This window comes from Legionella septentrionalis, from assembly GCF_003989745.1.
GTDB classification, from domain to species: Bacteria; Pseudomonadota; Gammaproteobacteria; order Legionellales; family Legionellaceae; genus Legionella_A; species Legionella_A septentrionalis.
This window is the reverse complement of record NZ_RZGS01000002.1, coordinates 113,347-171,017: the sequence shown is the minus strand read 5'-3', so window position 1 is coordinate 171,017 and position 57,671 is coordinate 113,347. Positions and strand designations below refer to the sequence as shown.

The following is a 57,671-nucleotide window of genomic DNA, read 5'->3' as shown; positions in this document are numbered from 1 at the left end:
TTTTCTTTAGCCATTATAGGCTCCCTAACTGCTTGATGCGATCAAGGTTAATCATTTGCAAGGCTGGTTTAGCCAATGCCTCCAGACTGACGCTGCTCAAGGCGGATTCAATTGCTTGGCTAATCAAGCGCCAATTCCCCTGCACATGGCAGACACCTTGTAAAGAACATTCATTTGGTTCCAGGCTGCACTCGGTTAAACCGCGGGATTCTTCCAGTGCATAAATAATTTCAGTGACTGAAATGGCGGATGCGGGCCGTTGTAATCGGTATCCACCCGCAACGCCACGCACTGAGGATAACAAACCTGCAGCGGTTAAGCGCTTTAATAATTTGCTGACTGTGGGGACAGTCAAATGGGTATGCAAAGCAATATCCCGCGCGTTGCAAACTTGCTGCGGGCGCTTCGCAAGATACACCATCACTACTGTTCCATAATCGGCCAATTTGCTGATGCGCAGCATACCATTCCTACTTTCAATAATCTAGTACTAATTAAGTCTTATTTAATATATATAGTACTAAATTAGTTCTCTTTAAAGAAAAAGGCTAATGATATCTCATTCTGTATAAAGCGGGCAAGTTGGCCAACTCATGATGATGAAGCAGCCACTCCTACCTAAGCGGGGTATGGCACCCTACGCCGCTTAGGCATCGATTATAAAAATTATAAACAATCTGCCTGATTGACAAACATTTTATTCACGATAAAATGCAGAAAACTGCAAAGGAAGGACGTAACCATGAAGCATTATTCTTTTTTAAAAACCCTAAGCCTGGCATGCGCTCTCATTTGCGCACAATTTGCTTTTGCCGAACCGGCAAACCTTGGGCTTTTGACGCAAGAAGTTAAGGCTTATCATGACTCAGGGACTTATGAAAAGGAATTAACCCAAACCATTGTGCTCGCTCAACAATTTATTCTTGAGAAAGCCAAAGCCAACCAGAAAAGTCCGCAGCCGAAAAAACTGGCCATTGTGTTGGATATTGATGAAACCAGCTTATCGAATTATAACAAAATGGCTTCCCATAATTTCGGTGGCAATAAAAAAATATGGCATCGCGAAATTATGGCGGCAGATTCCCCCGCCATTCAACCCATGTTGGCTTTATATCAGCAAGCCTTAAAACACGGCATCGCTGTATTTTTTGTTACAGGACGAAGAGAAGCTGAGCGTGCGCCTACCATTAAAAATTTGGAAAAAGCCGGCTATAAAGGCTGGAGCGGCTTATATTTAAAACCGGATAATTATGACAAAGCATCGATCATCCCTTTTAAAGCAGGCACCAGAGCTTCCATTGCCAAGTCAGGCTATACCATCATCGCCTCAATTGGGGATCAGCACAGCGATTTGACAGGCGGTTCAGCCGAAAAAACGTTTAAATTGCCTAACCCCTATTATTTCTTACCCTAAAAATTCTATGGCCCGCGATGCGGGCCATTTCCTTGCAATCAACGATTAATTTTCACCCTTTAAACCCTTGACCGCAATTTTTTCGTGGTTAACAAAATGTTGAATAATCTGTTTGGCTTGTTCACTGGTTAAAGGCTTGGTCAAAACCCCATCCATAAAATATTCTTTACAATCTTCCTTCACTACATCCGCCTGGTAAGAGGTAAGGGCAATAATGGGTACATGAAAATCAGTATTTTCTTCCATTTGCCGGAATTTTTTCGCCACCATATAACCTGATGTATCCTCAAGCCCTATATCCATTAACACCATGTCATATTTGCCCGGACTGAAAAGCTGCAAAGCTTTATCACCGGACTCAGCAATATCAACCTGGCAATTCAATGCGGTAAGCAATGCTTCTTCAACCTTCTGAGCTATAAAATTATCTTCCACCATCAATATATGAGGCTCGGCAACATGTTTTACTTCCTGGGGAACTTCTTCTTCCGGCTTGGCAACCTGGGTTTCCAGTTTTTTTCGCTCGGTTATATCAGTTAACACCACAACCAGCTCGGTTACATGACGATGCTCATCAAACAGGGGCACGCGCCTGGCTAAAAAATAAGTTGCCTCGCCTTTTTCATCATAAACTGGCGCTTCTTCAATATCCCATTGCTGCTGCCCGGAAAAAATAACTTTCATGTCATCCAAGCGAAATGCTTCGATTCTCTCTTTAGACCATTTGGTAAATTTGGCCATTTGCTCATAAGGTGTGCCGTTAAAATCACGTACCTGCTTTAAATTAAGCAATTTCACGAAACTGATGTTACACCCTTTTAAATTGCAATCGCTGTCAACCCAGTACACTATATCGGGCATACAATTTAGAATTTCCATATAAAATTGATGTATTGAGAAGGAATCCACGTAATTTTCCGTTGTTATTTGCCGAGCCATCTCGTCCCCCCGCGGTTGTCTTACTGTATAATTATAGTTCATTATGATTTGCGACGCGGGGCTAAGACTATAGAATTATTTATTTATTTTTGCCTGCTTATTTTTTGCAATCTTTCTGACACAAGCAATCCTTGCATCGCCAATTGCCATAAGAAAGAAAGCCATGCAGCATGTTATTTTTAAAAATTTCTATACTATGTAATTCATGACAACTTACATGAGCAATCGGAGATCCCCATGAACACGGTATTTATTACTGGTGCAAATCGAGGCATAGGGTTTGAATTTGCCAAACAACTTTGCGCGCAAGGCATGCAAGTCATCGCAACTTGCCGCAAACCAAAAGACGCCCACGCTTTAAAAACGCTACAAAAACAATACAAAAATTTGACCATTAAGACATTGGATATCAGTAAAACCAATGACATTGTTGCCCTGGCACAAGAATTCGGCAAGACACCCATTGACTGGTTGATAAATAATGCCGGGATAAGCGGAGAATCAGGCGTAACAATAGGTAATATTGCGCGTGAAAACTTCCTGCACCTTGTGGAAGTCAATTGCTTTGGACCGTTAAAATTGAGTGAAGCCTTGCTGCCATCATTAAAGCTCGGCCAAGGTAAATTAATTGTCTGCATCAGTTCAAAGATGGGCAGCATCAGCAGCAATGAACAAGGGCGAAGCTATGCGTATCGCACGAGTAAAGCCGCCTTAAATTGTGCCATGCGCTCTTTTGCATTGGATGTGGCGCAAGACAATATAAACGTCATGTTGTTGCATCCTGGCTGGGTAAAAACAGACTTAGGAGGTCCTAATGCACCGCTGACACCGCATGCCAGTGTTAACCATATGCTAACCGTCATCGATAAATATAAACATAACAGTCATGCTGAAGTATTGCGTGGTTATGACGACTCCATGATTCCCTGGTAATTTATGGTATGATGCAGCCTGTCCACTTATGCGGAGAGCAATATGGCTTGGCTGCCTGCCTTACCTTTAATCGAATTACAACAAAAAAAACGTCAAAAACTCACCTTGAACAATCAAGGGATCCTACTGCTCTGGCACCAGGAAGAAGTGCATGCCATTCAATCTCAATGCCCGCATCTTAAACTTCCTCTGTTGAAAGGCGAGCTGACAGACGATTGTGCTATTGTTTGTCCTTTCCACAAGAGTGCTTTTCATTTAAAAACTGGTGAAAGTGCATGTTGGTCACCATGGCCACCGGTGGTTGGGAAATTACTGGGCAAAGTTTCAAAAGAAAAACCATTGAAAATTTATTCGACGCAAATTAAAGACGATGTGATTTGGGTAAATGCCTAGGTGCAGATCGTTATTGGTCAGGAATTTACCGAGCATAGATGCCAAATACAGGGGACTGCTTGTAACAACAAAACCTGGTGCCCTTAACCAACTTGCGTTGCATAGTTTATAATCAAAGAGTGCTTTTTCATTGTATTTTTGTTAAAGGAATAAAATGAAACACTTTTTGTTGTTATTAGCAGCCTGGCAATTGTTCCTGCCCGCCACGTTTGCCGCGGCAGAAACAAAGCAAGCGCCTGTGGTGTTGAATGAAAAAATCAGGGAAATTTGGCAGGGAAATGCCCAGTTAAACCCTGATATTTTTAATGACGGGACATTAAAACCTGATTTGCGCAAAAAACTGATACAAATTGGCAATTATTATTTTAATAAATTGAAAAACCAATTTCCCGATGCCAAATTGGTTGACATCCTGTTAACAGGCAGTAATGCCGGTTACAATTATACGAAAAATTCAGATATCGATGTTCACCTGGTAATAAACTTGCCGGCATGCGATCAGAAACTGTTAAAAGATTATTTAATTTTTTTAAGCGAATCGACTTGGCACAAACGAAAGATTACTTATAAAAATCGTATTGTTGAAGTTACCGTACTCCCATTTATGGCGGAAAGCGGCGGCGTTTACTCCCTTTTGCAAAATAAATGGTTGCAAAAGCCACTCCGTAAAACAAGCACTCACACTCAACAAGAAATAAAGATTGTTGTTGAAAAATATCAAAACCGCTTGCGGCAATTACAGCAAGCTTATGCCAAAAATCCCAATCATTTTAATTGCATTCTTTTCAGTGACTTACAACAAGAGCTTGTGGCATGGCGCACGCGAGGAATCAAAGCAGAAGGAACGGCTGCAACGGCTAATCTGGGATTTCGCGTCCTGCGTGATTTAGGAATGATGGATGCGATTGATTCATTATTAGCAGCATGTGAAGAAAAACACCTGCAAGCGATTATTCAGGAATGACGGTTTTAAATCTCTTAATTGCCAAATCAAGGAAGAAACATCTTGGGTTCCTTCCTTGCGCAGAAAATTTAGGCATCGGCCGTTGTATAGTCTACGGCTATAATTTCGTATTCAACCATGCCACCCGGCGTATTTACAACTACGGTGTCATCCAAATTTTTGCCAATTAATGCCCGTCCTATGGGCGAACTGTAAGAAATTTTATTCAATTTTAAATCCGCTTCGTCTTCCCCGACAATTTGATAGGTAATTTCCGCTTCAGTTTGCACATGGCATAAACGTACAGTCGTGCCAAAAACAACCCGTCCTTGATTCTCCATCTTGCTGATGTCTACAATTTGAGCATTGGATAGTTTGGCTTCAAGTTCCTGAATGCGCCCTTCAATAAAACTCTGTTGTTCACGAGCTGCATGATATTCCGCATTTTCCTTCAGATCACCATGAGCACGTGCCGTAGCAATGGCTTCGATAATTCTTGGTCGCTCGATTGTTTTCAAGCGATGCAATTCTTCTTTAAGCGCCTGTGCGCCTTTCACCGTCATAGGATGTTTTGACATGTCTCTATCCTCGAAATCTTAATTAGGAGTACATAACCTTCCATGTTAGGCCATGATTCCCATGTTATTTATGTAAATCCTGCAAACGGGTCACCGTTTGCCTGTCTTCGTATTTCATTGCCAAACAAGCTGCTTCCGCTCCAGACAAGGTCGTGGTATAGCTAACCTTATGCTGCAAGGCATTGCGGCGTATGGCAAATGAATCGGCAATAGCTTGCTTGCCTTCTGTTGTATTGACAATGAAGTCAATATCATTGTTTTTTATGTAATCAACAATATGTGGCCTGCCTTCAGCCACTTTGAACACGCGCTTGCATTCAATGCCTGCAGCTGCCAAAACTATGGCTGTGCCCTTGGTTGCCACAATTTCAAAACCCAAATCAATCAAGCGTTTGGCAATCTCACCTACCTTGGCTTTATCTGCATCGCGCACGGAAAGGAAAGCTTTCCGTCGTTTCAAAATATTAACACCAGCCCCCAGTTGCGCTTTTGCGTAAGCCTGACCAAAACGCCGGGCAATCCCCATGACTTCGCCTGTAGATTTCATTTCAGGCCCTAAAATGGAATCAACGCCCGAAAACTTTATAAATGGAAATACAGGCAGTTTAATGGAATAAAAAGCCGGCATTGGATAATGCTGGCTTAAGCCTTGTTCCTTTAAACTTTGCCCAACCTTGCAGCGGGCAGCAATTTTAGCCAATGGTAACCCCGTCGCTTTGGACACGAAGGGCACGGTGCGTGAAGCGCGCGGGTTAACTTCCAATATATAAATGTCATCCGCCTGAATTGCAAATTGTGCATTGATTAACCCTACGACGCCCAGCTCCAATGCCATGGTGCGTATTTGCTCAATTAAATCCTGCTGCACTACCACGCTTAAGCTAAATGGCGGCAAAGTGCAGGCTGAGTCTCCTGAATGTACCCCTGCTTGCTCGATGTGTTCCATGATAGCGCCGATTAAGACTTCTTTACCATCACACACGGCATCAATATCAACTTCAATCGCATCATTTAAGAATCGATCCAATAAAACAGGCGAATCTTCGGACACATCCACTGCATGAGAAAGATAATGCCGTAAATCTTCTTCGTGATGCACTATCTCCATTGCCCGGCCGCCCAAGACATAGGAAGGGCGAACCACCAGAGGATAGCCAATTTTATTTGCCAGGGAAATGGCTTCTTCTTCGCTGCGCACCGTGCCATTTGCAGGCTGGTGCAATTGCAGTCGCGTCACCAATTGCTGGAAGCGCTTTCTGTCTTCGGCTTTATCAATTGCATCTGGCGAGGTACCAATGATTTTTACGCCATTTGCCTCCAAAGCGCGTGCAAGCTTAAGTGGTGTTTGTCCACCATAATGCACAATCACACCATCCGGTTTCTCCACCGCCACAATAGACAAAACATCTTCCAAAGTAACCGGCTCAAAATACAAGCGGTCGGATGTATCAAAATCCGTGGAAACTGTTTCCGGATTGCAATTCACCATGATCGTTTGATAACCCGCTTCACGCAGTGCCATAGCAGCATGCACGCAACAGTAATCAAATTCAATGCCCTGGCCGATGCGGTTTGGCCCCCCGCCTAAGATCATGATTTTTTGTTTATTGAATTGCGGGGCGGCTTCACAAGAAGCTTCATACGTGGAATACAGGTACGCCGTTGCACTGGGAAACTCGCCTGCACAGGAATCAATACGTTTGTAAACTGGAGAAACATTGACTGCCAAACGTTTTACCCGCACTTCTTCTTCTTTGCAATTAAGAAGAATAGCCAGACAGGCATCGGAAAAACCTTTTTGCTTAAGTATCCGTAAGTTTTGCGCATTCAATTCGTGAATGGAATTTCCTTTGATGCTATTTTCCAAGAAAACCAATTCTTGGATCTGCTGCAAAAACCACGGATCAATTCGCGATTCCTGCTGAATTTCCTCAAGCGTCAAGCCATGACGAAACGCATCGGCTATGTACCATAAGCGATCAGGGGTAGGCTCGCGTAAATACCCGCGCAACAAGGACAAATCACCATGCTTGAATAACGGCTGCAAGCCACTGCGACCTATTTCCAAGCCACGGATGGCTTTTTGTAATGACTCTTGGAACGTGCTGCCGATAGCCATCACTTCCCCAACCGACTTCATTTGTGTGGTCAATGTTTTTGGGGTTTGCGGGAATTTATCAAAATTAAAACGCGGTATTTTGGTAACCACATAATCGATAGCAGGCTCAAATGAAGCAGGGGTTTTCCCGCCTGTAATTTCATTTGCCAATTCATCCAGAGTATAACCCACTGCCAATAATGCTGCTACTTTGGCAATGGGGAATCCGGTAGCCTTGGATGCCAGGGCTGAGCTGCGCGACACGCGCGGGTTCATTTCCACAACCAGCATGCGCCCATTTTCAGGGTTTACAGCAAATTGCACATTAGAACCGCCTGTATCCACGCCTACGGCACGCAAAACGCGAATGGCGGCATCGCGCATGCGTTGAAATTCTTTATCCGTTAACGTTTGCGCGGGCGCAACCGTAATTGAATCACCCGTGTGTACCCCCATGGGATCCAAGTTCTCAATGGTGCATACGATGATGCAATTGTCGTTTTTATCGCGGACGACTTCCATCTCAAACTCTTTCCAGCCAAGAACTGATTCATCCAGTAATAATTCGTGAGTGGGTGATAATTCGAGGCCGCGCGCACAAATTTCTTCAAATTCTTCACGGTTATAAGCAATACCGCCGCCGCTGCCCCCCATGGTAAATGATGGGCGGATGATGGTTGGAAATCCTAATTGCGCCTGCACGGACAAGGCTTCTTCCAAACTATGCGCAATTGCGGAGCGGGGCATCTCAAGCCCAATTTTTTTCATTAGCAAGCGGAATTTTTCACGATCTTCTGCCTTGTCGATGGCTTCCCGGCTAGCCCCAATCAATTCGATGTTAAATTTTTCCAAGATGCCTTCACGCACTAAATCAAGCGCACAGTTTAAGGCGGTTTGCCCTCCCATGGTCGGCAAAAGGGCATCCGGTCTTTCCTTTTCGATAATGCGCGCTACTTCAGGCCATAACACCGGTTCAACATAGGTGGCATCAGCCAGCTCCGGATCCGTCATGATGGTCGCCGGGTTGGAATTCACCAAAATAACGCGGTACCCTTCTTTTTTTAGGGCACGCACTGCCTGTGTACCTGAATAATCAAATTCGCATGCTTGTCCAATGACAATAGGACCCGCGCCAAGAATAAGAATGGAGTGAATATCAGTTCGCTTAGGCATATTGACTGCTAATAAATATAAAAGTGGCTTATTTTATCGATTTTTAGCGAAAGATTATACCTGTAGACAAGAGCATTCTTTTTTAAATTTAAGCAACTTTCTTTTACACATCATAAAGAAAGCGCTGCTTTAAGCATTCGCATGGCTTTCATTCTTTATGTTTGCACAAATCCTTGTCGCTGCATTAACGAAACGATTTCAAACCATCTAAACTAGTATTAGTCGCATAATAAAGGATTATAAAAAATGAAAGGATCGCAACAAAATGTAGCTGAATTGTTGGTAAAATGCCTGGAAGAAGAAGGTGTAGAATACATTTTTGGCTTACCAGGCGAAGAAAATACCGATTTCATCGAAGCTTTGTCTAAATCTCAAAAAATTCGCTTTATCTTAACCCGTCATGAGCAAGGGGCTTCATTCATTGCGGATATTTATGGACGCCTGACTGGCAAAGCCGGCGTTTGTCTGGCAACTTTAGGCCCTGGTGCCATTAATTTATTGTTAGGTACGGCAGATGCCAATCTGGATAGCTCACCCTTAGTGGCCTTGGTGGCGCAAGCCGCCATAAATCGCCTGCATAAAGAATCCCATCAAATTATTGATCTCACGCGTTTGTTTTCAGCCGTAACCAAATGGGATGCCATGTTATCCCTGCCCTCTTCCGTACCGGAATTGGTGCGTAAAGGATTTAAACAAGCTCAATCCGAGCGTTGTGGTGCCGTGGCATTGGTTTTACCGGAAGATGTCGCTCAATTGCCGGCTGCCGAAATCCCCCTGCGGCCACAATCGCCTAAAATGACTATGCCCAATCATGAACAAATTAAAAAAGCGGCTGAATGCATTAATGCAGCCAAACAAGTGATGATTTTAGCTGGAGCAGGCGTTTACCGGCATCATGCTGAAGAAGCGCTGGCCCGTTTCATTAATGTAACAAAAATTCCGATAGCTACCACGTTTATGGCAAAAGGGGTCGTCCCTGCCGATAACCCTTTAGTCATCGGAGCCATTGGGTTTATGCGCCAGGATTACACTAATTTTGGCTTCGCGCGCGCTGATCTCATCATTACCGTGGGTTATGATTTAGTGGAATATGCGCCAAGTGCCTGGAATCCACACCGCGATAAAAAGATAATCCATATCCATGGAACACCGGCAGAAGTGGATGCCAATTATGTTTTGACGGTGGGGATAGAGGGCGGCCTTGGTGCCTGTCTCGATGCACTGGCCAATGAAATCAAACCTCGTGATACGCTTTCCCCGGAATTAGCCAAATTAAGAACGATGCTTTTGGATGAAGTTAATGACCATGAGAATGACGATAGCTTCCCTTTAAAACCGCAAAGAATCATAGCAGATTTGCGCAAAGCCATGCGCAAATCCGATATTATCCTCTGCGATACGGGAGCGCTTAAAATGTGGATGGCAAGATTGTATCCTTGCTACCAATCCAACACGTGTATTATTTCAAACAGTTTGGCCACCATGGGTTTTTCTTTACCGGGTGCGCTGGCAGCAAAACTGGTGTATCCAGACCGGCATGTCATGGCAGTCATGGGTGATGGCTCTTTTTTAATGAACTCGCAGGAAATCGAAACTGCGAAACGTGAAAAAATTCCATTTATTATTTTTATTTGGCGTGACAATGCCTACGGTTTAATCCAATGGAAACAAGAGCTTGAATACGGTGATTCTCATCATGTTAAATTTAGCAATCCTGATTTTGTGAAATACGCTGAAAGTTTCGGTATCCGCGCCCATTCCATCCAAAGCGCACAAGAATTGTTGCCCGTTTTGCAATCAGCACTTGCAAGCAATGAAATTGTGCTCATCGATTGTCCGGTAGATTATTCTGAAAACACCAAATTAACGGATAAATTGGGAAAACTAACGCAAGCGATTTAACGATCGCTTCACAAAAATTCTTTACTCTGAGCGCGTCAAAAGATGTGAATCATAAATTTTTAACCTGTGATAAAACCGCAGACTGGATGTTCAGTCTGCGGCTCTTCTTACACATTGCAAATGCATGCATTTATTTTCCACTTATCGTTTAATTTTTTTAATAAATTAAAAATCTGTAAAAAATTTTTTATAAAAAAATTAACTCTTATGCTCTAACTCAAAACTCCAATCTAGTTTTCTTTTTAAACAATTTCTTAGGCACCTAAACTTTATCTTTTTTTAAAAAAGGGTATAAATTGTTTTTTTATTTAAAGTGAGGAGGCCATTTAGAAAAAAATCGACCCTTTTGGATTAATTTTTTTAACAAGGAGAACAGGATCGATGTTAAAGACCAAAAATTATCAGACGAAAAATAAAGCACTGTTGTCATTAACCCCTATAGCACTGATGATAATAACGGGTGCAGCCCCTGCCGCCACGCAAATCGGCCAGGGAATTTATTATGATGAACAACAAATAGTTAAACTTGCACAAAAATATCCCAGCCGTGTTTCAAAAGATGCAGGCTATCCATTGATAGAGAACTACTCAACCCTAAAATCAGCTTTCCGCGGCAGTCAATTCAAGCTTGGCAATAAAGCCTTAACCAGCGGCATGTGGTGGACACCGCTTTTGGCCATTGATAAACCGGCTCGAGACGTCAAAGACAGTGACTATCTGTCCCCTTTATTGCTCCTGCCGAACCCATTGACCTTACGCGTCACAGAAGCAGGTATTGCCATGGGTATTCCATTGCAAAACCCTAAAGTCGATAATGCCCATGTAGACCGCGGCTATGATAATACACTCGATGTGGTGGTCACCTCTGGTGACCTAGCAGGCACTGCACCTTTGGTCGCCAATTATTCGGATTGGGTGGTACAAGTCGAGTGGGCGCGCAATAATGCTCCGCTCCTTGCTGCCACCTTGGCTGAAGGTTCGCCATTTGTATTCGTAGAGAAAAAAAACAATCAAGCCAATTCCTACCTGCAATTTAATAATTCACAAGATGCTAAATTAATCAGTCAGAAAGCAGGCTTGAGTTTGTTTAAAACCCGGAATGCATCTGATCAAAACTACCGCTACTATGCTTATTTTACCAATCCCGATGGCGCCACCAGTCCCTGGAAGACAAGCTCTGGAGCTGTCATTGTTCCTACCAGTCAAGGGGGCAGCGGCAACATCGTGCCAGGTACACAAATCAATATGAATGATGCCAACCGCTATTTTTCCGTAGCAATTATTCCGGCAACAAGCGATGCGGCGGCGCAAACACTGGCTGAACAAATGAAGCCGCATGCTTATACTTTCATCAGCAATACCGCCATTGACTATGAGTATGACCAGGCAAGCAATAAAGTCATCACCCATTTCAATTTTGCAACGCAAACCGTATACCCAAATGCTTCCTTGAAAAAACAACCTGTGGTCATGCTTTATCCATGGCAAATAAAAAACATGAGCAGTTCTGAAAAAGCCTCGTGTTTATTCCAGGAATGCACCGGTAACCAAGGCATCGTACAAACGCTCAAAGGCACCATGCATTTATATGCGGTTCCTGCGGCTGCGACTGATTCTTCTTCTTTTAAAACCGAAGTCCCTTTCCACGGCATATTGCCGGCCCTTCCTAACCGTCTGACGCAGGAAGAATTGGATAAACTCGGCAATTATACGTTTACCTTGCCAGCTAATCCGCATCTGGATGCGAAAAATCCATGGACGGATACCTATGCGACCGGAAAATTACTAAGCAGGCAAGCGCAATTGATCAAAATTGCCCACGTTTTAACGGGTTCTTCAGCTAATCCCAATGCTAAATATCAAAAAATCCGCGATGACATGTTGGCTGCTTTAAAAACACAAGTCACCAGTTTTCTTACGGGTTTAAATTACACCGATCCGTGCCCGCAAGGCACACCGGATTGTCAGCGGCCTGAGGGAAGCTGGTTTTATGCTTATAACAGTAAATGGCATACCATGATGGGATTCCCAAGCGGTTTCTTCACGGCCACCACGCTTACTGATCATGCTTTCCATTGGGGTTATCTCATTGATGCCGCTGCGACTATCGCGCAATTCGATAAAAATTGGGCGCAACAATATGGTGGATTGGTGAATTTAATCATCCGGGATGTGTTTAACTACAAATTTGGCCGGGACAGCGGCGAATCTACAAAATTTCCACATTTCCGCGGTTTTGACCCTTATGCCGGCTTATCTTCGGCTCTGGGAATGCCTTACAGCTTTGATAACGTCAATGAGGAAGACAGCGCTGAATTCATGAATTTGGCCCAAGCCATCATTTTATGGGGGCTTAACACCGAAGGAGTGAGTTTTGCAGGCGATGATACCTCTTCGCAAACCTTGGTGGAAACCGGATTGTATCTCTACACTACTGAAGAACAAGGCTTGCATCATTATCATTTTAATTTAAATCCCGATTCCGGCGTGTTCCCGAAAGGATGGTCAAATAGCAGTACCGGCCAGAATTATTTAATGGTTGGGAATGTATGGAATGGTAAACTGGACCGCTCGACCTATTTCTGCGCAGGACAACCTTGTTATTATCAAAATCTTGCCTCCAATACCCTGCCCGTCAGCGCCGGCTCCCTGTATCTTGGCTACAGCGCAAGCCTGGTAAACCGCATTTATAATGAAGATGCGAAAAATCCTTGTTCGGGCGATCCGGCAAATTCAGCCTACTGTGGTACGCTATTGAAATATTTGGCACTGGGCGATCCTGCCAAGGCATTGCAATATTATACCCGTTATTTTGATGAACAAGCTAATACCCCAGATCCGGGCGAATCCAAACCCAGCATTTATTACTGGATTCAAAACTTGAAAAATCTGGGCAATTTAAATAAAAACCTAACGGCTGATACCGTGGCTTATGCTTCTTTCATAAGCGGAGACAAAACATTTGTCACCGCTTATAACCATGAGCCCCGCGCTAAAACGGTGAATTTTTACAGGCAAGGAGTATTGGCTTGCTCTTTGGAAAATATAAATCCCGGCGAACTGAAGGGCAGTTTTTGCGGCAGCGAGCCACCCCCACCGCCGCCACCACCATCCACCCAATATTCCTACATGGTTTATCTCGGATATCCGTTTAAAGCGGTGTTAATCAATAACAGCATCACTTGCCCGGATCCGGTCACTAAAAATCCTGCTTGCCTTGTAAAAAATATTCCAGGCCCCTCCACCATGACCATCGCGGGTAGCAATAGTAATTTATGTACCTTGTCCATCAGCAAAGATGGTGCAGTAAACACGGTTGCCGATAAATCGAAAGGATGCTACATCAATTCGCAACCTGCAACCTCAGACAAGGCTGGCAGCATTAACTTGCCCGCTGGTTTTTAATTTTTAATACCCCCTTCGCAAAGGCGACATTAGGTCGCCTTTTTTTATGGATTGAAAATATATTGTTTCTTGCATAGAGTAGATGAGTTTAAATTAGAGAAAGGGATGCCATGATTAAAAAAATTATAAAAATAACTGCCATCACCTGGACCGCCGGCATGCTGTCTGTGCATGCCGCTAATCCAGATTCTTGTTCGATCGAAGTGGCGGTGGCAACTCCACCCGTGCAAGAGTACGAACACGTTGCGTTTAACGCAAGCAATGAGATCGGGGTCAATCGTGCCCTCACTTTAAGCGGCGGCAGTGCTCCTAAAACGATGGAAAAATTGCCCTGTTCAAACAGTCCATACATTATTTCAGCTACCCATTATGGATTTTTGGATAAACAGGCGAAAAATGCGGTTGGACAGTGCCAACTTAAAGCAGGAGCCATCGTGCTAAGCCATCTCAACAGCAGCGTCTCTGTGGTATTTCCAAATGATTTTGTTTGTTAACGACTATAGGTGCGTCACTTACCAGGAGATATTTTAGGAAGCGCCCGGATAAGCTTGGCTAATCCGGGCAAAGTGGAACTGGCGGTGGTTAATACCGGTAATGCTCCGGCTTATAAGGACCGTCTACCTGAACGCCTATGTAGTTTGCCTGCTCTTCACTTAAACGCGTAAGTTTGGCGCCTATCCGCTGCAAATGCAAGCGGGCCACTTTTTCATCCAGTTGCTTGGGTAAAACATACACTTGATTTTGATAGCGCTCACTGTGTAGGAATAATTCAATTTGCGCTAATACCTGATTGCTAAATGAAGTAGACATCACAAAGCTTGGGTGACCCATGGCGCATCCTAAATTGACCAAACGGCCTTCGGCAAGAATGATCAAGCGTTTGCCATTGGGGAAGATGACGTGATCAACTTGCGGTTTGATGTTTTCCCAAGTGTATTTCCGCAAGCTTTGCACATCGATTTCCGAATCGAAATGGCCAATATTGCATAAAATAGCCTGGTTTTTCATCCGCACCATGTGGTCATGAGCGACTACATGGTAATTACCTGTTGCAGTGACCACAATGTCGATTTGTTCCGCAACATCATCCAAAGTAACGACCCGGTAACCCTCCATGGAGGCTTGCAGGGCGCAAATAGGATCAATTTCAGCAATCCAAACGGTAGCGCCTTGTCCACGCAAAGCTTGGGCACAACCTTTGCCCACATCTCCATAACCTAAAATCAAAGCAACCTTGCCGGCAATCATTACATCAGTAGCACGTTTGATGCCGTCGAGCAGGGATTCACGACAACCATATAAATTATCGAACTTGGATTTAGTCACCGAATCATTGACATTGATGGCAGGGACTTTTAATTGCCCTTTTTTCGCCATTTCATACAGGCGAGCCACCCCTGTCGTCGTTTCTTCTGAAATGCCTTTAATCGCTTCCAGTAATTCAGGATATTTTTGATGTATGACTTGCGTCAAATCACCACCATCATCCAGCAACAAATTGGGGGTCCAGCCATCAGGGCCGCGTATGGTTTGTTCCACACACCACCAATATTCTTCCTCTGTTTCACCTTTCCAGGCAAAAACAGGCACCCCGGCGGCGGCAACAGCTGCGGCGGCGTGATTCTGGGTTGAGAAAATATTACAAGAAGACCAACGTACCTCTGCACCAAGAGCAATCAGGGTTTCAATGAGCACAGCTGTTTGGATAGTCATGTGTAAACAGCCGGCTATCCGTGCTCCTCGCAATGGCTGGCTTTTACCAAATTCCTCGCGTAAAGCCATTAAACCCGGCATCTCGGTTTCAGCAATGGCAATTTCTTTTCGGCCCCAGGCAGCCAGGGATAAATCGGCAACTTTATAATCATTATTTCGTATTGCTTCATTCATTAACATAACATTGTCCTCTAAAATAGGCTGGTGGCTTAAAGCCAAGAAAGAACAGCTTGCAACAGCAAGCTGTTCTTAAAGGGGAAAGACTTATAAAGCCTTTTGCAATTCTGCAACCTTATCCAAACGCTCCCATGGCAGATCATCACGACCATAGTGCCCGTAAGTAGCCGTTTGCTGATAAATAGGCCGTAATAATTGATGGTGATCGATAATTCCTTGCGGAGTCAGATCAAAGTGGGTGTTGATCAAATCAATGATGGTTGCTTCATCCAATTGCCCGGTACCGAATGTTTCCACATGGATGGAAGTAGGTTCGGCAACGCCAATCGCGTAAGACACCTGGATTTCACATTTTTCGGCAATTCCCGCCGCAACCAAATTTTTAGCCACGTGTCTTGCAGCATAGGCAGCAGAGCGATCAACCTTCGATGGGTCTTTACCGGAAAAACAACCGCCGCCATGGCGAGCCATACCGCCATAAGTATCTACAATAATTTTTCGTCCGGTCAAACCGCAGTCGCCTAATGGGCCGCCAATCACAAACCGGCCGGTAGGGTTGATAAAATAACGTGTTTGCGACGATAACCAGGCTGCAGGGATGACCGGTTTGATGATTTCTTCCCGAACTGCTTCAACCAAATCATGATAAGCGACGTCCGGTGAATGTTGGGTGGAGAAAACAATGGTGTTTACCGAAACAGGCTTGCCGTGTTCATAATTCAATGTGAGCTGGCATTTGGCGTCCGGTCTTAGCCAAGGTAAAATTTCCCGCTTGCGTAAATCAGCCTGGCGCTTCATCAAACGATGCGCATAAGCGATAGGAGCCGGCATGAACACATCCGTTTCTTTGCTGGCATAGCCAAACATCATTCCCTGATCCCCTGCCCCAAGTTGCCGGGTTTGCTGGTTATCGACACCCTGGGCAATGTCAGGAGATTGCTTGCCAATTGCTGATAACACGGCACACGATTCCCAATCAAATCCCATCGCCGAACTGTTATAGCCTATATCGCGTATGACTTTGCGCGTGATATCTTCCACGTCGACCCAGGCACTGGTGGTGATTTCCCCTCCCACCAGCACCATGCCTGTTTTTACAAATGTCTCGCAGGCAACACGCGCCCTGGGATCTTGTGCCAGAATGGCATCCAGAATGGCATCTGAAATTTGGTCTGCAATTTTATCCGGATGTCCTTCCGATACGGATTCAGAGGTAAAAACATAAGAAGATTTCACTGTACACACTCCTAAAAATTAATTCCTTGTCATAAGCTTGATAAAATGGTCAAAAATTACTTCAATGTCATGGGGTCCCGGACTGGCTTCAGGGTGCCCCTGAAAACCAAAAGCAGGCTTTTCACGGTGATGGATTCCCTGCAAGCTTTGGTCAAATAACGAGCGATGCGTCACTGCAAGACAAGCGGGCAAAGAAGTTTCATCGATGCTAAACCCATGATTTTGACTGGTGATAAACACACGTTGTTTTTCCACGTCAATGACGGGGTGATTCGCACCATGATGCCCAAATTTCATTTTTGCAGACTTTGCGCCACAAGCCAGCGCCAGGATTTGGAACCCTAAACAAATTCCAAAAATCGGAACATTGGCGTCTAAAAATTCTTTTGTGGCTTTTATGGCATAATCGCAAGCTTTCGGATCGCCCGGACCATTTGATAAAAATATACCATCCGGGTTCATGGCAAAAACCTCTGCCGCCGATGTTTGGGCTGGTACCAAGGTAATATGGCACCCAAGGTCATGAAGGATCCTAAGAATTGCATGTTTGACACCGAAGTCATAAGCAACGACATGAAAATGCAAAGGCCGGGAAGTTTTTGCCCATTCCCCACGCCCTTCATGCCACCGTTCTACGGTTTGCCTTGATACGACTTTGGCAAGATCTAAACCTTGTAAGCCATTAAAGGAACGCGCCGTTTGCAAAGCTTTTTCTACATTGGACGCATCCGTACTGATGCATCCATGCAAAGCCCCATGCTCACGCAAATGTAAGGTAAGTTGGCGGGTATCAACGCCGGCGATGGCGACAATACCATGCTTTTTCAACCAGTCAGGCAAGGATTGCTGTGCCCGATAATTGCTGGCATGCATGACACAATTACGCATGATAAGGCCGCTGGCCCAAACCCGCGACGATTCCATGTCTTCAAGATTACACCCTGTATTGCCCACATGCGCGGTCGTGAATGTAATAATTTGGCGTGCATAGGATGGGTCAGTTAATATTTCCTCATAACCCGTCATGGCTGTATTAAACACAAGTTCACCTACACATTCTCCGTAGGCGCCGACAGCAATTCCTTGAAAAATGGTTCCATCCGCAAGAGCTAATATGGCAGGTTTATGAATCATCAACAAATGCTCGTTTGATTAATACCTAGGAAAAAAACGCCTTATTGTAGCCTACTCTTCCACCAGATTAAAAGAAGACGTCTCTATAAGCTTTATTTAAGTAAAAATATACACTATCTGTAAATTTTAAATACGTTATGTTAAAATTATATAAATACCTACTCGCAGGTTATTGTTCATGGGCTCAACCTATGCAAAAACATTGTACAATTTAGGGAAAAGTGCACGCAGTGTCTTTGCAGAAAAAAAATTGAAACCAATGACAACGCCCGCACACCATCAAAAATTTCTTGGCGAACTGGATGCTTTACTGAACCAAATGACGGCAAATAACCTGCCTGAATTTACCCACTGGCGCGCCTCTTATCAAAAAATTTTTTTCAATTTATTAACTTCTTCATCCAGAACTCGCCAAGAGTTAGAAGAGCATCGGACTGTTTTAGCTTATCTTGAAAAAAACCTTGTTGAAGCAAAAAACGTACATAACGGCACGGATTTTTATCTGCTGCTAGATGCATTAAAAATAGGCATCAAAATAAAAACAGGAGTGCGTGTAGAAGCAAAAGAAATAAATTTTTTAAATCAATTAGCCACCCTGAGCCGTTATCGCGCCATGGGCATCTTAAGTTTGTTACCCTTGCTTTCCAAGCAACAAATTTCGCAAATTTTAGAAGAATTTATCCATGATCCACAACCTTCCCTGCATGATAAGCAAGCTATGTGGTATTTATTACTTCCTTATCTTGAGAAACATCACGCCGCCAAGGTTTTAACTACTGTAAGTAATAAATTGCAAAGCCATGACCTAGAGCAACAAAAAACTGCTTTGCAAGAATTAATTATTCTTACCGTGCAAAGACCAGATTTATTTGACTATAAAACAGTGCTGGCAAGCCTCACCAAATTGATACAACGCAATACTGGCATTTCTAACACAGCCAAAACAACCTTAGCCGTCTTCACAGAAAAATGTGCGACTTTTTTTAATAAAACAGACATCACCCTTCTCTTGCGCGATTTGCATCATGACTATGCATCCCAACGTGCGATTGCTTTCGATATTTTACGTATTCTTGCCAATAAACGCACCGATTTATTCGAGCAAGTGGATGTGGAATTTTTAATTAATAAACTTAAAACCCGTGTTTTAAATTTTTTTACACCCTGGTTTGCACGGGAATCTTCCTTAAAAGCATTGGGATTAATTGCCGAAAAAAACTCCCATTTATTCACAGAAGAAGATTTAGAAACGATCACCAATTGCTTAAGCGATGGCGACGAAGTCGTCCGCCTGGCTGCATTTGATGCATACCGCATCCTGGTTGAAAAAAGGCCGGAATTATTAAAAGAAAAATCGCAGCAGCAGATTTTGGAAGATAAATTTGATTATTCAATCAAAGCCATGTTTCTGCCCTGGTACACTCGCGAAGCCGGTTTGAAAGAATTATATGTCCTTGCATACAATCAGGCGGAAATTTTTGAAAAAAAGCATATACCCATAGTGATAAATAAGTTTATTTCCCATAAAAACGGCGAAGGAGGCAGGCAAGTTGCCCGGCAAACCATAGCAGTCCTTGCCGAAAAACGCCCTGCCTTGTTCACCCGCGAACACATGGAAACCATATTAAAACAGTTAAGCCCACACGATGAACGGCATATTCTCAAAGCAGATAAAAAACTTTTAAATGTATTGACCAGACAAAGACCGGATTTGTTTTTGCCTTTGTACACCGACGTACAAGATACACTAAAGAAATTGTGCGATGAACGCTGGTATGTACGCAAAGCAGCATTACATGCCTTGCGTTCGGCACCGCTTGCATGCCCGGATTTGTTAAGTAAAGACTTACTAAGCGAGGTATGTAAGACACTGGTAGACACGAATCAGTATGTACGTAAAACCGCAGAGGAAGTCATCCATTGTTGGCTAGGAGAAATTAATGATTTAAATTTGCTGCCCCATCTCATACCACATCTGCATGCCGCCTGGGCAAATGATCGCAAGAATGTATTACACAACTTATTATTAATTTCCCAATATCATCCGGCGCAGTTTTCAGAAGATTCTTTTAAGCTCGTCCTCATGCAACTGCCCGACAAGAATAACGAAGTTGGGAAAGCAGCGGAGCGCATTGTAAGGGAACTATCCGTTAGCCGGCCCGATTTATTTAATTTAACTTGTTGCAACCTTCTTATAAAAACCCTTGCCTCGCAGCAGCATGCACAGAACCAAGCACTGCAAAATCATTTGCTTGAGGTTCTGCCCTTGTTTCTTGAAAGAAATACAGATTTTATTCAAGATGATTTTCTTGAAAAAATTAAATTGTCACAATTTTTTGAACATTCCCCGATGCCTGCAGTCAATAAGATTTTAAGCTTAATTGTCGCCAAAAAACCTGAGCTTTTACTCGCTAAACCAAACCATATTCAGAGTGCTTTGTTTTATATCATGGCTAAAGAAAAACCGGTATGTAAAATGGGTTTAAAATTGCTGGAAATAGCCAGTTTACAAGTGAATTTCGGTGCCATTACTGCAGAGCAAATCCAGTTGGTGGCAAAATTTCTTAACGATGCAGATGCAAGCATGCGGGAACTTGCCTTGCATGCATTGCTCACTTTCACGGAAAAACATGCCAGTGCATTTTCTCCTGCAATGATTAAATTGCTTCTGCAAATATTAGATCAGCAAGCGGAGCCGAAATTATTAAACAATGTTTCAAGCCTGTTAAATAAACTTGCAAACATATGCCCTGAACTATTTACTGCAGAAATCATACAATTAATCCATGAAAAACATAATAATGGCGAAAATAATTTACAAAACGCATTAAGCACTTTGCTTGCCCACCTCATCCATAAGGGGCAGTTTTTGACAAAGGGATTATTGCAATTAAATCAGGAAGATGGGCAAAAACACTTCCCCAGTCAAGTACAGCGCCCAAGCCACCATAAAATGGAATCCAGGCATCCATACAAAACATGGAGTAATGCAGGGGATACTTTTTTTACAATCCCCGCGGAACAGGAAGCTGGGGTGAAAGAAAAAGAAGAACCCAAAGCAGAGGAAAGCCAGCAAAAAGAACTCATACGTTCCCTACATTAATCCTTTTTGCCGAATGCTCTAGGGTTTTCAAACAGGCTTAAAATTTCATGTCTTCAAAAAATTTTTTAACACCGTCAAACCAGGAAGAAGAACGCGGGGAATGTTTTCCTTTTTCCAGAGATTGCTCAAGTTGCGTTAATAAATCTTTTTGTTCCCGTGATAAATTAACGGGAGTTTCTACCACCACTTTGCAAATTAAATCACCCGGTGCATAACCACGTACGGATTTAATGCCTTTACCACGTAAACGAAAGGCTTTTCCGGTTTGCGTTTCCGCCGGTATCTTTAAAGTTACACGGCCTTCCAGGGTTGGGACTTCTATGTTTCCGCCCAATGCCGCTGTGACAAAGCTTATGGGAACTTCACAATGCAGGTCGCTGTCATGGCGTTCAAAAATAGCATGGGGTTTTATATTAATTTGTACATATAAATCGCCCGCAGGTCCGCCGTGAATTCCAGCCTCACCTTCATTGCTTAAGCGCACGCGATCGCCGCTGTCTACGCCAGCCGGAATTTTAACCGTTAATGTTTTGCTTTCGCGCACGCGACCCTGGCCATGGCAGTCGGGGCAGGGATCAACGATGACTTTGCCTTCACCATGACAACTTGGGCAAGTTTGCTGAATTGAAAAAAATCCTTGCTGAATGCGTACTTGTCCGATGCCATTACACGTTTCACAAGTTTTTGGGGTAGTACCCTTTTTCGCGCCAGAACCGGCACAGGTTTTGCAATTGGTGTGTCTAGGTACCGTAATTTCAACCTGTTTCCCGGCTGCGGCTTCTTCCAGGCTCAATTGGATATTAAACTGCAGATCAGCGCCGCGTTGGCTGCGGGAATGCTGCCTGCGCCCGCCTGAGAAAATATTCTCGAAAATATCTTCAAAGACATCACCAAAACCACCGCCAAATCCCCCGAAACCGCCTTGTCCGCCCATGTCGACACCGGCATGGCCAAATTGATCGTACGCCGCTCGTTTTTGCGGATCGGACAATACAGCATAAGCTTTTTGTATTTCTTTAAATTTTTCCTCAGCCGCCTTATCGTTTTGGTTGCGATCAGGATGATGCTTCATCGCCAATTTACGATAAGCTTTTTTTATTTCGGCCTCATCCGCATTACGACTTACGCCGAGAAGTTCATAATAATCCTGCTGTTGCATGAAATGCTCACACTGCTTAATTGAAAGATATTTGTAAATTATACTTGATGTTTCACAATTTGTTCAATAAAAAAACAAAACTTGTACATGAAGCGATGTCCAATTCAGTTAGGCTCTGCACTAACCGGCTACAAATTAATAACCTGGCTATCCGCAAAGTGGATAGCCAGGCAAAGTTTATTATTTTTTATCGTCGTTTACTTCTTCGAACTCAGCATCAACCACGCTTTCGTCCTTGCTCGCCTCTTCGGGTTTTGCTTGCGCTGCTTGCTCTTGACCTTCTGCAGCTTTTTTCGCATAAACGCGTTCGGCCATTTTTGAAGATTCGTTGGTTAGCACTTTTAACTTGTCTTCAATTTGCGCTTTATCATTGCCCTGCAATGCTTCTTTAAGCTCGGCAATCGCGGTTTCGATGTTTTTCTTCTCATCATCAGACAATTCATTGGCCAAATCCTGCAATGATTTTTCACTGCTGTGAATCAAACCGTCTGCCTGGTTGCGCAGTTCGACCAATTCCTTGAATTTTTTATCTTCTTCAGCGTGAGCTTGGGCATCTTTTACCATCGCTTCAACTTCTGCATCACTCAAGCCACTGGACGCTTTAATCACGATGGATTGCGCCTTGCCGGTAGCCTTGTCTTTGGCCGATACATTTAAAATACCATTGGCATCAATGTCGAAGGTTACTTCAATTTGTGGCACACCGCGAGGAGCAGACGGAATGTCGCTTAAGTCAAAACGGCCTAAAGACTTGTTGGCAGAAGCTTGTTCACGCTCCCCCTGCAGTACATGTACGGTCACCGCCGTCTGATTGTCGTCTGCCGTTGAAAACACCTGGGTAGCCTTGGTTGGGATGGTGGTATTCTTTTCAATCAGCTTGGTCATTACACCGCCCAATGTTTCAATTCCCAAGGAAAGCGGGGTCACATCCAATAACAAAATATCTTTTACTTCACCAGACAATACTGCCGCTTGAATAGCAGCGCCCACCGCTACGGCTTCGTCCGGGTTAACATCTTTACGTGGCTCTTTGCCGAAGAAATCTTGTACTGTTTTTTGCACCAATGGCATACGGGTCTGGCCACCGACTAAAATTACTTCGCTGACTTGTCCTACTGATATTCCCGCATCTTTTAATGCCGTTTTGCAAGGCTCAATGGTACGCTCGACCAACTTTTCAACCAGCGATTCCAATTTGGCGCGGGTTAACTTGATATTCAAGTGTTTTGGTCCGGAGGCATCGGCAGTAATGTAAGGTAAATTCACATCGGTTTGCTGCGCGGAAGATAATTCAATTTTTGCTTTCTCTGCCGCTTCTTTGAGGCGTTGCAAGGCCAATGGATCATTATGCAAATCGATGCCGGTATCTTTCTTGAATTCAGCCGCCAGATATTCAATCAAAGCCAGATCAAAATCTTCACCGCCCAGGAAAGTATCACCGTTTGTAGCCAATACTTCAAATTGATGCTCGCCATCGACTTCAGCAATCTCAATGATGGAAATATCAAACGTACCACCGCCTAAATCGTATACGGCAATAATAGAATCGCCGCGCTTTTTATCCATACCATAAGCTAAAGCTGCTGCAGTTGGCTCGTTGATGATACGCTTGACTTCAAGTCCGGCAATACGGCCAGCATCTTTAGTTGCCTGGCGTTGGGAATCATTAAAATAAGCAGGCACGGTGATGACTGCTTCGGTCACTTCCTCACCAAGATAATCTTCCGCAGTTTTTTTCATCTTACGTAAAACTTCAGCGGAAATTTGCGGTGGCGCCTTATCTTGCCCTTTAACTTGCACCCACGCATCGCCGTTGGACGCTTTAACAATCTTGTAAGGCACCATTTTAATGTCTTTTTGCACGATAGGATCGTCAAAACGGCGACCAATCAAACGCTTGATTGCATATAAGGTGTTATCCGGATTGGTAACTGCCTGGCGTTTGGCAGCCTGACCAACCAGCACTTCATTATCATTGGTGTACGCGACAATGGAAGGCGTGGTACGCATGCCTTCACTGTTTTCAATCACGCGGGGTTTGTTGCCTTCCATCACGGCAACGCAAGAATTCGTTGTTCCCAAGTCGATTCCGATAATTTTTGCCATTTTTATTCGTGCTCCAATCTGTTGTTAGCCATTAACGATTTTATATGGGGGTGCAAATTATTAATTTCAAGCCAAATTTACTCTTTTTTATCCTTTTGCCACAATGACACGTGCAGGCCGGATAACCCGATCATTTAACTTGTATCCTTTTTGAAATACAGTAAGAACTGTATTAGCCGCAACATCAGGAGCTTCCTGCATGGCCATGGCTTCATGCAGTTGCGGGTCAAAAGGCAATCCTTCCGGATTAATTTCTTCCACGCCATGTTTCTTTAAAACATCCAAGAACAGCTTCATGGTCAATTGCAACCCCTCCAACATGGCTTTATCCTGCTCGGCCAGTTGCAAGGCTTGTCCAAGGCTGTCTAGAACAGGCAAGAGTGAGGAAATAAATTTCTCAAGACCATAGCGATGCGCATTTTCAACGTCACGCTGAGCGCGGCGTTGAATGTTATCCAATTCCGCCATGGCGCGTACCGATTTTTCCCAGTTTTCATGGGCTTGCTTTTCAGCCAAAGTTAATTTTTCTTCAAGCTCTTGATAGGAAGGATGTTCCAAACTTCCTGCCTCCGCCTTGGAAGCTACCTCTGCACTTTCATCCTCTGCCAGCAAATCATTTTCTTCGCGTAAATCTTCGCGAATCTTTTCCCAATCTTTCGTCGTTTTCTTACTCATGAACCTACTCCCAAATAAATTGATGATATAAATAGGGGCTAATCCCTAAAAATCAAGTAAAATAAATAAATTGTAAGCTACACACGCCATCCTGCAACTTTATTACGTAATTTTTATTGCAGGGTCTGTTCATTCATTGCATACTTTGGATTTTTATAGAAACAAGGTTTTTTTCATGCGTGCATGGTCGCCTACCTCCTGGCTGAATTATTCTTACGAGCAAGCAGCTCACTACCCGGATGAAGCCCAGCTGTTGAAGATCGTTGATCAATTAAGCCAACTTCCCCCCCTGGTAAGCAGTGGAGAAATCAAACACTTAAAAAATGCTATTGCCCGCGCCGGACGTGGCGATGCGTTTATTTTACAAGGTGGTGATTGTGCCGAGTCATTTCATGACTGCCGTTCAGAAATCATTAAGAACAAGCTGAAAATATTGCTGCAGATGAGTTTAATCCTCATTTATGGCATGCGAAAACCCATCGTGCGCATAGGCCGTATTGCCGGACAATATGCAAAACCGCGCTCATCCGATTACGAAACCATCAATGGGATAACCCTCCCCAGCTATCGGGGTGATTTGGTAAATTCTCCTGAATTTAATAAAGAAGCGCGTACACCCAACCCCAAATTAATGCTGCAAGGTTACAGCTGCGCTGCCATGACTTTAAATTTCATCCGCGCCCTATTGGCTGGCGGATTTGCAAACCTGCATCATCCACAACGCTGGGATTTAGGGTTCGTCGAACATTCAGCCCAGGCAGAAGAATATCATGCAATTGTGCACTCCATTGCAAACTCTTTGGACTTTTTGGAATCAATAGACGGCTTACGAAACAGCAGCCTCAACAAAGTTGATTTCTACACGTCGCATGAAGCGCTCAATTTACACTATGAACAGGCGCTGACCCGCAAGGTGCATAATAAAGACTGGTTTAATCTGTCCACTCACCTTCCCTGGATTGGCATGCGCACAGCAAAACCGGGCAGCGCGCACTTGGAATTTTTACGCGGCATACAAAATCCAGTCGGTGTTAAAATTGGCCCAAGCGCCACTCCGGAATGGATTGAAGAAATCCTTGCAACTTTAAACCCGGAACGGGAAGAAGGCCGGTTGCTGTTGATTACGCGCTTGGGAGCTAAAGACATTGCAAGATATCTTCCGCCACTTATTGAAACCGTTCGGGCAACCAAAATACCGGTTACCTGGTCTTGCGATCCCATGCATGGCAATACGGAAACGACTGAAGATGGCATTAAAACTCGTCATTTCGATAATATTTTAAGCGAATTGCAACAAGCATTGACTATCCATCAAGAAATGGGCGGTTACTTGGGCGGAGTACATTTTGAATTAACAGGTGAAAATGTTACCGAATGCATCGGTGGGGCACGCGGCTTGGCAGCGGATGATTTAAAAGAAGATTACCGCAGCCTGGTGGATCCAAGATTAAATTACGAACAATCATTGGAAATGGCAATCCAGTTAAGCCGCCAGTTTAATATTGCTTAAGCTGAAGATGCCTAAACTGCGTGCTTTAATTAAAGCACGTTGACTTTAATTTGAACTTATTTTACAATCCATGTTCTTTTAGAACAAACTATAAAGAGTTCACCATGATTTCTTCCCTAAATTTATTTAGAGACTTGCATTACACATTCTGGAGTCCTGTAACAGGACCCGCAGATATCTTTTTTAACATGGCAAGCCCTGTTATTTTTCCGGTTAAATATGCCGTGTTTACTGCTCAGTATTTATCTGCAGCAATCAATATGTTTGCAGTCAGTTTACTTACTTTGTTTAAAAGCGTCGAGCTTGCTCTAAGCGGTAGAACTGAATTACATCCATCCGAAGACATGTATGACCTGGATGATTATGAAGAATTAACTGCCAAAGATTACTTGCAATCGGCAGGCCATACCCTCTTAAAGGGAGTACTTAATATGGGGATGGCTCTATTAAGCGCTATCCTCGCTTTGTGTGGTCCCGTATTGGGTCTCGTGGCGCCTGTTACGCGGACTGTAAAATCCATTGTGGATCTGGCAACAGAAGGTGCCAGCTCGCAAGCGGATGAGTCACCTACATTCCGCTAACCACATCATCATTGCACATCCGATTTGCCTGATGGCACATCGGATGCCTGTCCAATCGCTCACCTAACCAGACTACAAACTGCATTGATTTAGTCACTATCCTGGATTAAATATATTGGCGCAGAAATTCAGGGATCCGCTTTTCTAACCAATAAACTGGATTTCCTGGCATTGCACCGGCGATGAAGCCTACATGGCCCCCTTTTTCACTTAATTCCAGCGTGACGGCTTTAGAAAGCTCACTGGACGCAGGTAATACTTCCGGCGACATGAATGGATCATCCAGGGCGTGAACGATTAAAGTCGGTGTGGTAATTTTATGCAAATATTGCCGCGAACTGGCGATGCGATAATAATCATGCACATTGGCAAATCCATGCAAGGGCGCGGTGATTTGATCATCAAATGTCCAAAAGCAATGGCATGCTTGTAAATTGTTAAACGCCTCCGGCAAATTTCTTGCATCATCCTGCATTTTACGTGCGAATATCTGGCGCATTTGCCGCAAAAGATAGGCTTGATAAATGCGGGCAAGACCTTGATTCATGCGATCAGCCGCCACTCGCAGCTGAAACGGCACAGACACTGCCACTCCCGCGCATACGAGAGAATGAAAACCCGATTCTCCCAGCCATTTCAATAACACATTTCCACCCAGGGAAACCCCAACAATCGCTTTTTTGCTATGCGGCTCACGGTCGGTCAGAAGCTTTAAAAAATAAGCCACATCTTCCGTATCCCCTGAATGATAGGCACGCGGCAAGCGGTTAGGCTCACTGCCCGCACCGCGAAAATGCATGAGTACTGCCCGCCAGCCACACTGATTGAACGTTGCAAGAAGGCCGCCAGCATAAGCAGAATTTAAGCCTCCACCCAATCCGTGCAGCAAAATAACTAAAGGCGCATCCTGGGTTAATTCAGCATCAGCCCAGGCTAAATCCAAAAAATCACCATCAGGTAGTTCAATTTGTTCCCGGCGCAACTTTGGGACTTGCCTACGCCGCAAAAGCGTCGGATAAATCGTTTGTAAATGTGGGTTGGCAAGCCACCACGCTGGCTTGAAGGTGCTTTTAATGATCATAATGTATGAAATTGCGGACTAAACTCATGGACGGCCTGAATCATAACCGTTACGTGCTCCGGCGGTATGTCAGGAGTAATGCCATGGCCTAAATTAAATATATGGCCTGAACCGTTGCCATAAGACTTCAAAATCTGCTGCACTTGCCTGCGGATGCATTCCGGTGAAGTCCGCAATACGGCAGGGTCAAGATTTCCTTGTAAAGCGACTCGATCACCGACTTGCCTGCGGGCGACGCCTAAGTCACAAGTCCAGTCAATCCCCAGCGCATCACAGCCGGTTGCAGCCATTTGCCGTAACCATAATCCCCCACCCTTGGTAAATAAAATGATCGGAATGTGTGGGTAGCGGCTTTTCAATGAGCATACGATTTTTTCCATATAAGCTAAGGAAAATTCCTGATAATTGGCAGGAGTCAAAATCCCCCCCCACGTATCAAATAGCATCAAGGCATTCACACCGGCATCAACTTGAGCCGCCAAATAGCTAAGTACCGCTTCGCTTAATTTATTTAGTAATTGATGCATAACTCCTGGCTGCATATACAGTAACTGCAATATGTTTTTAAAATCGCGGCTGCTTTGCCCTTCTACCATATAACAAGAAAGCGTCCAGGGGCTTCCTGCAAACCCGATGAGAGGAAGTCCTTGCGGCATTTCACTGCGGATGCGTTGGACCGCTTCCATTACATAAGCTAAATCACCGAGTGGATTTGGTACTGGTAATTTAGCAACCGCTGCTGCATCTCGTACCGGGCGTTTAAAACATGGCCCTTCACCTTCAGCAAAATAAAGCCCTAAATCCATTGCATCCGGGATGGTCAAAATATCGGAAAATAAAATAGCGGCATCCAGGGCGTAACGGCGAAGCGGTTGCAATGTCACTTCGCAAGCCAGTTTGGGATTTTTACACAAACTCAAAAAATCACCGGCTTCGGCGCGAACTTGTCTGTATTCAGGCAGATAACGTCCAGCCTGGCGCATCATCCATACCGGCGTGCGTTCCACCGGTTTTTTCATCATGCTCTTCATGAATAATGATTCTGTTACTGCAGCCATAAATACCTTTCTTATTAATAAGATTTAATTTTAACACGAAAAGGGCCGAGAAGTATTTGCTGGTTGCCATAGCTTATCAGGCGTCTTTCTCTTCTACTTATTTTAAATTCGATGTACCCTGTACCCAGGTTAATTTATACAAACGCTTATGGATAAATTAGATATTACTGGTTTGGCTGTCGCGACAAAAATTGGTATTCATCCTTGGGAACAGCAAATTTTGCAACGTTTGTTAATAGACATCAGCATCCCGGTAGACATCAGCAATTGCCGCAATGAACTGGCTAATACCATTGATTATGATCAAGTTTGCCAGCAAGTCACGGATTATCTTAAAAGCAAACCATTTTCCTTAATTGAAACCGTTGCGGAAGAAATTGCTCAATTAATCAAACAAGAATTTTATGTTTCCCAGCTAACCGTGCGCGTCAGCAAACCCCATGCGATAAAAAATGCAGCCAATGTAAGCGTTACCATTCACCGCTAGCTGCAACTGGGCGTCATCATTCATGCAATAATTCTTCTATGCTTAAGCTCTCGTTTTTTAAAAATTTTGCAATAACTTGGTTAAATTCAGCCGCGAGTTGATCCTTGCAGGCAGTGGTAAGCGGCGCATTGATTGAAAACAAATACTCTCCTTTAAAGCTTTTGGAAAAATAAATCCATAAAGTTTCATTTCCTATGGGCCGGTCCACGCAGCTGAAATGGTTCGGAAACGTATAATTTAAATCGCCAAATTGCGCAGACTCTACTTCCTTGGTGAAAAAGCTCGGGGTAATGCTAATTAAAGTGCGTAAACTGCGCGGCTTTTGCAAAGGGATATTCCAGTTAAACCACCGGTTTAATTTATATTTTAAATTGATAAATTTTTTATCCACGCTTAAATGGCTTAGGTATTTAAAATAGTAATCGGTTAATGTCGCGTTGATATTATTTTTTACAAAAGCATGCTTCCATCGCACCTGCTGCCATTTAAAAACTATGTATTCCATCAAGGAAAAATGAAAATCTGCCAACCCCTTATCTTTAATTAGATGCGGGCATTTTTGGTAAGGAGCAGCTTTTATCAATTCATTTTCTATGCATTTAATGCAATCTAAAAATGTATCCTCGTCTTTGACGCTGATGTTGATGCGTTTATATTCGGAAAATAAACCCAGCACGGATTTATACTGGCTGCCTTCCCGACCGCTATGAATTAAAATAATGGGAATATTATTTTGACCGCTCAGCTTATAGAAAGCAATTTGACAAGCGGCAATCAACCCGGTGCTCACATTCAAATTGTGGTGCTGATGCCAATTAATAAATTTCTCCATCATCTCGTGAGGCAGCGGATAATGAAATAAATTTTTTGTCTGGCGGGTTGCATCCGCTAAATGCGCATGTTCCCCGAAATATAATTTTTTGAAATTTTGATTATAGCGCTGCCAGAAATGAACTTTTTCGGCAAGATTTGCCTCATACTGGCGGTTATTCTCTTGTACGTAATCGAAATACCCTTTTTGCATATCGGGCAAGTGTGGTTCTTTTCCGCCTACAAGCTCTGCATACACCGCTTTTACCTCATTAAACACAATTTCACAGGATGCATCATCTACAATAATATGCGGCATGATTACCTGCAATTCGTGCAAAGAAGGATTAATTTTGTAGAGAAATACGTTAATTAAAGGTGGTTTGCTGAATAAAACCGGCTGCATGAGATTATGGTAAAATTCTTTGTGGCAAGCATCCGGCACATGGCTTAAAGAAATATCTTTAAAAATTAACTGAAATTTTCCAGTCTTCTGAAGCGCTTGCACGGGAACCTGTGCGTCAAAGCCAAGCCAGAACACTTCGTGGCGTTTAATGACTGTTTCCAGTGCTAGTTTTAGGAAATCCGGGTTAAGCTTACCCTGCAATTGCACTTGTAAGCCAAGATTAAAATTATATTTTAATTTTTTAAAAGCCCAGAACAAAAATTGAAAATCGCATACTGGCAAACCTGAATTCGTATTTTGTTGCACCTCGTGAGTTGGCGTTTGTATAAAACGCTCCAGTTCATGGGCGATGTAGCGGGCGATTTTATCGGTGTTTGGCTCATTAATGAAATATTCAATGGAAAGGCTCAATCCCTTGCACTGTAGTTTATCGTGGATGCGGTTTCTAATTTCAATTGCCATTAAGGAATCTAAACCCAAAGCAAATAAATCCTTTTTTGTCAGGCTTTTCATGTCTTCCAATTCCAAAACATCGGCGGAAATTTCTTCCAGCGCTTCGCTCAAAATTTTAATACGGTCCTTTTTTGGCAAAGTCCGCAAGACATTTAAAAAATACGGGGTTGCTGCCGGAATATGTTGCGCCACATCCGCAAAAAAGGCTGGCTTCGGTGTCTGCTTTAAATAAGACTCCCAATGAAGCAAGCAAGGAGAAATCTGCACGATGGGTTGGGACAATAAAACATCCAGGATGTCCATTTGCTCTTGCTGCAAAGGAATAAATCCGCGTTTTTGCAAGGCCGGTACCAAATTGGCTGTCATGCCGACGTGGGCAAATGGCCCCCAGTTTATCACCAACCCTGGCAAGCCTTGCCGCTGCCGCATGTAAACCAATCCATCCAAAAATCCGTTTGCTGCCGCATAATTCGCTTGCCCGCGTGCACCAAGCAAAGACGCAGTCGATGAAAATAAAACGAACAAATCAAGCGCCAGATGTTTTGTTAATTGATGTAAAATCAAGGCACCATCCCGTTTCGCACTCAACACTTGTTCAAGCTGCTGCACCCCCAGATTGACGATCAAACCATCATGAATTATCCCAGCTAAGTGAATAACTCCCTTCAGCGAGCCCGCCTGGTTAAGATTCCCAATTAGCTTTTCCATCTCCTGATAGTTGGCAACATCGGCTTGTGCGTGCTTTATAAAAATATTTTTTTCTCTGGCGCGCTCGATTAAAACCTGCAATTCAACAGGACAACTGGAGCGACTGGTTACAACGATGCGTTTAACTCCTCGCTGCATGAGGTAGTTTATCATCGCCATACCCAAACCACCTGTACCTCCTGCGAGAAGATAACAAGCATTATCGGCAAATATTTTTGCCGGGGCTGAATGAGTAACAGACAACTGTTTTTTCTTTAATCGCGGCACATAAACAGCATCGCGGACTGCAACTTGATCATCCAGGGCATGGTTGGTAAACACGTATTGCAGGGCTGGGAGCAAAGCGGAATTTTCACTTAAATCAATATGAAAATTTTTAGTAAGTTCAAGCTCATTCCTAAAGCTTTTCCAAAACGAACTTGCCATGGTGTGGTAAGGATTAACTTCATCCCTTGCATGAATCGCATAGGCATGTTCAGTAATTAAGGTAAAACTGTTTGCAGGTGATTTGAATAATGTTTTACAGCAGTTGAATAAATCCTGAAATTGGCTTTGCTCGTAGAAAAATATAAGATTTTTACCCTGTAAGCTAATCTCGTCCAATTCTTCGAGGAATTGATGATTTGTATCGCCTAAAAGATAAGTTGCCTTTTTTCGATCTTTGCTGATAACCAAAAATTCCGGGAGTTTTTCCCTAAGATTAAAATTAAACTCAATTTGATTCCACTTGATATGATATAAATTTTGCAGCAGCGATTCATAGGCAATGAAGTGATTACGCGTGACGGCTCTTAATTTTAATTCTTCAATATAGCCTAACAATAAACCTGAATTATCATAAAAATTCAAGTTGACATGCAATTCATTGGCGACCACTGTATTGAGCCTAGTTACCTCAACCCAAACCGTGCGCGGTGCTTCTTGATAAACCGCCATACGAGTGAATGCAAAAGGAACATAGGGAGTAGTTACCTCGGCATTCATTCCCAATAATAAAATGCTTTGCATGGCACCATCTAATGCCACCGGATGATAATAATAACCGGCATTTTGGCTATGTTGAGTTAAGCTAACTTTGGCCAGCACTTTATTGTCGTGCACATAACCTTGCTGCAAAACCTGAAATTCTTCGCCATAAAACAAAGACCGCTGCCTGAAATTCTCATAAATTTCCTGTACATTTACCGGCGTCCCAAAGCTTGCCTTTAAATCATCCATATTTACTGAAGCCTGAGAAACAGGTAAATGGTTCTTTATGTCCAGGGTGGAAAAATTTTGCCAGGCGCCATCTTGCCGCGCGAAAATATGTATTTGATAACCGCCGTCATGCTTGGGTTTCACTTGCAGCTGAAAATCTTGATTTTCTTTTGGATATAAAGGCCGTTCGATGAAGAATTTTTCCAGCGTAAATGCATTGCGTTTAAAAATCCGCTTGGCTGCAGCCAGGCTCGCTTCAATGTAGGCCGATGCAGGAAAAATTATCTTATCAAAAACACAATGTTGTTTAATGTAATTTAAATGTTGCAAATTCAATTGCTGATTAAATAAATATTCCTCATGCGGCAACGATAACATTTGCCCTAAAAGAGGATGTATTTGCGGTATTGATGCAATTTCTTCTTTTTTATCCAGCCAAATTTCCGTGCGCTGAAATACATAATTTGGCAGCAATACTTTCGTGAAATCATTTTCTTGTGTGTGGTAATACGAAGACCAATCAACGGCATCTCCTTTCATGTAAGCATGTAGCAATGCCGCAAGGGCCGGATTATCGGGAATTTCCAGTTTGTTATTTTCCATATACGACGCTGCAAATTTTCCTGCTGCCAGTAATTGGCTTGCTGTTTGTGAATTTTCCGCCATTAGCGCCAAACGGTAAGCGTAATGATCACGGCAAGTGGCTGCAGTAAAACAAATATCAGCAAAATCATGGCTGCTTTCTTGTAAAAAGAGCTGATACCGCTTGCTTAAATTTGCCAGAGCAGCTTCCGATTTCGCTGACAGTAAAAGCACCTGTTGTTTCGCCGGTACGGCAGCTCTTTTACGGGGCTTGCCAACAGGGGCCGCCTGCAAAATAAGATGCGCATTCGTGCCACTAAAGCCGAAAGCGTTTACTGCGGCGCATTTAGAAGCGGAGGCCCAATCGATAGTTTGTAAAGGGATCCTCGCTTCATGCAGCTGAATGTTCGGGTTTAATTTGCTGAAATTTAAGTGCTTATAAATTTTATTATTGCGTAAACTGACCACGGCTTTAATCACACCCGCAACGCCCGCGGCGCTTTCAAGATGGCCAATATTGGTTTTGACGGTGCCAAGATACAACGGTTTATCGGGTGAGCGCTGCTTTCCATATACTTCATTGATTGCCTGCACTTCAATCGGATCGCCTAATGGCGTCCCCGTACCATGCGCCTCAATGAATGAAATTTCATCCTGGGCTAAGCCCGCATGCTGCAATGCCTTTCTCATTACGGCTTCCTGGCTCTTACCATTAGGAACCGTCAAGCCTGCTGTTTTACCATCATTATTCACCGCAGACGCCTTAATCACGGCCAAGATCCGGTCTTTATCCCGCAGTGCATCCGCCAGCCTTTTTAGAAATAACACCCCATATCCTTCGGCACGCACATAGCCATCCGCCCGCTCATCAAATGTTTTACAAAGACCTTCTGGAGATAAAGCACGCGCTTTGCACAAAGTAATATTGGATTCCGGCAGTAATAAAACATTGACCCCGCCGGCCAGAGCATAATCAATTTCCCGGTTTTTCAAACTCTGGCAAGCATAATGAATGGCGACCAAGGAAGAGGAACACGCGGTATCAACGCTTAGGGATGGACCTTTTAAATCGAACGTATAAGCAACGCGCCCTGGAATTAGATTTAAAACATTTCCCGTGATGGAATATGCGCTTAATTCTTCAGTGGAAAATCCGGATTTTTCAAGTTGGGTATAATATTCATTAGGGCCCACGCCTGCAAATACACCGGTTAAACTGCCACGCACGGACTCAGCAGGATAATTTGCATTTTCCAATGCGAGATAACATCCTTCTAAAAAAAGGCGTTGCTGCGGCTCCATCAATTTGGCTTCACGCGGGCTTATGCCAAAAAAATCCGCATCGAATTCTTTAATGTTTTCAAGTAAACCCATTTTACTTACATAAGATTTGCCGGGCGCCTCGATGTCTGCATCATAATATTTTCCATTATCCCAGCGCGTAAGCGGGATATCCTTAATTCCGCTTAATCCTTGCTCCAATAGGGCTTCAAATGCTGCAATGTCAGGGGCATTCGGCAGTGAGCAACTCATGCCGATGATAGCAATTGCATCCTCTTGCTGGTCTGCAGTTGCAATTTGTGTTTGCATTTGCGGCAAATGTTTGTCGAGTTCTGTTTGGATGTAAACCGATAGTTTGTGAATGGAAGGATAATCAAAACCGATGCTGACAGTTACCTTTAGATAAGGCTGCAATTTTTTCTTAAGTTCCGCAGCCAGTTCCGTAATCATCAGTGAATCAAAACCCAACTCAAAAAAACCATCCTCTTCGTCCAGCTCTCCTGCCTCGGAAAGTTCCAGGATGTCTTTGCAGATCGCACTTATCATGTCTTTGCACGCGTTAAGATGCCCGGCAGCAGGAATTGCAACGTATTGTGCTAACCAGCCTGACAAATTTTGCGGTACAAATGAGGATGCAATTGCTGTCAAATCATTAGACAATTGCTTATGAAAGGCCGGTTCTGGTTTAGGAACAAAATCCAGCATAAATTTCAGATAATCAGGAGAAATAATGGCGGTGTGCTTGAATTCGCCATTTATCAAAATTTTAACGAAGGTATGGCCTTGCTGATTGTTAATCAATGCATGGCGGACACTGGGGTCGCGGGAACGCTTTTGCGCCATGCCGACTTCACCCCATGGCCCCCATTGAATCGCAGTTCCTGGCAAGCCCAAGAGATGGCGTGTTGCAATCAGGGCATCTAAAGAACTATTGGCAGCGCCATAAACTGATTCTTTATTGCTGCCGAAAACAGAAGAAATGGACGAGTAAACTACAAAAAAATCTAAATCGTAATGTTTTGTAAGCTCATGCAAATACCATCCGCCTTTTACTTTTGCCGAAAACAGATAATCCACATCTTTCTCGTCATGTTCGAGAACCGAAGCTTTAATGGCCGCACCTGCAGCATGGATAATCCCTTTCAGCAACCCGTCTTGATTCAATTCTGCTAAAAGCTGTGCTAATTTTTCCTTATCGGTAATATCCAAACTAATGGTTTGAATGCTTGCACCGGGATAATAATATTGAATTTTTTTAATGGTTTCCTGCAATCCCTTTTTTTCCACATCGCGGGAAAGAAGAATTACGTGTCTGGCGCCGGCGGACAGCAAGGCTTGTGCTGTAATTAAACCCAACCCGCCGCAGCCACCGGAAATAAGATAGCGGCTGTCGCGATCCAGTAGCCGTTTAATTTCAATTATTTTTTTACTCTTTAAGCGGGCAACCAAGCGTTGACCACTTCGGTAAGCCACGAGATGCTCGTATTGATTGTCGTAATTGTGGCGGATTTCATCCATCACGTGTCGAACATCATCCTTCTGCATCTTGTCAACATCGATAAGAATCGTGTTGAATTGCGGTAATTCCAAAACCAGTGTTTTACAAAATCCGACGAGCGCACTGTTGCTCGCATTAAACTCAGTCACCGCCAATTCCGGAATACCGTGCACCGTTAATACAATTAATTGCAGTTTGATTTGGGCTGCATGCAATTTTTTAAGCAGAGTTAATAATTTTTTAACCGTCTGCTGTTGAAAATCAATGGCGGCATCAACTGGCAACGGAGCTTCGTGCAAAGCTTCGGCAAATAAGACGCCATCCAGTGAATTTAATGGAACATCATCCTGCTCGAGGATGATGTTTATCCCTTGTTCGGCAAAGTCGGCAACCCAGGTTTCGGGGCCTATAAAAAGCCAGTTGTTACCAACAACCCGCGGCTTTTGCCTGTCCAGGGCTTGTTCTTGCCATAGCGTTTGAAAACCCCAGTCTTTGGGCAGCAAGCCGTCTTTAATTTTATCTTTCGCACCAAACCAGTGTTCTTCACGCACAAATTCATACAATGGCAAATTTACCTTGGCAAAGCGGCAAGCCAATGAGCGGTAAACGCTTTCCCAATCTATCTTAATGCCTTCTTCATAAGCGCGCTGCAATCCTTCAAGATTATTGGGAAGTGATGCCGCTTGTTTTTCCTTATGCACATGATGAATGCAATAATTTTGTTGTTCAATTTGTGCGGCAGCTTCCTGCGCCGTACTCGCCTTGATAGCTACCCGAAATAAAAAATGGCTGCGGCAGGTAGCTGCCGTATAACAAATGTCAGCAAACTCATGCTCGGTCTGGCTTAAATATTTTTGATAACTCGCCAACATCAATTCCAGCGAGTCCCGGCTTTTGGCAGAAATGACCAGCAAAGATTCGGCCGGTAAACTGCGCCCTTCTGTTATTTTACCCGGCATTTCTTGCACGATGACATGAGCATTGGCACCACTGAACCCAAAAGAACTAACCCCCGCACAGCGTAACCCTTGTTCTTTTGGCCATGCTTGTGTTTCTAAAGGAATAGCCATGTGTTTCAAATTAATTTGCGGATTTAATTTTTTAAAATTCAGGTGCTTAAATAATTGTTTGGTTTGTAGGCTTAAAACGGTTTTAATGACGCTGGTTACTCCTGACGCACTCTCCGAGTGGCCCAAATTGGTCTTTACCGAACTGATGTAAAGTGGGTGTTCGTCGCTGTGCGACTCGCTAAAAATTTTACCAAGCGCATTGACTTCAATCGGGTCCGCCAATGGCGTGCCTGTTCCATGTGCTTCAATAAAATCAATATCACCAGGCAAAAGCCTGGATTTTGCCAGCGCGCTTCGAATTACCTCTTCCTGAGCGGTTCCATTCGGTACGGTGAAACCACCGCTTTTGCCGTCACTGTTTGCAGCAGTGCCTTTGATAACGGCCAGAATGTTGTCATTATCCCGGATTGCTGTGCTTAAACGCTTTAAAACAAGGATGCCGCATCCTTCGCTGCGCCCATAGCCATCCGCATCTTCGCTGAAAGTTTTGCAGCGACTTTCCGGCGATAACATCCTCGCCTTGCATAATGTAATGTTCGAATCAGGGCTTAAAATAATGTTAACGCCTCCAGCAAGCGCCATATCGCAATCACCGGCTTGCAAACTCAGGCAAGCGTTATGAATGGCAGTCATTGAAGAAGAACACGCGGTATCGATCGCTTGAATCGGACCATGAAAGTCGAATGCATACGCAACCCGGCCTGCTAAAGCATTTAATACATTTCCAGTGGCAAAATAAATATTCAACTCTTCCAGCGTTACCCCTTGATAAGCAAGGATACGCGGATATTCATTGGTTCCCACACCGACAAAAACGCCGGTTTTGCTGTCTTTAACGGCGTCTAAAGAGAGATTGGCATCTTCCAGCGCGTGGTAACTGGTTTCCATAAAAATGCGCAATTGCGGCGACATCAATTTGGCTTCGCGCGGACTGATATTAAAAAATTCGGCATCAAAATGTTTAACATGATCAATCAAACCCATTTGTCTTACGTACAAACGGCCCAGCGCATTTGGGTCAGGATCGTAAAATTTTTCATTATCCCAGCGCTCAAGAGGGATATCATCCATGCCGCTTTCACCCTGTTCCAGCAAGGATAAAAACTGGGCAATATTAGCCGCCTTGGGCAAACGGCAGCTCATGCCTATAATGGCAATAGGTTCTGCATTAAGAACATGGACAACGGGCTGCCGATGAACTGGCGGGGGGGCCAGCAATTGCTGTAATTGCCGGGCAAGCTTGTCCACGCTCAGATAAGAAGCTGATTGATTTAAGGAAAAAGGGATATTGAATCGCGGCAGGAACATTTCATGAAAGATTGCATCCAGCGCGCTCAATTGCACGGACGTTAACCCTAAGCTTTGCAAATCTTGAAAGACATCCAATTCTTCTTTTTTTAATAGGGTTTGTATCGAAGCAGTCAATTTGCTCTTGATTATCTCAATCTGCCCTTCTTTCGCTTGCGATTGCAGCTCATCCAACCAATGTGAATGCGCGTTAGGGCGGCGTGGCTCATGCCAATATGGCTTCCTGTCAAACTGGTACAAGGGAAGATCAATTTTATTAAACGGCGCATCCACATGAATGGTTTTACCTTGCAAAAATGCCGCATGGATTTGCCTGGCATCGCAAGTTATGGTTGCAAGTTCTTCTGTTACATTAACCTTAAAAATCTCATAATCTTTAGCAGTAATTTTTTTGATAACAGCTTCTTTGTCTTGCACCAGAAAGGCACAGCGATATTTAAATTGATCACGGCAATTGAGCAGCGTACAGCAAATATCATGAAAATCTGCCGCAGTTTGTTGTAAAAAATACACATAATCCGACAACATGCGCTTTAATGAAGGCTCGCTGTTTGCCGAAACGACAAAACAATTGCACGGATCGGATTTCATAGGCAAGGGCCTCGGATAAGACGCGGGGGCTTCTTCTAAAATGACGCATGCATTGGTTCCAGTCACGCTAAAATTGCATACTTGCACGTATCTTTTTTTATTTGGCTCCCTGGTAAACGGTATTGCTTCATCGGGCAGCAGCGTCGCAGCAGTTTGCAAGCCGATGGCAGCATTTGGCAGCAGGTAATGAAGATTGGGCGGGATGGTTTCATGTTTTAATGCACACAGCGCTTTAAGCAATGAAGCAAGGCCCGCTGCAGAAACCGTGTGCCCCAGATTGCTTTTCAATGCGCCAATAATAAGCGGCTTATTCGGGTGCTGATTGCGATGAATATGCTGTATGGCATTGAATTCAACCGCATCGCCAACTGCGGTGCCGATGCCATTGGCTTCGATGTAATCAATATCACGGGCTTTAAGATAAGCTTCCTTAAGAGCCGCTTCATGCAAAGCAATTTGCGCTTTAAGGTTAGGAGCGGCAAAACTATGTCCCCCGCCATCCTGATTCATCACAATACTTTTGATCACTGCATAAATCTTGTCATTATCCCTTAAGGCATCGTTTAAGCGTTTAACCACCACCACAGCGCATCCTTCGCTGCGCACATAACCATCTGCCTCGGCATCAAAACTGCTGCACTGGCCTTTAGCGGACAACAAACCCGCCTTGCTCAGCCCAATCCAGCTTTCTGGGCATAAGCCAAGATGCACTCCTCCGACAATAGCCATAGAGCATTGTCGGGCCCTCAAGGCAGTGGATGCAAGATAAAGCGCGGATAACGATGAAGAACATGCCGTATCTACGACCACGCTTGGCCCTTTCAAATTCAGAAAGTGAGAAAGCCTTCCTGCTGCTGCACTGTTTGCAACGCCTATAGATGTATGAGCATTGAATTTAATGCAATCTTTATAATTAAGCTGGCTGTATTCATGCGTGGACATTCCACAAAAAACGCCAGTGGCGGAATCGCTTAGGGATTTGCAGGGGATGTTGGCATCGTTTAAAGCGCGCAGCGCAACTTCAAGAAAAAGACGCTGTTGTGGATCGATTTGTTTGGCTTTTGCGGCAGATATTTTAAAAAAAGCGGCATCAAATAACGCCACATTTTCCAGAAAGCCTCCCTTGCGGCTGACCATTTTATCGGCTTTCTTTCTATCTTTTGCATGGTAAGCTTCAATATCCCAACGTTCTTTAGGTACTTCTTTGATTGGAGTCTTCTTTTGCATCAGCATGGCATGCAATGCTTCTACCGTTTCAACATCGGCGCCTATCCCTGGGAACTGACAATTCATGCCAATAATGGCAAGTGGTTCATTGCCTATAGCTTGTGCAGCATTTTCTTGATGGTTTACCACTTAAAACTCCCTGCAATACCTAAACTTAATAAGCAGTCATACATGAATACAACAACCTATTGCCTTGATGCGGCTGTTTGCCATGCATCCATGTGATGTTATCCACGATCATAAAATCTCCTTTCTGCCACTTGAATACATGGGAGTGACGTTGGATGATGCGGTTGATTTCCTCTATTTCTAAAGATGAAAAAGCTTGACCATTACCATAATGACAAACTAATGGCAATATATCTCTAAAAATCAAATACCTACCTGCCAAATATTGATGCAAAGGAAGTGCATTCAATTCCCCGAATAAAAAATTAGAATAATAATTTAAATAAGCTGCACAGTTAAACCATACGTTTTGCCGGGTCAGCGGGTGCTGCAATACCCCAGGCAAATATTGCCGCGTTATTAAATCCCTATCCTTCTTACTCCAAATCGTTTCAATCCCAGTATGACTTAATTTTTCTGTAATTTTTTCCTTATCGCTACCAAAATAATCGCGCCAACTGCGGGCGCTATTAGCCAGGATTTTCCTTAGCGCGTGATATTGCAGAGTTGCTCCATGAAAAAAAGATTGGTACATAACACCATGTTTTAGCAATTTTTCCTGAATAGCAAAAGGCATATCGCGCCAAATATCTGCCGCATTGGCAAATATTGTGCCCCCCCCCTGCTCTGGGGGAATGACGCAGCAAAAATAAATGTAATTCGGTGGATTTTTTGTCCTTGGTTTCTCATGATGCAAAGGGAGTGCAATATCGGGTGGCAAATCGCTTGATGTATAGACGTCATTCGGCAACACAGTGCGTGGAAAATCATAATCTTTCGTGCTGCAGCGTTTGCCAAGGCGGCAGGCTTCGATGATGTTGGAAAAATCATCCGGATTATTACAGTTAAAACCACGGAATAAAATTGCACCGTGCTCTTTAAGCTTCTGCATGTAATTGCTGTGCTGTGCAACTAGCAATTCCAACAATAAACCCGGACTTGCCGGCTTATTTGCAGGCGCAGCAATAACCGGGATATTTGCACTGCAAGCCATAAACACACTCATGTGCTCCACCTATCGTCGTTATTTAATCGCCTCTAAAAAAATGGGGCGCGTTGCATAATACAATTGCCCGCCATATCTTCGCTTGCAAATGGCTTGAAACGTGCCAAGCATCGCGTCCAGCAATTCTTGCATAATTTCTTCGGGAAAAGATTTCATAAACGGCATGGTAAGCAGCAAATTTTTAAAATAAGCAATGCTGGGTAATAATGTATGAGTATTGTGCAGATTTAATCTGATTTGTTTGTAAGGTAAAGCTGCCAAGACGCGGATGACGCGTAAAAAATAATTTTGTAAGGAGTTATCTGAATTGACGTACTGCTTCGTTAAATCACGATAGTAACGGTTAGTCATAAGTTCGTGCCAAACTTGTGAAATGCTGTTGCCGGAGAAAGACGAAAATATGGCATAGAATTTTCCTCCTGGCTTTAAGGCATAAAAAATATTTGGTAAAGACAACTCGATCCGCGTCCAATGTAAACACCAAAAAGAAAGTGCAAAATCAAATGCTTCTACAGCATAGAATGTTTCAATGTCATGCACGGCAAATGATAAATTACTTTGTGTCCAATGTTTGACTGCGTGATGAATCATCTCTATGGAACTATCTATGCCATGAATGTGCCCTTGCTTTAATTTATTAGCCAGAGCATGACTGTATGCCCCATCACCGCAACCGATGTCTAAAATATTTCCGTAAGGCACAATATTAAAATTTTTACAAAATGCATCGCTGGTTTCTTTTTGAAAATAATTTCCAGATTTGTATTCCTCCGGATCCCAGCTCACTTTTTCTCGCCTATTACATATATAGAATTGCGGATCATTATATTTTGCAGAAAATAAAGACTTAATACCATGCACAAGTGTACACGAGCTAACCTTTTCTTAAGGAAAAAGAGATATAATTTATTTATATTAAACATTTCACTACATTATGAAAACCAATGAGCATATTTTCGATAAATCGGTGATTTCCATCATTGCAGAACCGATCTTGCTTTCTGAACCCATAGAAAAACAAGCCAATTTAAAGAAACTTAGCGTTGCAAGATTCATGAACCATGCTCTGGCATTTACCTCAGCGGAAACTATAAAATTTCAACAAGAATTATCAAGCTCTGATTTTGATTTTAGCGAAAAAGATAAAAAGGAGATCGGCCGCGGCGCCTCTTACGCAATAACTGATGGTTTAAAGGAATTGCAAAAAGCTGCTGAATCAGTGCCAATTACAATAGAATTGGCACAAAAGGAATTGCAGGAATTGGGTGTCACGGAGGCCAGGCAACAAAATTTCATATTAGGCCTCGTCTTGCAATCCCGCATTGGCTGGCCTTTTACCATCACCCGCACCTTGCAAGGTTTGCTGGGCGATGCTGCCTATGAATACGATACGGGTGCCAATCTGGTCATTTCTTCCGGATCGACTCAAATTACCTATGATGCAAAAACAAATTGCACTTATCTATCGACAGCAACTTCATTAAAAAACAAACATACGGAAAGTCTTACCGAAACAGCTTTTGCTGAAATCCATTCAGTTATTGCAATTGGCGCAAACCAAGAAGCTACCCTGCAAGAAATTAAAATTTGTCTTTTGCCTGCAAATGAATTAACACACCAAGCATTAAAAACTAATTTAGAAACATTTTTCCTGAAGGAAGGTTTACGTGTTGAGCATGATTTAAAACCCTCTGCGTGGAAATATCTTAAGCATATCGTACTTGCATTAACTGGCTTGGCGGCAGCCGGTACTATTGGTGCTGCAATAGGCACCGCCATACTTCCAGGAGTAGGCACTGCAATCGGGGCAGGTTTTGCTGCGGCAGTTGCTTTACTTATCATTGGCCTTGCACGCATGATATTTGGCAGCCCTCTTTCGCAATTATTTGGCGCAATCCTTACTTCGCTTGCTGCAGGAAGCATTGGCACAGGAATTGGCGCTTTGCTTGGAACATTCATTTTTCCAGGCCTTGGCACCGGATTTGGAGCGTTAGCCGGCGCCTGTATAGGGACTGCTGCAGGCGGGGTATTTACCGGGTTTGCACAAATCATGAAAGGGCAATCTGTTCTTAGCAAACTGGCTGGAACAAGCCTGACCATGGCAGCAACAACCGCTATAGGGGGAGTTATCGGCACTATTCTCGGCAGCATTTTCCCGCTGGCCGGTACTCTGGCAGGTATGGGCATAGGATTAGGTCTTGGTTTTGCCATAACCGCTGTTCCGACCTTATTTACCCTGTTGTTCGTAGGAATAAAAAAAGGCATTGAGAAATTGCAGCAGAACAATTTGCAAAACCAGGCTCAAAATGTAATTGAAAATAAACCACCCTTGCCCAATACCGCTCATGTGGTCATGTCTGCCCTAACAAATGCCGAACGCGAAGAGCCACGGTCTTCTCTTGTTCTCCCGGCGCAGTCTACCAACCCAATAGAGAATGAATGTCCTTTAAAAAAGAGAGGGGGAAATGCATTTTTTAAAGTTCACCTAGAGGAAAATTCGGATGAGGTACAATTTTCGGAAACAATGCCCGACAAAATGGATAGAAATTCTGCAATCTAGTCACGGATTTAAAACGTTAACATTCTGCAAAACAAAAAAGCGTCAGTAAATCTTTTAAGTTTCTTACATGTAGGCTTTTGCTTCCATCCTCACATCGCTAATTTCTTCAGACTGAGGCTCGGCAACAGGGCTCCATAAAGATGGTTGCATGGAAGGTTCTGTTTCTTGCGTAAAATCTTTCTCATTTGTTGGCAGCATTTTCTGCAATTGCGCGTAACTGCTTGGGTAAGATGCATGTGTATTTTGCAGATGCTGCAATTTTTCCTGTTTAAACCGGTAAGCATTCCACAGCAATAAACTGCTTTGCAAGACCATTAAAGCCACGCCGATGGCGGGGTGCAAGCTGATGCCCACTGCCAGCAGCAACCCGCTGGCTAAAACCATGGTAAAAAGATTATAAAGCAGACTAAATATTAAATTTTGTTTGATATTCCCTACGGTTTTGTCGGAAATAACCAAACCGCTGACAATGCCTTTAAGCGAACCATTCTTGATGTCCGCACCCGCTTTATCAATTACATTGGTGTCAACGTGCTTGGAATGCACGGCAAAAGAAGCATCTGCGCTGCTGATGAATAATGCATCATTAGCACCATCGCCAACCACACAGACGCGCTTTTTCTGACTTTGCAACTGCTTGATGAGGGCAACTTTGCTGTTTTCCGGTGAATTGGAAGAAGTTTTACAATCGGCAACAATGTTATCCTCCGGAATATTTAAACGTGCGGCAAAACGGCTCACCGTTGCCCTCGCAGCTCCAGAAGCAATAAAAACTTCTTTTTTAAGTTTATCTTTTATCCAAGCAATGGTTTCCACGGCATCGTGGCGCAAGTCATCATTTAATCTAAAATAACCTACCAACTGTTTGCCTTGTGCTAAATAAACAATATGATCGCCGCATTCCGGCTTAATCATTTCTTCTAATTCTTCCGTATCAATTTCACAATCTTTCATAAGATTTTTATCACCCAGAATATATTCGGTTTTGGCAAACATTCCCTTTACCCCCGAATGATGGGTCTTATCGATCGTCATCTCGGGCATTGCCGCTGATTTTTCTTTTTCGGAAAACTCATGAATGGCTTGTCCAAACGGATGGGATGAATCTTTCTCAAGTTCGGAACACAAGGCGAGCAAATCCTCACGGCTTAAACTGCAATTTTTTAAGATAGTAAACGACTGCACGGAAGGCATGCCTTTGGTTAACGTGCCATTTAAATCAAATACCACACAATCAATGTTGGCAGATTCTTGCAAGGCCAGCGCACTTTTAAATTCCACTCCATGTTCAGCCGCTTTGCGCACTCCAAAACGAATCGAGAGCGGAATAATGAATCCAATTGTACACGGGCAAGCTGAAACCAGGACGGCAACAGCACACTTTATGGCAAGGGCAACCGGAAAAAAAACGCTGACGATCGCAGCAGACACTACAGCTAACAACAACACGGCAGGGATAAAATATTGCAAAACGGCAGTAGCAGTCGTTTCTAATGGTGCTTTTGTTGCTAAAGCGTGCGCTACTCCTTCGTCTATCTTCGCTACGTTGGAATCGTTGGCAGTGGATGTCGCACGTAAATACAAGTCTGGGGCGTTGGCTGCAAGGCGCATGCCAGCAAGCAAATTTTCCTGCAAAGACACTAACCGGGGCACGTACGCGCCGGTTTCAATGCTATCGTCAATCAGGCTCTCTTGTTCCTCACTCGTTCCATCAACAGGAATGTATTCGCCAGCCTTTAATAAAATCAAATCCCCCGCTTTTACAGCTGCCAATGGTTTCTCGACTACTGAACTTTCAATTAAGACTCTCACCGTTTTGGGAATGCGGTCTTTAAAATTAACGGCAACACCCGTCGAAGCCTTGATGGATTCCTCAATGGCAACACCCAAGTGTCTGAAGCCAAAGATTAATAATCCTGCTTCAAACATCATGGGCAGCCAGGGAACAAAAAATGCTATGGCAGACACCACCAATACTGTAAGCGTGCTGAGCGCAAACAACGTATCCATAGTCAGAGCGCGCGTCTTAAACAATTTTTTAGCAGCGTCCCAATAAGATTCAGCTCCCATTAACAAGGTGAGAATCGTGCTGAATACGCCGATAGCAATCATGGCTGCCAAAGGCAATGTGATCCCAAGCATCGATAAAGCAAGCAAAATGATGCCGCCACTGATGCCAATGCTTCCCCAGATCCAATGGGCGCGTAAAATCTTACGGAAAAACCTGCCAAACCCGGATTCAACAGGCGTCAGGGCGGGTTTGGCTGAAATGAGGGATGCGGTAAAACCTTTTTCAGAGAGAGTAGCAACTACAAATTTCTCTATGCTCTCTGCAGGGATATGAGAATATGCTTTAATGGTCAGTTTCTTAGTAAGAAGATCAAACGAGCACTCTTTAAAATATTGTTCAGCATTTTCTTTTAATGCTTCATCAATCTTACTGACGCATCCGACGCATTTAGCCCCAGAAACTTCAAATTCGTAAAAGAGTGTGTTCATTTCAGTTTCGGATGCTTTCATTAAAAAATACTATGCCTCCATTTTTCGGATCATTCCATGCACGCGCTCGGAACGAGCGATCGCTACCTGAGCTTGCTCTGCCAAAGTTCGCGAAGTAAATGGCCCCATCATGACTCGATACCAATTGCCTTGCTGTGGAGTAGCAGCCAATACCACATTTACGTCATAACCTTTTAAAGTCAATACAGCTTTCATCCGCTCAGCGTCTTGTTTGTTTTTAAACGATGCAATTTGCACCAAATAAGTTTCTTTATGCGCAGCAGTAGCCTGCGCAGGAGGAGGAACTTTTTTTTGTGCGATTGACGGTAACGGTATCGCAGGTTTTGGCGCGCTTTGTACTGCAACTTGGGCAGCGTTTGCTAGTGTTTTAGCGGTGCTCGTTGCAGAAGAAGCTGGAGCTGTATTAACCGTAATTGCAGGGTGGGCCGCTGCCGGATTATTGCTATGGATTGAAGCAGTCGCAGCTGCCGGAACTGCTGTCTGCTCCTTGGCTAACAGCGTATAAAACTCGAATTTGGGCTTAGGCAGTTGCGATTGTGCCAACTGCTTGGTTGAAGTGGGCTGTGGCTTGGAATGTTGTGCTGTCATGCGCTGCTGCAGCCAGGTGCCTAGCTGCTCAATACTAAAAACCAGCGAACTTAAATATCCGCAGCAAAACGATACCAACACCAGCATGAGTTGCTTCGGCGTGTTGCTGCTTTTTCTTGGTTTACTTCTTTTACCGTAATCTCTAGCCATTACTTACCTGCTATTCCCTTGATTGAATCAGGGTATCTCACATACTCTCCGGAGCAGATACACCCAATATTTGCATACCATTGCGTAATACTTGACGTACAGCAGTTAATAAACACAGCCGCGCAGAGCGAAGTGTTTCAGGCTCACACAAAAGCGGTACAGCATTGTAATAGCTATGTAATCCATTTGCCAACTCACGCAAATAATAAGCTATCTGGTGCGGTTCACAAGTTCTTGCTGCAATTTCAACAACTTCAGGGTAACGGCTTAACAATGATATCAAATTGGCTTCTTGTGGTTCGGCTAAAAGGTTAATATGAGCCAACCCTAAGTTTTCATCCCAGCTTAAGTTGCGCTCGCGAAGCTGCCTTAAAACACTACTGATGCGTGCATGCGCATATTGGATATAATAAACAGGGTTATCATTGGATTGCGATTTAGCCAAATCCAAATCAAAATCCATGTGTTGCTCAGGCTTGCGCATGACGTAAAAGAAACGCGCCGCATCATTGCCTACTTCCTCACGCAATTCGCGCAGTGTTACAAAAGAACCGCTGCGGGTAGACATTTGTACCCGGCTTTCGCCGCGATACAGGATAGCAAATTGCACTAATAACACGTCCAGAGCGTTGTCATCATGCCCAAGAGCATTCACAGCCGCCTTTACCCGCGTGACATAGCCATGATGATCGGCACCAAAAATATCAATCACACGATCAAAGCCTCGATCATATTTATTCCAATGGTAGGCTACATCGGAAGCAAAATACGTAGTTTGCCCGTTGGCGCGAATAAGCACCCTGTCTTTTTCATCGCCAAAAGCAGTTGCACGAAACCATAATGCTCCGTTTTGCTCGTAGGTGTGCCCTGCATCGTTTAAAGCTTGGATGCCTTTGCCGATTGAGCCATCATCCAATAGAGATTGTTCGGAAAACCAGCGGTCATACTCTACCCCGAATTCCGCCAAATCATCCTTAATATCAGCCAAAACGGAATGTAAAGCTTCCTGGTGGAAAAGAGCGAAGCCTGCGCTACCCAAGTGTTTTTGTGCAGAACGGATGAGGGCGTCGATGTAAAGTTCTTTATCGCCCCCCTGGGGTTCATCAGGCGGTAAATCCATGCTGACCACATACCAACTGTGCACATAATCACGGCCATGGTTTTCCAGTATGTGTTGGGCAATAGCATGCACATAATCGCCACGGTAGCCATTGGCAGGAAACACGATGTCCTCGCCTGCCAAACCTAAATAACGCAGCCAAACGCTTACGGCAAGAATATTCATTTGCCGCCCTGCATCATTTACATAATATTCGCGGCTTACATTAAATCCTGCAGCCATCAGCAAATTGGCCAAGGTGGCGCCAAAAGCGGCGCTGCGGCCATGCCCCACGTGCAGTGGGCCTGTGGGATTGGCTGAAACGTATTCTAAAATTATTTTCTGCCCTTGGCCTAACTGGCTTTGGCCAAATTTTTCACCTTGCATCAACACTTGCGCTATGGTTTGCGCTCGCTCCAGAGCGCGCATGAAAAAATTGATAAAGCCTGGACCTGCTATATCGATGCGCTCTACCAAGGGATGCTCGGGAATGGATTCAACTAGGCGCTCAGCCAGTTTTCGCGGGTTTTCGCCACACGGCTTGGCCAGTATTAAAGCTAGATTCGTGGCAAAATCGCCATGTTTTTCATCTTTAGTCCGCTCCACTTTAATTTCAACCGCAAATTCTTGCGGAACAACCCCTGCTTGTTGCAGCGTCCTTACGGCTAGATGCAATAATTCCTCAACCGTTCCTTTCATAACTTTTAATCATCTAAAAAGAGATTATTATGCGCTTTTTTGCATCAGTTGCAAAGGATTGAGTGCGACATCCTTTAAAAGCCCCGCTTAAACTTGATACTTGCCACTCATTCAATGGCTTCATAGCTGCGTTTTACATAACCATCTTGCGACAGCAAAATAGCTATGGGACGCGTAGCATCAAAATGTGCAAATATGATCATCATCATGACCGTGATGGGTACGGAAAGAAACATCCCCAGCACGCCCCAAATGCTCCCCCAAAAACCCAAGGCAATTAGAATCACCAATGGACTTAAGTTTAATGATTTGCTTAAGAAACGCGGCTCGACAATATTGCCGATGATGAATTGCACTAAAATAATCCCAGAAGTAACGATGATAAAAGGCAGCCAGGTTGTAAATTGAATAAGCGCCAGCAAGGCAGGAAAAGCAGTAGCGAGGATGGCGCCGATATTGGGGATGTAATTTAAAAAGAAAATGAGCAATGCCCAAAATTCTGCAAAATCAAGATCAACCAATTTCATGATAATCCAGCTGGCCGTTGCCGTGATTAAACTTAAAAGAGTTTTCAATCCTAAATAAGTTTGCGTATCCTTCACGATGTGGGAAAGGATGCTGTCCACCAGTTGCCTATGCCCAAGCTGCGGAAACAGCGCATTCATTTTTTGACGAAAATAATGTTGTTCTACAAATAAAAAGACAATATACAAGGAAATTAACACTGCCGAACTGGTCAAGGTGGTGAACACGCCGTAAATATTGACCGCCAGCGCTTGCATGTTCAAATCTTTGAAAATTCCATCCATGGTCATCATGGTTTTAATGCCATAACGGGCATCAAGCCGATTTAAAATACCCGATAAATTCTCTTGATACCGTGGTGAAGCTGTGATTACCTCATTGACATTATTGGAAATAATATGGACAAGGATACTGCCCAATACAGCCACTATAACAAAGGCAAGCAACATGCTTAGCCAATTCGGCAAACGCGCTCCAACTAAGGGCGTGCGCTCGATCGCATTGTAAATGGTATTTAAAAAATTCCATATAAAAAGAGCGATGATGAGCGGAATCAATATTCCCCGCCCTGCAATCAATAAATAACCAATCAACCACACCGTGAGCAATCCTGCGGCAAATGTAATGGTACGATTCATATATTGACTCATTTCGTCTGTTGCTTTTTTCCTGTTATTATTAATGTTTTTTAATATAAATCATACCGTGTTAAGCAAATCTTGCGAATCCTTACCCGGGGTTGGCCCCACCTTGGCTAGCAAACTGGCCAAATGCGGCATTGTGACCATTCAGGACTTATTGTTTCATCTGCCGTATCGTTATCAAGACCGCACGCGGATTACTCCCATTGCTGATTTGCGTGCGAATGAATGGTGCGTCATTGCAGGGCGCGTAGTGAAAACGGATATTAAATACGGCAAACGCATGATGCTTTATTGCTATGTCGAGGACAAAAGCGGCATCTTGAAATTGCGCTTCTTTCATTTTAACAAACAACAAGCAAAGCTCTTGAATGAAAGTCACATGATCCGTGCGTTCGGCGAGGTACGAGAATTTGCAAATCAATTGGAAATGATTCATCCAGAATATCAGTTGCTGCAACAAGAAGCAGAATGCCTGGTTGAAGAAAACTTTACCCCGATTTACCCAACCACGCAGGGATTGACGCAAACGCGCTTGCGACAGTTGGTAAAAAAAGCCCTAAGCCTTACTAAAGAAGAGTGCAACTTGCTTGAATGGATGCAGCCTCAACAATTACAACGGCATAATTTTCCACCGCTCTTCGCCGCTTTGGAAAACTTGCACAATCCCCCGCCAGAAGTTCCTATCAAGCATTTGGAAGAAGGGACCCACCCTTCTTTGCAACGGCTGGTATTTGACGAGCTGCTCGCACAGCGGCTTAGCATGACATTCGCCAAACAACAGCGCTCGGCATGGTCAGCGCCGGCATTAGCCATGCAAGACTCCATTAAAGAGCAATTTTTAAAAATGTTGCCTTTTTCCCTGACCCATGCGCAAGTGCGCGTAAGTCATGAAATTGCACAAGATTTAACGCTGCCGAAACCCATGCTGCGTCTGGTGCAAGGTGATGTAGGAGCCGGGAAAACAATTGTTGCCGCATTGGCTGCATTACAAGCCATAGCAAATGGCTATCAAGTGGCGCTTATGGCGCCCACCGATCTTCTTAGCGAACAACACGCGCAAAATTTAATGAGTTGGTTTAACGCTTTAGACATTTCAGTGCATCGTTTAAGCGGTAAAATGAAACATAGTGAACGCAAAAAAACACTGGCCGCCCTTGCAGACCATCGATGCAATTTGATCATTGGCACCCACGCGCTGTTTCAGGAAGAAGTACATTTTTCCCGTCTTGGGCTTGTGATCATCGACGAGCAACATCGCTTTGGAGTTGAGCAGCGCTTGTTGTTGCAACAAAAAGGGCAAAGTAACGAATTATCACCGCATCAATTATTAATGACTGCCACCCCTATTCCAAGAACACTGGCGATGACGCAGTTTGCCCATCTGGATATTTCCGTTTTGGATGAATTGCCGCCAGGACGCACTCCGGTTGTTACCGCCGTCATCAACCAGGAAAAAAGGCAGCTTGTTATAGCACGATTGCAGGAAGCCATTGCCAATGGCCGGCAAGTATATTGGGTTTGCACCCTCATCACAGACTCGGAAAAATTGCAGTGCATGGCAGCCATCGCGACAGCGCAAAATTTGCAAGAACAATTACCTGGAATAAAAATTGGGCTGGTGCATGGGCGCATGAAAAGCCGGGAAAAAGAACAGACCATGGCTGCCTTTAAACAAGGAGAAATTGATTTATTGGTTGCTACCACCGTAATTGAAGTGGGTGTGGATGTAGCAAATGCCAGCTTAATGATCATTGAAAACGCCGAGCGCTTGGGGCTATCGCAACTGCATCAGTTACGGGGGCGGGTAGGCCGCGGCCACACGCAGTCGCATTGCCTGCTTCTCTATCAAGCCCCCTTATCCTTAACTGCCAAACAACGCCTTGAAGTAATGCGCTCGACTTGTGATGGATTCTTAATTGCGGAAAAAGACTTGCAATTGCGCGGTGCCGGAGAAGTTCTAGGCACAAGGCAAACCGGTTACCACCAATTCAAGATTGCCAACTTGCAACGGGATCATGCCCTGCTCCCGCTTCTATCACCCATAGCAAACGAACTCATACACACACAACCCGCCTTGGCGCGGCACATAGCCAAGCGTTGGCTGGGGAATTTTGAAATTTTCTTACAGGGATAAAAAAATTAAAAAAGCAAGAGTGTTTTTTTAATTTTTCTCTGCTAATATGGCGTGTCTCTTTATTTTTCAACTTGTGGATAACTTTTTTATTCCATTTTTGCCAAAATACCCTGATTCCTTTCATTTTTATCTTAACTCTTTTGCCTATAAGCATTTTTTAGATGTCTACCCTTTTTATTTTCAGGTCAGTTATTCACAAAAACTGTGGATAACTCTGTGTAACAATTGTAAAAAGCCTATTAAAAGCAAGAGATGACTTGACCCGCCCTGCTGCTTGTTACACTATTCTTCTACCTTGATTGATACAAAATAAAACCATGCAAAAACAGGAGCGGTATTCTCAAGCCAAAAAAGTCACTTTAACCGGCGCTCTTGTTAATGCCTTTCTCGGCTTGATTAAAATTATCGGCGGCATTGCCTATCACTCCCACGCTTTGTTTGCCGATGGCATCCATTCTTTTTCTGATTTATTTACTGATATTATGGTGGTCTTCGCTTCAAAATACGGCAGTCAGGAAGCAGACTCCTCCCATCCTTATGGCCATCAAAGGATCGAGACTGCAGCAACTTTCCTGTTGGCGCTTCTTTTAGTGTTAGCCGGTGCAGGCATCGCCTGGGACGCCCTGGATGAAATCATCAAACAAAGCCATGATATGCCAGGGGTTTTAACGCTCCCCATTACCCTGCTTTCCATAGCAGCCAATGAGATTCTTTTTCATTACACTCATCATATAGGCAAGCGTATTCATTCCGATCTTATCATTGCCAATGCCTGGCATCATCGTTCCGATGCTGCTTCATCCATCGTAGTATTAATCGGTTTGCTCGGTAGTATGGCCGGTTATCTTTATTTGGATGCCGCCGCAGCCATTATCGTCGGATTAATGATTGTAAAAATGGGCTTAAGTTATGGATGGAACAGCATCAAAGAATTGGTAGACACAGCGATCGATCCTGTCCAGCTGGCCAAAATCGAACATGTCATCAGACAAGTGGATGGCGTATGGAAGATTCACCAATTACGCAGCCGTTCCATGGGCCGCGATGTATATGTTGACGTACACATTTTGGTGGCACCCCATATATCCGTATCGGAGGGACATTTCATTGCCCAACATGTGCATCATGCTTTATTAAAGCAAATGCCGCAAGTTAAAGATGTCACTGTACACGTTGACCCTGAAGATGACGAAACCGTATGTCCGTCCATGCATTTACCTAACCGCGGCACGCTTGAGCAAGAATTTTTATTACCCTTGCAAGCCCAGTTTCCCTGCATTGATTCCTGGGTCTTACATTATCTCGATGGGAAGTTAATAATTGACCTGTTTTGCCATGACCATGTGAATGTCAAACAAATTTTGCAGGATTGCAGCCAAGCCAGAACAGCCAAGCAGTACCCGATAAGTGACATACGCCTCTTTACCGCAACCGGCAAATGCTAGTAGACATATAGAGTTAATAACTTATATAGTAAATTAATTAATAAGTGGGTATTGAGCTTCCCATGCTATGGAAAATGACACTGCATCCGGCGAATAACCAAGGATTTTTACGCCTGCAATTCTTATGCTTCTTTATCCTTATCTTATTAAAATCATACACGGTTTCTGCCGCTGCAAGTGACTCGCTGCCAATTTCACCCAACTGGAAAACTGCTACCAATACTTATACATTTGCAGAATTGGGTTGGGATAATAAAGTTACCTTAAACGGCTATGCGCCTGTTCATACTTTTTATCTACCCATTGCAAAAAAGATAAATCCTCAAAAAGCAATCTTGCACTTGAAAGTTAATTTTTCACCGTTATTGAGTGAAGAAACACGGCTGGATATTAAATTCAACGATACTATTTTGCGCAGAATCTCATTACCGGCGGATGTTACCCAAGAACTAAGCTTGGATATTGAATTGCCGCCAAGCCAATTTTCCAAGGATTGGCAAGCATTAGAATTCATGGCATACCTTGCCGGAAGCGCCAATTTATGTAACCCCAATCTCTGGATTTATATTTCACCCGAAAGCAGCATTACCATTACCAGCATTTCCACACCATTTTCAGCATCCTTAAATCAGTTGCCTGGATTATTCGTCAATCCTGCAACTTTGGGACCAGTGCCACTCATGTTGCTATTACCTCCGCAAACTAATCAACAAGAAATCTTTTCTTTGCTAAACCTCTCGCTGCACCTTGGGTCATTAAGTAATAACCGCAAAATTATGCTCAATGTGAAAAGCATTTCTGAATTGACAACAGAAGAAAAGAATCAAAATTTGATTTTAATCGGGATTATCGAACATTTAGGCTTGAACACGCTCACGTCTTCCATACTGGCAAAACCCGCCATCCGTGGCAATCAACAGCAAAATTCCGGCTTTCTAATGCTTGCACCTTCTCCTTTTAATAATCTATACGGCTTGTTAACCATCACCGGGAATAATTTTGCAGCATTACATAAAGCAATCGAGGCACTTTTTATGCCGGAGTTTAGCCAAATGGCCACCGGGCAAACTGCGATAGTCCATCAAGTTAAACAAAATGATGAAGAAAAAGTGATACCAAATTGGTATCAAACCTCGCTAAAAAAATTGGGTTATCCCGATCAGAGTGTCTCAGGATTGGGTAAACATAAACTCACTTACGATATACCGCTACCTAATAATCGCACCCCCACCGGCTCCAAAGTAAAAACCTACATAACCGCTCCCGGATTTACCGAGAAAGACAGCTCGCAGATTACCTTGTTGGTGAATGGCTTGAAACAATCATCCTTTATTTTGACGCAGGAACATTCAGCCTGGAACGTCGATATTGATGTTGACGCCATGAAGCCTGGTATTAACACCCTGGAATACATCATTAATCTACACCTTAAGGATGAACGTTGCACATTGATCAATTATGATCAAGTCTGGGCGACCATCCATTCTGAAACCCAGTTTGATACGCTGTTTTTTGAGAAATTTCCGCAAGCCACGCTAAATCAGCTGCCAGTACCGTTTGCTAAGGAAATCACGCTGGTAGTGCCCGCGCAACTCTCGAAGCAAGACATAAGTAATTTAACCCATTTTATGTTTACGTTTGGCAGGCTCATGCAGCCAAACTTTATTTCTTTTAATTTTCTGGATAGTGCCACGGCTACTGAAGAATATATCCGCACCCATAATATTATTCTTTACGGGACAGCAGCGAAAAACCCTTGGGTGCAATTTGCCTTTGATTACATGCCATTTCGCCTTAAGAATAATGAACGCAATTTAATGCTTTCACAAAAAACTCTTACTCTTGAAGGACAAAATGCGACCGGGCTACTTGAACTCGTTTCTTCACCCTGGAGCGAAACTCATGCCGTATTTTTAATGAGCGGTACAGATGAGGCTGGTCTAGCACAAGCAGTCAACACATTTACTGATGATAAATTGCGCAATGACCTCAATGGCAACATCGCCCTGATCAATTCAGACCATTCCGTACAAATCATAAATAGTGATGATGCGCGCTATATCCCTTTAAAAAACCAGGTTTGGCTTCATATTAAGAATTGGGCTAGAAATAGCTTATTTTACGTAACACATCATCCACAAGTATTTATTTACCTCTTTGTCTTTCTCGTCCCACTTTACATCTATCTGCGTCGGCGCAAAAAACAATGACAACGTATGATGAATAAATTAATTGCATTCATTTTGGGATTGCTCGCATTCGCTATCAATGCCTCACCCTCTTTACAGGAAATTTTTCCTGCAACTCATAATAAACTCGTACCGTCAAACCTTTGGCTCACAAATAAAAAACCTTACCCCACTAACGCATGGTTTATAAATTTTGCTCTAATTAATAAGGGCTTAAATGAACCAGTTAATGTTTCCCCCTATTTGCTAAAAATCAGCAAGCAAGGCATAGGCTTGAGTTATTCCTCCCCTCACACTTATGCAGAAATCGCGTATCCAAATATTATTTCAGCACTTTTTTACCAGTATGAAGATCAATTAACCTTGGGTTGCCAAGAGGACATGGACGATTTTGGCTTGCGTTCTTATCACGGGATGCAGGTAATGCTGCAATGGACAAACCCGCAGCATAAAAAAATTAACGCCCCCATCATCCAGGGTTCTCCTTATCTTACCGAAGTGTTTACCGAAACGACACCTAAGCTCACTAGCCGGTTTAAATGGTTGAGTATCAATAAACAACCGCAGCAAGCGCAGCCATTAAAAGAAACCAATCGCTTTGAAATCAAATTGGCGCTTGATGAAACCAATACGCAAACGTGGATCATGTACAGTGAGTATCCCATCTCCTTCACATGGACTACTGGCCGTGACGGGGAAACGCTACTGGCCACCAAAGAATACTCAGGATGGATAAGACTCATCCTGCAAGCGGATACTCCTCAGGGAATTAACAATGATGAGTCTATTCTTGATGCGTATAGCCAAACCATTCCCCTGGATTATAAACAAAATTATTTGCTTACTGATAAGAGTTTAATTTATTCATGGTCTTGGCAGACACAAGATGGCAAACCTCCCCTCATGCTTTCCCTGCCGCATCAACGCAGCCGTTTAATGGAAATTGTCCCTGTGCATTATTGGGGCATGAAAGGGTTGCTGGCGGCGCAAACACAAAAAGATTGGCACATAGAAC

The 57,671-nt window shown here is 43.7% G+C and carries 36 protein-coding genes (2 of these 36 only partly in view); 16 read left to right on the top strand and 20 right to left on the bottom strand.

Annotation, left to right across the window (positions count from 1 at the left end; translation table 11 throughout):
* Positions 1 to 14 carry the start of a Fe-S cluster assembly protein SufB gene (sufB, locus tag ELY11_RS01825; protein ID WP_127032403.1) on the bottom strand. 1,435 nt of this gene lie to the left of the window's left edge, so the window shows 14 of its 1,449 coding nt (coding positions 1-14); it begins with the start codon at positions 12 to 14; the stop codon falls past the left edge of the window.
* Entirely contained in the window at positions 14 to 463 is a 450-nt protein-coding gene (locus ELY11_RS01820) for an SUF system Fe-S cluster assembly regulator (protein WP_126953834.1), read from the bottom strand. The genes sufB and ELY11_RS01820 overlap by 1 nt, the downstream gene beginning before the upstream one ends.
* 279 nt (positions 464 to 742) lie before the next feature.
* Here ELY11_RS01820 and ELY11_RS01815 point away from each other — a divergent pair, with 279 nt between their 5' ends.
* Entirely contained in the window at positions 743 to 1,414 is a 672-nt protein-coding gene (locus tag ELY11_RS01815) for an HAD family acid phosphatase (protein ID WP_126953835.1), read from the top strand.
* 45 nt (positions 1,415 to 1,459) lie between these two features.
* Here the strand turns inward: ELY11_RS01815 and ELY11_RS01810 are convergent, their stop codons facing one another.
* Entirely contained in the window at positions 1,460 to 2,353 is an 894-nt protein-coding gene (locus tag ELY11_RS01810) for a response regulator (protein WP_126953836.1), read from the bottom strand.
* Positions 2,354 to 2,590: 237 nt separating this feature from the next.
* Here ELY11_RS01810 and ELY11_RS01805 point away from each other — a divergent pair, with 237 nt between their 5' ends.
* The 3 genes from ELY11_RS01805 (at position 2,591) to ELY11_RS01795 (ending at position 4,643) form a co-directional block, all read left to right on the top strand.
* Complete coding sequence (locus ELY11_RS01805) at positions 2,591 to 3,286, top strand: SDR family oxidoreductase (protein WP_126953837.1); 696 nt, start codon at positions 2,591 to 2,593, stop codon at positions 3,284 to 3,286.
* Between the two features lie 42 nt (positions 3,287 to 3,328).
* On the top strand, positions 3,329 to 3,679 hold the full coding sequence (locus ELY11_RS01800) for a Rieske (2Fe-2S) protein (protein ID WP_126953838.1): 351 nt from the start codon (positions 3,329 to 3,331) through the stop codon (positions 3,677 to 3,679).
* Between the two features lie 154 nt (positions 3,680 to 3,833).
* A complete protein-coding gene (locus ELY11_RS01795; protein WP_127032402.1) occupies positions 3,834 to 4,643 on the top strand; it encodes a hypothetical protein in 810 nt (269 codons plus the stop codon).
* A 68-nt stretch (positions 4,644 to 4,711) separates the two neighbouring features.
* Here ELY11_RS01795 and greA read toward each other — a convergent pair whose 3' ends face one another.
* Both greA and carB read right to left on the bottom strand, forming a co-directional pair.
* Positions 4,712 to 5,200 carry a transcription elongation factor GreA gene (gene greA / locus ELY11_RS01790; RefSeq protein WP_126953840.1) on the bottom strand — a complete coding sequence of 163 codons (489 nt, stop codon included), beginning with the start codon at positions 5,198 to 5,200 and terminating at the stop codon, positions 4,712 to 4,714.
* Between the two features lie 64 nt (positions 5,201 to 5,264).
* A complete protein-coding gene (carB, locus tag ELY11_RS01785; RefSeq protein ID WP_126953841.1) occupies positions 5,265 to 8,471 on the bottom strand; it encodes a carbamoyl-phosphate synthase large subunit in 3,207 nt (1,068 codons plus the stop codon).
* A 246-nt stretch (positions 8,472 to 8,717) separates the two neighbouring features.
* On the opposite strand from carB, the gene ELY11_RS01780 reads away from it, so the two are divergent.
* The 3 genes from ELY11_RS01780 (at position 8,718) to ELY11_RS01770 (ending at position 14,272) form a co-directional block, all read left to right on the top strand.
* Positions 8,718 to 10,373 carry an acetolactate synthase large subunit gene (locus ELY11_RS01780; protein WP_126953842.1) on the top strand — a complete coding sequence of 552 codons (1,656 nt, stop codon included), beginning with the start codon at positions 8,718 to 8,720 and terminating at the stop codon, positions 10,371 to 10,373.
* Positions 10,374 to 10,754: 381 nt separating this feature from the next.
* Positions 10,755 to 13,778, top strand: coding sequence for a glycosyl hydrolase (locus tag ELY11_RS01775; protein ID WP_127032401.1), 3,024 nt, complete (start codon positions 10,755 to 10,757; stop codon positions 13,776 to 13,778).
* Between the two features lie 110 nt (positions 13,779 to 13,888).
* Entirely contained in the window at positions 13,889 to 14,272 is a 384-nt protein-coding gene (locus ELY11_RS01770; RefSeq protein ID WP_126953844.1) for a hypothetical protein, read from the top strand.
* An 88-nt stretch (positions 14,273 to 14,360) separates the two neighbouring features.
* Here the strand turns inward: ELY11_RS01770 and ahcY are convergent, their stop codons facing one another.
* From ahcY to carA, 3 genes are all read right to left on the bottom strand, one after another.
* Positions 14,361 to 15,671, bottom strand: coding sequence for an adenosylhomocysteinase (gene ahcY / locus ELY11_RS01765; protein WP_127032400.1), 1,311 nt, complete (start codon positions 15,669 to 15,671; stop codon positions 14,361 to 14,363).
* 84 nt (positions 15,672 to 15,755) lie between these two features.
* A complete protein-coding gene (metK, locus tag ELY11_RS01760; protein ID WP_126953846.1) occupies positions 15,756 to 16,904 on the bottom strand; it encodes a methionine adenosyltransferase in 1,149 nt (382 codons plus the stop codon).
* An 18-nt stretch (positions 16,905 to 16,922) separates the two neighbouring features.
* Positions 16,923 to 18,038 carry a glutamine-hydrolyzing carbamoyl-phosphate synthase small subunit gene (gene carA, locus ELY11_RS01755; protein ID WP_127032399.1) on the bottom strand — a complete coding sequence of 372 codons (1,116 nt, stop codon included), beginning with the start codon at positions 18,036 to 18,038 and terminating at the stop codon, positions 16,923 to 16,925.
* Positions 18,039 to 18,216: 178 nt separating this feature from the next.
* Here carA and ELY11_RS01750 point away from each other — a divergent pair, with 178 nt between their 5' ends.
* Entirely contained in the window at positions 18,217 to 21,141 is a 2,925-nt protein-coding gene (locus tag ELY11_RS01750; protein ID WP_127032398.1) for a HEAT repeat domain-containing protein, read from the top strand.
* A gap of 37 nt (positions 21,142 to 21,178) precedes the next feature.
* Here ELY11_RS01750 and dnaJ read toward each other — a convergent pair whose 3' ends face one another.
* The 3 genes from dnaJ to grpE all read right to left on the bottom strand — a co-directional run bounded on the left by dnaJ (position 21,179) and on the right by grpE (position 25,081).
* Complete coding sequence (gene dnaJ, locus ELY11_RS01745; RefSeq protein WP_126953849.1) at positions 21,179 to 22,300, bottom strand: molecular chaperone DnaJ; 1,122 nt, start codon at positions 22,298 to 22,300, stop codon at positions 21,179 to 21,181.
* A 180-nt stretch (positions 22,301 to 22,480) separates the two neighbouring features.
* The gene (gene dnaK, locus ELY11_RS01740) at positions 22,481 to 24,406 is read right to left on the bottom strand and encodes a molecular chaperone DnaK (RefSeq protein WP_126953850.1); all 1,926 of its coding nucleotides are present in this window, start codon (positions 24,404 to 24,406) and stop codon (positions 22,481 to 22,483) included.
* A gap of 87 nt (positions 24,407 to 24,493) precedes the next feature.
* Complete coding sequence (gene grpE, locus ELY11_RS01735) at positions 24,494 to 25,081, bottom strand: nucleotide exchange factor GrpE (protein WP_126953851.1); 588 nt, start codon at positions 25,079 to 25,081, stop codon at positions 24,494 to 24,496.
* A gap of 175 nt (positions 25,082 to 25,256) precedes the next feature.
* Here grpE and ELY11_RS01730 point away from each other — a divergent pair, with 175 nt between their 5' ends.
* Positions 25,257 to 26,591 carry a 3-deoxy-7-phosphoheptulonate synthase class II gene (locus tag ELY11_RS01730; protein WP_126953852.1) on the top strand — a complete coding sequence of 445 codons (1,335 nt, stop codon included), beginning with the start codon at positions 25,257 to 25,259 and terminating at the stop codon, positions 26,589 to 26,591.
* A gap of 104 nt (positions 26,592 to 26,695) precedes the next feature.
* Positions 26,696 to 27,172 carry a hypothetical protein gene (locus tag ELY11_RS01725; protein WP_127032397.1) on the top strand — a complete coding sequence of 159 codons (477 nt, stop codon included), beginning with the start codon at positions 26,696 to 26,698 and terminating at the stop codon, positions 27,170 to 27,172.
* A gap of 106 nt (positions 27,173 to 27,278) precedes the next feature.
* On the opposite strand, the gene ELY11_RS01720 is transcribed toward ELY11_RS01725, so the two are convergent.
* Positions 27,279 to 28,253 carry a hydrolase gene (locus ELY11_RS01720; RefSeq protein ID WP_127032396.1) on the bottom strand — a complete coding sequence of 325 codons (975 nt, stop codon included), beginning with the start codon at positions 28,251 to 28,253 and terminating at the stop codon, positions 27,279 to 27,281.
* Positions 28,250 to 29,311, bottom strand: coding sequence for a uroporphyrinogen decarboxylase (gene hemE, locus ELY11_RS01715; RefSeq protein ID WP_127032395.1), 1,062 nt, complete (start codon positions 29,309 to 29,311; stop codon positions 28,250 to 28,252). Before hemE ends, ELY11_RS01720 begins: the two co-directional genes overlap by 4 nt.
* A 148-nt stretch (positions 29,312 to 29,459) precedes the next feature.
* On the opposite strand from hemE, the gene folB reads away from it, so the two are divergent.
* Positions 29,460 to 29,798, top strand: coding sequence for a dihydroneopterin aldolase (folB, locus tag ELY11_RS01710; RefSeq protein ID WP_126953856.1), 339 nt, complete (start codon positions 29,460 to 29,462; stop codon positions 29,796 to 29,798).
* A 16-nt stretch (positions 29,799 to 29,814) separates the two neighbouring features.
* Here folB and ELY11_RS01705 read toward each other — a convergent pair whose 3' ends face one another.
* Genes ELY11_RS01705 through ELY11_RS01695 form a run of 3 tightly spaced genes read right to left on the bottom strand, consistent with a single transcriptional unit; the run spans position 29,815 to position 42,889 of the window.
* Entirely contained in the window at positions 29,815 to 41,058 is an 11,244-nt protein-coding gene (locus tag ELY11_RS01705; RefSeq protein WP_127032394.1) for an SDR family NAD(P)-dependent oxidoreductase, read from the bottom strand.
* A 25-nt stretch (positions 41,059 to 41,083) separates the two neighbouring features.
* The gene (locus ELY11_RS01700) at positions 41,084 to 42,103 is read right to left on the bottom strand and encodes a TauD/TfdA family dioxygenase (protein ID WP_127032393.1); all 1,020 of its coding nucleotides are present in this window, start codon (positions 42,101 to 42,103) and stop codon (positions 41,084 to 41,086) included.
* Between the two features lie 18 nt (positions 42,104 to 42,121).
* Complete coding sequence (locus ELY11_RS01695; RefSeq protein ID WP_127032392.1) at positions 42,122 to 42,889, bottom strand: class I SAM-dependent methyltransferase; 768 nt, start codon at positions 42,887 to 42,889, stop codon at positions 42,122 to 42,124.
* Between the two features lie 148 nt (positions 42,890 to 43,037).
* Here ELY11_RS01695 and ELY11_RS01690 point away from each other — a divergent pair, with 148 nt between their 5' ends.
* Positions 43,038 to 44,663, top strand: a complete 1,626-nt coding sequence (locus tag ELY11_RS01690) for an MFS transporter (RefSeq protein ID WP_127032391.1) — start codon at positions 43,038 to 43,040, stop codon at positions 44,661 to 44,663.
* Positions 44,664 to 44,726: 63 nt separating this feature from the next.
* On the opposite strand, the gene ELY11_RS01685 is transcribed toward ELY11_RS01690, so the two are convergent.
* The 4 genes from ELY11_RS01685 to ELY11_RS01670 all read right to left on the bottom strand — a co-directional run bounded on the left by ELY11_RS01685 (position 44,727) and on the right by ELY11_RS01670 (position 50,882).
* Entirely contained in the window at positions 44,727 to 47,183 is a 2,457-nt protein-coding gene (locus ELY11_RS01685) for a heavy metal translocating P-type ATPase (protein ID WP_127032390.1), read from the bottom strand.
* 9 nt (positions 47,184 to 47,192) lie between these two features.
* Positions 47,193 to 47,921 carry an SPOR domain-containing protein gene (locus tag ELY11_RS01680; protein ID WP_127032389.1) on the bottom strand — a complete coding sequence of 243 codons (729 nt, stop codon included), beginning with the start codon at positions 47,919 to 47,921 and terminating at the stop codon, positions 47,193 to 47,195.
* A gap of 37 nt (positions 47,922 to 47,958) precedes the next feature.
* A complete protein-coding gene (gene argS / locus ELY11_RS01675; RefSeq protein ID WP_127032388.1) occupies positions 47,959 to 49,719 on the bottom strand; it encodes an arginine--tRNA ligase in 1,761 nt (586 codons plus the stop codon).
* Between the two features lie 107 nt (positions 49,720 to 49,826).
* Positions 49,827 to 50,882 (bottom strand): AI-2E family transporter, encoded by a 1,056-nt coding sequence (locus ELY11_RS01670; RefSeq protein WP_126954672.1) that lies wholly within the window; start codon positions 50,880 to 50,882, stop codon positions 49,827 to 49,829.
* A 67-nt stretch (positions 50,883 to 50,949) separates the two neighbouring features.
* On the opposite strand from ELY11_RS01670, the gene recG reads away from it, so the two are divergent.
* The 4 genes from recG to ELY11_RS01650 form a co-directional block, all read left to right on the top strand.
* The gene (gene recG, locus ELY11_RS01665) at positions 50,950 to 53,022 is read left to right on the top strand and encodes an ATP-dependent DNA helicase RecG (protein ID WP_127032407.1); all 2,073 of its coding nucleotides are present in this window, start codon (positions 50,950 to 50,952) and stop codon (positions 53,020 to 53,022) included.
* 317 nt (positions 53,023 to 53,339) lie between these two features.
* A complete protein-coding gene (locus tag ELY11_RS01660; protein WP_127032387.1) occupies positions 53,340 to 54,467 on the top strand; it encodes a cation diffusion facilitator family transporter in 1,128 nt (375 codons plus the stop codon).
* A gap of 62 nt (positions 54,468 to 54,529) precedes the next feature.
* Entirely contained in the window at positions 54,530 to 56,677 is a 2,148-nt protein-coding gene (locus ELY11_RS01655) for a cellulose biosynthesis cyclic di-GMP-binding regulatory protein BcsB (protein ID WP_127032386.1), read from the top strand.
* A 6-nt stretch (positions 56,678 to 56,683) separates the two neighbouring features.
* Positions 56,684 to 57,671: the 5' portion of a glycosyl hydrolase gene (locus ELY11_RS01650; protein ID WP_126954669.1), read on the top strand. 1,142 nt of this gene lie beyond the right edge of the window; the window shows 988 of its 2,130 coding nt (coding positions 1-988); it begins with the start codon at positions 56,684 to 56,686; its stop codon lies beyond the right edge, outside the window.

Excerpts from the sequence above, each read along its gene's own strand:
- ELY11_RS01820 (WP_126953834.1), bottom strand. The coding sequence starts at position 463 with ATGCTGCGCATCAGCAAATTGGCCGATTATGGAACAGTAGTGATGGTG.
- ELY11_RS01815 (WP_126953835.1), top strand. The coding sequence starts at position 743 with ATGAAGCATTATTCTTTTTTAAAAACCCTAAGCCTGGCATGCGCTCTC.
- ELY11_RS01810 (WP_126953836.1), bottom strand. The coding sequence starts at position 2,353 with ATGGCTCGGCAAATAACAACGGAAAATTACGTGGATTCCTTCTCAATA.
- ELY11_RS01805 (WP_126953837.1), top strand. The coding sequence starts at position 2,591 with ATGAACACGGTATTTATTACTGGTGCAAATCGAGGCATAGGGTTTGAA.
- ELY11_RS01800 (WP_126953838.1), top strand. The coding sequence starts at position 3,329 with ATGGCTTGGCTGCCTGCCTTACCTTTAATCGAATTACAACAAAAAAAA.
- ELY11_RS01795 (WP_127032402.1), top strand. The coding sequence starts at position 3,834 with ATGAAACACTTTTTGTTGTTATTAGCAGCCTGGCAATTGTTCCTGCCC.
- greA (WP_126953840.1), bottom strand. The coding sequence starts at position 5,200 with ATGTCAAAACATCCTATGACGGTGAAAGGCGCACAGGCGCTTAAAGAA.
- carB (WP_126953841.1), bottom strand. The coding sequence starts at position 8,471 with ATGCCTAAGCGAACTGATATTCACTCCATTCTTATTCTTGGCGCGGGT.
- ELY11_RS01780 (WP_126953842.1), top strand. The coding sequence starts at position 8,718 with ATGAAAGGATCGCAACAAAATGTAGCTGAATTGTTGGTAAAATGCCTG.
- ELY11_RS01775 (WP_127032401.1), top strand. The coding sequence starts at position 10,755 with ATGTTAAAGACCAAAAATTATCAGACGAAAAATAAAGCACTGTTGTCA.
- ELY11_RS01770 (WP_126953844.1), top strand. The coding sequence starts at position 13,889 with ATGATTAAAAAAATTATAAAAATAACTGCCATCACCTGGACCGCCGGC.
- ahcY (WP_127032400.1), bottom strand. The coding sequence starts at position 15,671 with ATGTTAATGAATGAAGCAATACGAAATAATGATTATAAAGTTGCCGAT.
- carA (WP_127032399.1), bottom strand. The coding sequence starts at position 18,038 with ATGATTCATAAACCTGCCATATTAGCTCTTGCGGATGGAACCATTTTT.
- ELY11_RS01750 (WP_127032398.1), top strand. The coding sequence starts at position 18,217 with ATGGGCTCAACCTATGCAAAAACATTGTACAATTTAGGGAAAAGTGCA.
- dnaJ (WP_126953849.1), bottom strand. The coding sequence starts at position 22,300 with ATGCAACAGCAGGATTATTATGAACTTCTCGGCGTAAGTCGTAATGCG.
- dnaK (WP_126953850.1), bottom strand. The coding sequence starts at position 24,406 with ATGGCAAAAATTATCGGAATCGACTTGGGAACAACGAATTCTTGCGTT.
- grpE (WP_126953851.1), bottom strand. The coding sequence starts at position 25,081 with ATGAGTAAGAAAACGACGAAAGATTGGGAAAAGATTCGCGAAGATTTA.
- ELY11_RS01730 (WP_126953852.1), top strand. The coding sequence starts at position 25,257 with ATGCGTGCATGGTCGCCTACCTCCTGGCTGAATTATTCTTACGAGCAA.
- ELY11_RS01725 (WP_127032397.1), top strand. The coding sequence starts at position 26,696 with ATGATTTCTTCCCTAAATTTATTTAGAGACTTGCATTACACATTCTGG.
- ELY11_RS01720 (WP_127032396.1), bottom strand. The coding sequence starts at position 28,253 with ATGATCATTAAAAGCACCTTCAAGCCAGCGTGGTGGCTTGCCAACCCA.
- hemE (WP_127032395.1), bottom strand. The coding sequence starts at position 29,311 with ATGGCTGCAGTAACAGAATCATTATTCATGAAGAGCATGATGAAAAAA.
- folB (WP_126953856.1), top strand. The coding sequence starts at position 29,460 with ATGGATAAATTAGATATTACTGGTTTGGCTGTCGCGACAAAAATTGGT.
- ELY11_RS01700 (WP_127032393.1), bottom strand. The coding sequence starts at position 42,103 with ATGAGTGTGTTTATGGCTTGCAGTGCAAATATCCCGGTTATTGCTGCG.
- ELY11_RS01690 (WP_127032391.1), top strand. The coding sequence starts at position 43,038 with ATGAAAACCAATGAGCATATTTTCGATAAATCGGTGATTTCCATCATT.
- ELY11_RS01685 (WP_127032390.1), bottom strand. The coding sequence starts at position 47,183 with ATGAAAGCATCCGAAACTGAAATGAACACACTCTTTTACGAATTTGAA.
- ELY11_RS01680 (WP_127032389.1), bottom strand. The coding sequence starts at position 47,921 with ATGGCTAGAGATTACGGTAAAAGAAGTAAACCAAGAAAAAGCAGCAAC.
- argS (WP_127032388.1), bottom strand. The coding sequence starts at position 49,719 with ATGAAAGGAACGGTTGAGGAATTATTGCATCTAGCCGTAAGGACGCTG.
- ELY11_RS01670 (WP_126954672.1), bottom strand. The coding sequence starts at position 50,882 with ATGAATCGTACCATTACATTTGCCGCAGGATTGCTCACGGTGTGGTTG.
- ELY11_RS01660 (WP_127032387.1), top strand. The coding sequence starts at position 53,340 with ATGCAAAAACAGGAGCGGTATTCTCAAGCCAAAAAAGTCACTTTAACC.
- ELY11_RS01655 (WP_127032386.1), top strand. The coding sequence starts at position 54,530 with ATGCTATGGAAAATGACACTGCATCCGGCGAATAACCAAGGATTTTTA.